Here is a 55,442-nt window from a genome sequence, read left to right as displayed (position 1 = left end):
GCCTTGGAACCAAACATTTACCGGTACCGCCCAATCGACCGTCGCTTAAAGCAAAGAGGTCCGCTTCCCTGAATCTGGGAACGGGCCTCTATTGATTTTCAAGACGGTCTGTTATTGGGTGCTTACACTCATTCTTGCAACTTCAGACTAAATCGCAAAAGGCTGGCATGATTGCTTCAACAACGAAGCGATCACGCCAGCCTTTGATTTGTTAGTGGATATACACGGCAGTTCCTTGTTTGATGTAACTGTTGATCCACTTGGCATCCGGAACACTTAAGCGAATGCAGCCGTGTGAATCAGGCCGCACGCCTAACAACTTGGCGGCAGCAGTGATGTAGTGGCCATTGCGGTCAGTGGGTACGGAATGGAACAAGTACACACCCCAATCTTTGAAACTGGTCCAATACCTTGCACCCATGCCTTCTGATGGATTGTAGAAGCTGGCGCCGCGGTTTTGGATCTTGAAGTGCCCGCGCGGCGTTGTGTTGCCGGCGCCACTGGAACAATACATTGTGTATAAGTTGGTGCTGCCATTCTTGATGTACACTTGCTGCTTGGCTAAATTGACTTCAATATTGATGTTGCGATACTTGTTGAGGTTAGGATAAGCCGTTGCTTGAGAAGGCTTTAACCAATCGCGATATGCCGCGTATGGCTTCATTGCGGCGGCATTCACATAGCCGACCCAAGTATTGCCATCATACAAGGAATCATACAACGAACCATTCAAGTGGCGATATTGGCCAGTGACGCGATAAGTCTTACCAAAGCGTGCCGTCGTGGTGGTGACTTGATTGGTGAAGAAGCCGTGCCAAATCGGATAACCTTGCTTGGCTACAGTATACTTCCCTGAATACGCATACCACTGGCCTTGCGCCCCGGCGACCTTGGTGCCTAATGCCGCATTGACATAACCGACCCACCGGCCGCTGCCGTCTTGCAGCGAATAATAAGTTGCCCCGCTGAAGTGATGATATTGGCCAGTGATCTGGTAAGTATGCCGATAATAACTGTTGCTGTAAGTCGATTTGCTATGGCTAAAATCAAACCCGGACCACAAGGAGGTGCCGCGTTTGGTAGTGGCAAAATAACCACTGGCTGCATGCCACGCGCCTTGCGCACCCGTCAGCTTAATTTGCGCTGCGTTGACATAACCCAGCCATTGGCCGCGGTTGTTGTACAGCGAATACACCAGCGTCCCGTCAAAGCGGCGATACATGCCGCTGATTTTGACGACTTGGCCGCTTAACGCAGCACCGCTTGTTTTCACCTGCGTCAAACCAAAATCAGCGTATGCTGCAAGATTGGCATTGCTGAAGGTGGTGTAGGCGTTGGCTTTCAGCCACACACCTTGGCTGCCTTGCGCAACTGACACCGCACGCTGGTTGATATAGCCCATGAATTTACCATTAGCATCTGCTAACGCCAAATAAGTTGACCCATTGGCATGGTGATAACGCGCAGTCGAATGATAAGTACGCTGATACACGTCCGCTGCAGCATGCAGCTTGGTAAATTTGAAATCAGCGTAAGTATTATACTGGTGCGTCACCGTCACATAACGGTTATCGGCAAGCTTTGCCGTCTTTGACTGGGCCACGGCAGTCGTTGCTGCATGCACCGAACTTGATCCGGTCATCGAATCGCTAATGGCCCCTGTAGCCAACAAAACGGCGATGACCCCAACTGTGATCGATAATTTTCTCATATCCCTTACTCCTCCCAATCGAACAATGACGATTTCATTATCAAGATACGCCCACTGCAAGCGAATTTAAAGTGATTATTTGTCTTCTGACACATCGCTTGGCTTATGCTTAAAGATCACAAACTTGCTCAAAGCGTAATTGGCGATGACAATGACCACTTGCGTCAATAACTTGGCAATCATGTTCGACAGCCCAAAGACGCTGATAAACAAGAACATGAAGCCATAGTCGATGCCCAGCGATAAAACCCGCGCTAGGACAAATTTTGTGAACTCCCAAATCAATGCACCAAAACTTTCAGTGTGTGAGTTAAATACCCATAGTTTGTTGGTAACGAAGGCAAACAACACCGACAAAAGCCAAGCCAAGAAGTTGGCCACCGGCCAACTGATGCCAACATGCGTAGCGCCGGCAAAAACAACGATATTCACGACTGTGGTCAAACCGCCAAAGAAGCAGTATGTGAAGAGATCCCACAATTTGTGTCGCTCTAGCAGATCCTTAAATTTGAAAAACAGCTTACTCACAATAGCCTCCATCCAGAATAATGCCGACGATCACACCCGAATGCGATGTGCCGTGACCGGTTTATTGCCACCAATGTGTTTCTCCTCAATAAAGTATAGTGGGTGTCATTTAACTTCCAAGAATACTCGGACCAAATATTCGCCTAAGATACCATTGGAAATCAAGATACAGCCGCCTAGCAACAGCAATAAAATGACGATCGTTGAAATCGCAGTATACACGTAATGTCTGCCAAAGTTAAATTGATGAAACTGCGAAAGTGCCATTTAGCTTTGCCATGTCGTCTCGCTGACGCATCAAAATCGATTCCGGCTTGCTTAAACCCTACTGCATTATACACGCCCTTGGGATAACGTTGCGATTCACGTCATCACCTCAGTGCAAAGCACTATCACGACGGAAATCTAACCGTTTCAAGCGGATCAGCCACCAGCTGCATGCGACAAGCGCTGCCAGACTGATTGCCCAAGCTAATCGTATGATAGGCGCATAACGATAGCGAACATTGATCTGACGTACGCCTTTAGGAACGTACACTGTCACCATGCCTTTTGTTGACTTGACCTTGTTGGCTGCTCTGCCATCGATCGTCGTTTCCGCATCAAGGTAGCTAAAGACGCTGGTTTGAAGCCACCCGGCACGATCAGTTGGCGCATTCAACGATAACGTATAAACAGTACTCGTATGCGTAACTTGCGCGTCTGCAGGTTGGTCATTAAATTGGACCTGGTAGTATTGTGGCATTGCGTAGCCGGCACCTGCAGAAGTTGGCCGATACTCGCGAACATATCGATTCTTGAAAAGTTCGTTGCGAATTTCGGAATAGGTGTACATCCGATCTGGGATTGGCGCATAACGCTGCGGATTATGATGAGTCATCTGCTCATAACCTTGATAATGGACCACCATCAAGCAACCCAACAGGACCATGACTGTGCCAAGGTGCAGATTGTGACGAGGGACGCTGATATAATGACAAGCCAATAACAACGACAGCAGCGTCACAAACATGTTCAGCCTAAACAAGAACTGGATCTGACTAGCAGGCGTGCCGTTCAATAATTGCATCGGCACAAGTGTTGTGGTGCACACCAGAAAAATACCATCCGCGATCAGTAAGGCACGTTCAAAAACCGTGAACTGTCGCATGTGACTCAAGATGATCCCCAAGGCGACTAAGCAGACGATACCAACACTATATGTGAGCCAATCATTATTCAGCATGCCATCAAACAAAGTTGCAGGCGCAACCCCGGCGATCGTGACTGCCACCGGAGACGTCACGGCTTCAAAATGTGTTTGGCGCAACATAGGTATGATAAAGCCAAGTGACAGAATGCTGCACATCAGCGCAGCTTTGATGATCGGCAGCAAGCACACGTGCCAACGGTGACTCATGCAAAGATATGGCACCGTGATCAATACACACATCACCACCGCCAAGATCAATGATAATAAATGCGCATAAACCAACGCCGCCATCGATACGGCTAACAGCGGCCAGCGTCTGGCATCATCTACCAGAACATACCACAGCCCCAGCAATACCAACGGCATTACGGTGAAGGCAATGATTTCGCCAACTGCCGCGCGTTTGAACACATCAGCCGCACGATAAGTCGAGAAGGTATACACTAACGCAAAAATAGTCCCGCGAAAATCACTTTGCAACAGCTTCTTGGCCATCCAGTATCCAAAATACAAGCATAACAAGGTCAGCCCGAAAATATATAACTTGTACGCGGTAAAAATGTTGCCGGTCAATAAACTCAATAAATATGCTGGATAATACAACAGCCACGGATAGTAAGTATTAACAGCAACACCATGACTCATAAAACTGTTAAAATTGATCGGCGAAGACCAAACATTGCTTAGGCCTGCCAGCCGTTGCAAATGGAAGATCAGGTCATCACCAAGGTACAATTTTCCAACTTTGGCAAGCGGAAAACAAAAGATCGCCGCCGCAACCACAAACAGCACCATCCTACCGATCACCGCTTGAGATAGGTACTTTGACGCCTTGGCACGGTTATGCTGTACTAAATCATGCATTCGTTAGGCCTCCTAAACGCCTAGCCATTCGCATCACTGGGTGGTGCATTACGAAGCCCTGATCAGCTTGCTTTCGCACTTCACCCTTACCACTCACAAACTGAAGCGACGCAATCGGTCCAACTACATTATCCCAAGCACGTCTGCTGGCTCAGGTTCAGCCTTTGACGCGGCCAAAGCAATCAATAATCCAGCAATGGGCACGATGGCTAAGCTATAGCGCGGATTGGCTTCCCATAGCAGCATAAAGGCAAAATAGCCACTGACAAAAATTGCCCCGAGCATTATCATTGGCTGCTTTCTACGGCGCACAACCGCATAAAGGATGCCCAAATAAGTCACCAACTGGCCAACTGTCATCCACAAGTAGCTGATCGTGCCAACAATCTTGCTGGTGAACAAGAAATTGCCGCGCTTCAAGTGCTTCATCCCCCGCACCAGGGTAAAACTCGCCTTGGCATCACCAGATCCCCAAACCACTGACACCTTATCATTAAGGGCAATCAGCAATTGTTTCGGGGATAATTTCATTAAGCGTGCTTTAGCCGCTGCCAACTGTTTACTTTGGGTATCGGCTTTTGACAGGCGCTGCTTATACAACAACCCCCAAGAGTATTGCTGATCAGCTGCCGCATAAATACCAACCGGCCAGCTTAACTGTTCCCGGACCTTCATTCCACTGGGTACTGGCGTATGGCTTAACCCCATCATTAAGTAATGGGTATTGGGTTGGCCATAGCCTGTATCTGGATAAACACCGCTGGCGTTGATACCCTGATGCCAGGCAAAGTTTCCGACTCCCAAAGCAATAAACGGTAAGACAAAGAGCAGCCGCCACTGCCGTTTGTTTGCCAATAGCAAATAAACACTCAAGGCAAGGATCATGATCAAACCAGTCCCCTTGCTCAAAAAACCAAGTGTCGCAAACACACAAGCGCCTAGCAGCGACCAGTTACGCTTGGTGCGCGACTGGGAGCGATCGATCCAGCCAGCAAAACTGTACAATGTCAAAACTGTAAAAAACACCAATAACGTATCTGTATAGGCGATTGCAGCATGCCACCAAACTTGCAAAGTTAGAAACCAAAGCTGTGACGCCAACAATGCGACCAGATTATCAACATGCAGCCGCTTCATGGCAGCAAAACTAAATAACACAGCAGCCGCTTGTAAAATGACAAACGCGACAATGATGGGCACGAAACTGGTCCCAAAAAAGCGCCCAAATATCCAATAAATACCTGCCAACGATAAGTTCTGGGGGTTCGCATACATATACTGATTGACCCAAGTCGGGTGAGTCCATACATCAACTTTGTCACCTGTATGCAGCCACTGAAATACGATCCTTGCATCATCCACTGGCTGACGATAACCACACCAACTCAATACCAGTAAGAAAGCACCGAGAAAGACGATCAGCTCGCCAATCAGGATCAGCCAACTGGTTCGAGTCGATAACGGCTGGGCCGCTTGCACCAGCCGCCGCCCGCCAAGCAATAAACCAATCGCAATCAACAGCGCAACTGCCCCGACGATCAGAATTGCCTTGGTACTATGTGCTTGACGCCAAAGGCCATATAACACACCGATACGAGGGAAACCCAGCAGCGCGATCAGCATCCAACAAACTGCAAGCGCCGTTGTAATTGAGAAGAACCGTGTGACCCATCGTGGCATAAACTTGCTCCTTATTTTTGCAATATCTTCCTTAATATACCATACATCACATTATTCGCCATCACCAGCACCGCCTAAATCAGATGAATCACCGTGACAAAGCAATAGGAGTCTTCGTATCGGTTACAATACAAAAACTCCTATGATACCGTTACTTCTTAACTGTGGTGGTCATATGCGCAGCCAAACTATATTGCTTACCAGCCACCAGATCATATTGGATCATTTGATAATCGCGCAACAGGCTTTGCTGAGACTTGCTAAGCGCTTGTTGATCAATGACTTTGCCAGCTTGGGTGACAAAATGCAGCCCCTTGCCATTACCAATATCGGATGCTTCCAGTGCCTGCCACAGGGTTGGCAATTTCTGTTGAACGTCGGTCAACAACGCCGTGTAGGCATTGACCTTAGCCCGACTGGTTTGCAGCGCCATGGCGATAAAGTCATTGGTCGAAACATATTTAGCGTGTTTGACTGGCGCAGACATCCCCTGTTTGCGCGCAAATTTATTGGCGTAGATGAAATAATCCGTCGCATATTTGGTGACAGAGGCGTTGATATCATAGATGCCCGGCAGATGATCACCGTAGAAGACCCAGATCACCGGCTTTTGTAACTTGTCCAGCTGCATCTTAAACTGTTTGACCGCTTGATCCGTATAGGCTAAACCTTGCGTGTAATGCGCGATCTGCGATTTTTCTGAGCTGCTCATACTGCCTGTGACCGTGAAGTCGTGTTTTGGATAGACATTAGCAGTGTATGGCATGTGATTTTGCATCGTGATCAGATTGACGAATTGACCGCCATTTCGGGATCGAATCTGCTTTAAAGCATTCGCATAGGCAGTTTCATCTGACAGATACATCGAAGTACCAAGCTTTTTTTGATCAATGATCGGATACTGACTGCCAAGGTATGAGAACTTGTTGAAGCCATATTTACGATAAACTGCGATCCGGTTATAATAGCCGCCAGTGTACGGATGAATCGCACTGGCATAGCTGAACCAGTCACCGACATTGATCGCGGTTTTTTCACCTGGAACGATTTGATTATTCGGAATCACTGAACCTGTCGCCAACAAGCCCATCGACATCCCGGTCAATGATTCATATTCCATATTAGCGGTGCCGCCGCCATAGCCGGCAGATAGCATCAGCCCGCTGATGGTTTGTTTCTTAAGCGAATCAATATACGGCGTTGCCACTTTGTTCAAAGTAACACCAGGGACTCGCGTCGGCTCAGCAAAGCTTTCTGACAAGTTAAATAAGACAGTCAGATCCTTGGCATTAACTGACCGATCTGCGTTGATCGTTGTTGCGCGCTGCTGATAGCGCTTCACGATTCGCTCAACTGCGTCTTTTGAATAGCCGCTTGGCTTGTCCATGACTTTCACGTCGAGTTGACTCACAAAAGTGACGATTGGCCCATTCGTTTGGGCGTATAAAAGCATGTTCGGATTTCCATCAATGTACATGCCAAAGGATTCCAAAACATTCTTAACAAATGAGTAGTGCCCGCCCATCGAGCCCAGCCCGACGAGTAAGCAAAGCCCACACACCACCTTCGCGATCCGGGTGAGCACCCGCGGATGACGATGTGACGTGTGGCGTTCCAACCAGATAATCGCGATGACGATGGCAATCAACAACACCACAATCCCGCCGATGATCACCGGATTGACCAGGGTTAAGATTTCCTTGAAAGAGCCTAACTCTGCCATATCCGACGGCACGATCGGCGTCGCTCGGCTCAAGATCTTCAGCCGTGACGCCACTGCAAAGACCAGCGACAAGCTCGCCACACTCAACAGGGATAGCCAATAGCGCCCCGTTACGCCTTGAACGATCCAGTATGCAGCCCCAAGCAAGAGCGCCCCGCCTAGGATCTTGAAATTATAGGACAACAGGATCGTTGAGAAAATACTATCAGTTTTATGTGTGATCAGCTGTGTCATTTGCAAGGATTCACTCATCAACAAAATACTGATCGCTTGAATGACATAAAGTGTCGCAAAAGCAACGATCGCATGCCAATACTCATGCCAGATCCGCAATACAATAGCGCGCGGTGACTTGATCCACAACTGCAACGCTTGCCAAAGATCAACTTGCCAATATGCGTCTATTCGACGCCACAATGCCAAATGCCGCAACCATACCGTTGTTGCCGCAATCAAGAGCCCGCTGAACGCAACCAGCACAACGGCTTCTGGCAACACCCAAAACGGCCCCACGTGCAAATTTGCTTTGCACCATGCCCCAAATGAATCCAAGATATGCCAATAGATCACACCAGTTGCAATCAGCGAAGCGGCCAAGACCCAGCCTTGACCAAGGCTGCGTTGATGCTTGGTGATTTGTGCTTGCAGTCGTGATGCGTTGAACTGTTGCACCAGCCTTGCAGCAGGCAATACAGTCAAAGGCGATAACGCTGTAACATAGCGCAACGCCTGCTGCAGCGGCAGTTGACGAGAAGCTTGCACCCATGTCACAAACACGATGGATAATAATCCGCCCAGTCCTGCAAGCCAAGCCCGCCAAGTCAACCACTGCGGGCGTTCATGGCTCACTAAGGCGACACAACCGATGACGAAGGCCCCAGTAAAAGTGAAGCCCCCGCCAAACTTCAACACATCTGTTGGAAAGACAATACCGATACTCAATAAGGCGATCAGCAAGGCGGCAAAGCGCCGATCCTTAGCAATTTTGACCAATCCAGGCTGAGCCAAGCTAAACACTAAGACGCCGCTGACCATCGGCATGGCATTGCGGGTCAGGATAAAGACGGCATCATACCAAGTCTTGTGCCAGAATTGCAGATTCATTATCAAGGCCGCAAAGCAGGCTGCTACCCCCATCGCGACGACGATGAACCAGGTTTTAAGGGTATCCGCCACAGTCAATCGCCGCTGCGTGAAATACATCATCCCCCATAGCAGCACGGCTACACCGACCACTCTTAAGCCATATTCAACGACTGCTGCCGCCGCAAAGCTGCGGGAAAAATGGACCCCATTTAATAGATAGCCCCAGGCATTCTGCGACCCGAACGTTAACTGCCAAACCAATACAGTCCCTGCCATTAACGCAACGAGGATCAAATAAATGATACTTGGAAAAATACGACTATGTTTGCGAATAATATCTCTATGCAAAATTTTCACCTACAAATTACGTTTAATAAAACTAGCATAGACTTAATATAGCAGATTTGTAAACGACATTGTGCTGCGAATTCCAAGAACCGCTTTGCCAGCTATGCTGGTGCTGATCGTAATTTAGCAACACCGTAGCTGATCGTGCTGAAATATCTCAATCCTGGCGCTTTATGAACACAGCCAGCAGCAGGCAATACAAAGACCCGGCAGTCAAGCAAGATGCTCGGCTACCGGGTCTTCGTAATAATATGATCAAGCAATCACCATTAAGCAACTACCAGCTGCTACTCGATGGCAACCGCCCGGCTGACTGCTTCTTTACCAAACTGATGCGCCCATTCGGTAGTAAAGTTGCCTACCGAGATCCAATAAATCGCGCCGCGGTCCGTAGTCCCGTTACCCGTCGCGCTGCCTGCGCGGTCAAATTGCGTATTGTAAGCAGGATCATAGATCTTAAAGCCTTTTTTGGTATCGTACCCCACCACGACATGCGTATGGCTGCGGGTACCGCCTGTTCCATGGTATGGTGAATAGCCCCAAACAATGACTGGATTGCCGCTAAGCACTTCTTCCATGATCTTGGTCACCGGCGATCCAGAAATATTCTTAGCGCCGGCATACCAATTATGTGCAAAAGCCGTCAACGCAGAAGGTTCGATCACACTCACGAAACCTTTCGTGTTATACACGCCATTGCTGCGTTGGCCGCCTGGTGTCGGATACATCGGTAAGTGATCAAGCAGATACTTCTGGGACACAGAAACGCCTTTGTACCGCAAAGCCATAAACAAGCTGACTGCCGCACAACCTTCAGGGGCATAATACGGCCGAAATTGGCTGGCATATGCCACGTTTAAGACTTTGCTGCCAACTGGCGTAGTCGCATCTGCATTAATATAGCCGATCCATTGTTTCCCGTTGTATAACGATAGATAAGTCGAACCGTTGAAGTGGTGATACTTACCTGTAGCACGGTAAGTATTGCCGCGTAATTTATTCGAGGTGCTCTTTTGATGGTTGAAGAACCCGCCCCAAATCGGATAGCCGCTGCTGGTGATCATCACCTGATATGAATTACTCAGCCAAGCCCCTTGAGCACCTTGTGCCTCAGACACAAACGCACGGTTCACATAACCGAGCCAATGCCCACCAGCTTTGTAAAGCGAATAATAAGTTGAACCGTTGAAGTGGTGATACATGCCTTTAACTTGATAGGTGATCTGATAATAGGCGGAAGTTGAAATACCACTGGTGAATTTCAACGAACTCCAAATCTTCTGGCCTTTCTTGGTCGTCGTGATATAGCTGTCATGCGCCAGCCAGAGGCCTTGAGGATTGGCTGTGGTCTTGATCACACTGCTGTCAACGTATCCGATCCAAACGTGTCTGTTCGTATAAAGTGAATAATAGATCTTCCCATCAAAGGTGTGATACTGGCCAGTGATCTGATACGTATTGCCTGCCAACGTATTGCCTGCAGTCTTAACCGAAGTCCCACCAACTGTGGTAACCGTTGAAACCCCACCGCCAGTAAATGTCGTATAGCCGCTGGCTTTGGCCCAGACGCCTTGTTTGCCAGTCACGGTAACCGCCTTTTGATTGATGTATCCTTGCCAGCGCCCCGCATGATCATACAGCGACAGATAAGTACTGCCATTGAGATGATAGTATTTACCGGTGGCGTGCAGCGTTTTGAGATAGGCGGCCGTCCCGCTTTTGACCACATGGAAATTAAAGCCATCGTACATCGGATAATTCTTGCTGGTCACTGTGACATAGCGATCATCAGCATGCCAGCTGCCTTGTGGGGCCGTTATCGGGCCGGACAACACAGACTTATTCAAATAGCCTAGCCACTTATGTTTCAAATCATAAACAGAGTAATATACCGAGCCATTCACGTGATGATATTGCCCATCAACAGCAACATATTGATTTAGCCATGACTTGGTCGAACTTGCAGCATGCCAGTTAAAGTCTTTCCAGAAATTATAACCGCCGGATTTGACCTGATAATTTCCCGTTAACGCCTGCCGTACCCCTTGCGCTTTGGTCGAGAAGGTAAAACTGGCCGGCTTACAATAGCCTAACCATTTGCCTTTATCATCACCCAGCGAGTAGACAAGGCCTTGATCAAAGGTATCGTAAACCCCTGTAACATGATAGGTATTGCCTAAGAACTGGCTGGTTGTTGCCGCAACTTTACCTGTAAAATTCGAATAAATTGGTTGGTCTTTGCGCTGAAATGTTGCATAACCAGAAGCTTTGCGCCAGATTCCTTGCACGCCGGCTGCAACTGTCACCGCCTTGGCATTGATGTAACCTTGCCAACTGCCATTGGCTGAATATAACGATAGGTAAGTATTCCCATTCTTGTGGTGATATTGTCCAGTAACATGATAGGTATGCTGGTAAACCTGACTTGACGAAAGTTTTGGCGTCCAGTTAAAGCTTGCCCAAGTCGCATACTTCGCCGTGACTGTCACGTACTCATCAGCCGCCAGCCACGGGCCTTGCGCCGGCTGCGTCTTGGCCGCTTTAGCCGTTGTCGTACTTGGTGCAGTTTGATTCACCGCAGTTGCTGGTTGTTGCGCTGCATCTGATGCAGCACTAGCTGTTTTACTTGAATCACTTTGCTGATCCACCCCAGGTGCAGCCGTTTGCTTTGCCAAAGCTGTTGCTGCTTGCGGCTGTGCAGCCGCTTGTGTCTCTGATTGCGCCTCATCGGCAAAGCTTGGTTGACTAGGAACAGCCAATAACACCGCAGTTGCAACCAGTGGTACAAGTATCGGTGCTAAATGTAACCATTTTCTTGATTTCACTTTTCTACCCCTTTATAAATACCCTGCCAACGCCAGTCATTATATCGAAAACACCGCCAAAACTAAAGCCTATCAAACTTGCAACAATCTCGACAACTGATCTAAACCCGCTTTTGCCTGCGAGTCGAGCCAAGCAATCAACCGCTCAACTTGACAGAATTGAAATAACTTCGCTCGCAGCCAATCTGCACCCAAAAACACCACAAACATAAGCAGCGACTCAATGATCACCGCCAACCACAACAAACCATGCAGCGAAAGCAGCATGCCGTTGAGCTTAGGCAGCACAATGTTGTACATCACCCCAGCAGCATCGATGAGGTAAACCCCGAAGGCAACTGAAGAAACCGTTTTTAAACCCTGCTGGATAACAGTGTTGCGGATCTGAAGGCACAAACCGGCTTTCATCAAGGCGATGGACTCAACAACGACCAACGGTGCAACATAGCTGCGCAATGAACCAGACCCGTGTCCCATCTTGGCAAGCAGGTACTGCCCCAACGCCGTGAGCACTGCCATTGCAAGATATGTCAACCAATAAGCCAATGCCCGCTGACGGCGAAGCGGCGCAATTTGTAAATACGCCCCAATCAGATACATCACGATCAACCAATAGGCTGAATACCCAGACAACAAATAGAATTGGTTGAGCCAACCTAACGTGACTGACACCACGATCAATGCGATCACCATTCGCGCATAAGTTCGCGGCGCCAGATTACGTACTGCCAGATGCAAGATCGGCGACAACAGCATCAGCCCTAAATACGCCCGCACATACCAGAAGCCAAATATCGGCAAGGTAAAGTGCAACAGCTGATCAGGGGTCAGCCGCATGCCCACCGCCAACGCAAGCGCGGTAATCACAACTGCCCAAAAAATCGTCTGCAACACGACGCCGATCACCCGCTTGGTTTTAGGCGGTCGGCCCATGCCCAAGTAGCCTGTGATCATCGCAAACAAGTTCACGGCAACGATCGCCAAGTTCTCCAGCAGATTGATCCCCCACCAATCCACTGTTCCCGGCTGCACATGCGCAAGCATTTGACCTTGACCCACGTTGTGCAAAACTACGACGAAAAACATCGCCGTGATTCGTAATACATCAATCCCATAATTTCTTCTTACCACATCTCATCCACTCTTCACTTTCAATATTCAAGACTAGCTAAGTAATTCCTAAATACCTGATATGTAACAAATTTTCTGACAATATGTTTATTTTATCGTTCACAGGGTTGCTTTACCATTTCAAAATCATGACATACCAAGTTTTTGGCGCACCAACAACCACCTGAGCCTCCACCCCAATACCCAAAAAGCAGCTATGCGCCGCGATTCCAAAGGATCACAGCGCATAGCTGCTTACAAATATCTAGTTATTGGACAAACAATCAGCGATGCAAGAAACCGCGAATCATTGGCATGATCTGTCGATGATATCTAGCAAACAAAACAACGGCGACCACTAGGATCATCAACAAGTTGACCCATGCGCCGGTCAACACATAAACAACATACACGATTGCGAAAACCACTAAAGGAAATAACAACTGGTACAAGTTCACCGAAAGTTTAAAGGTCCGGTTGATCAGCTGAACCCGCCGAATGCAGTTGACCGTAAACCCTGCAGCCAGTGAAACATTGGCTGCTTGAATCCCAATCACCTTCAACAACGCCAGCACAATCGCGACGTTGACGACTGCGGCTAAAATCGTGGTCGTGAAGATGTACTTATTCTGCTTGATGGTATTGATGATGCTGCCGAGAAACGAAGACACGCTTGAGGCAACCGCCGCGAACATGGCCAAAGGCACAATCGCCTCTGCACTGGCATATTGGGCACCGATAAAATACGGAAAAATGATCTTGACTGCTGGTGTCGCAAAGATCAATCCCCACATGAGAAACACGATGTAAGCATTAGTTGCCTTGCTATAAAATACCGACATTTCCTGCTTGCTTTCACCGGCTTTAGAAAACGATAATTCTTGCCAAGCCAACTGAAAGCAGGTCGTCACCAGCTGGATGATCGACGTGAATTTTGACGCAACCGCAAACAGACCATTTTGCGTCACCGACAAGACATTGGAAATTGCTACCCGGTTGAACCCGGTCAGAAACCAAAACGCCGCGGAATTCACACTTAACGGCAGCGAATAGGCCAACATCTCTTTAAATAACGGGCGATCAAACAATTCCTTATGCAAACGGCTGCGGAAGTGGATCTTGCGCGCCACGTACCAGGCATTGATCACCAAGCCGATCAACGTGGAAACAAAAATATACTGATAACCCAGATGCAAGTACACATAAAACAGCAGCGATGTGGCGAAATTAAATACCGCACCGATGATCCCACCGTAGACGAAATAGCGATTCTTCCCATCTGCACGCGCAATGTAACCCACGATTTGTTGGAAAACCGAAGCAATCCCCACGAAGTACAACAACCAAGCATAATGAAACGCATGGATCCCGCTGACTTGTGCGATCACCATAACGATGGCATACACCCCGGCAGACAAAGCGAAAATCGCCAAACCGTTAACGATTGGTTTGTCACGTTCTTCTTTCTTGTAGTCGAACATGAACCGCATGATCCCAGCGAAAATATCCAAGAACAAAATCGACTGAATGAAAGTATTGTATGTATTACTTAAATCATAAAGCCCATACGCTCCTGGCGTTAAATACTTGGTATAAATTGGCAGCAAAAGGAACGACAGCGCCTTAGCAAATACGTTCCCGACCAAATAGATCAAGGTCGATCTGATAAATAAACGAATATCTTTCATACAGCTAAGTCTTTCTCCTTTATGCACCGATCATTTCATGATGAACTCATATGGGTGGTGCGTCACCCGCTCAGCTTCTGGTGGCAGTTGCATATAGTCGCCAAAGCGCAGGTGCAAGAAATCTACGCGATGGGCGATTGCCATGATGGTGTGGCCGGCAAACTGCACATCTTCATATTGGTCATCGTCAAACCAGCTGGTCGGGAATACCCCCCAATCATGGCTGATCCACTCCAAATACCCGCAATACTTAGCCGTTGTGATCGGATAGCGCACCGCCGCGGCTTGGTAAGCCTTGCGCCAATAGTCGTCATCGCCTTGAGCGCGGACTTTGCGAAAGCGCGGATACCCAGTCACGCGCTTGATAACCGCTTTCCAAGGCGTGAACGAACGCGCATAAGAGCCTGGGGCGACGGTGTCCATCATGTTCAAGCGATCTTGTTCTGTTTCGTGATAGAAAGCCAAACGCTTTGCTTCGTCACTTGGCAGCCCATCAAGCGGAAAAATATCCAAGAACACGCCCATCAGCGGATCTTCTGGCGCATAAAGCTGCTTGGTCACCAAGCGGGTTTGCTTATCGACTAACTTGGCGAAGGGATAGCGGAAGTGCGGCCGATTGTTCATCGACAATAATTGATAGCGGCTGGCTTTAGCCAAGATGGCCAAAAGGCGCTCATAATCTGGGCGCCTCATGACTATATCGATATCATCATCCCATGGAATAAAACCTTGATGGCGTTCTAAACCGATCAGCGTCCCGTAATAAATCGTGTATTTCAAGTGATGCTCGCGGCATACTTGATCAACGTAAACCAGGATATCGATCGTGCGACGCTGTACTTCAGCGAGCTGAATAGTTGCCAATGTGGAAGTCATTCCTTTCTTCACCAGGCTGCTTGCCTAATGTCACCAGCCCCAAGAACAACCAGAAACATAAGGCACCAATACGGTTTTCATAAATCAGATCCGGCATTAAACTTGCAAACAAGACCATATCAATTGGGATAATCGCCATTAAGATAAAGTCGATGTCTCGCATGCCTCGGGTTTTAAACAGCGCACGGATCAACGCAATCGCCTTCATGATCATAAAGATCACCAACGGAATCGCGCCGAGGAGGCCGGAACCAACCAAGGTCAACAGCACAAAGTTATGCGGGGTTTGGCCGTGAATCGAGATATATGATTTCGGCAATTTGCGTTGACCATATTTAATAAAGTCATTAGGTGAGCCACCCCATACGGGACTGGTTTTCGTGATTTCTAAAGCACTCTTCCACAGCGACAAGCGACCGTTTGATGAGTCACCATTGGATGTGATGTCTTCTCGTTCAAGTGAGACATCGCCGCTTTCCTGCTTGTCGGCTTGACCTTTGGACAAGTTCTCCAGAAAGGCAATGCGCGTCGGCACAACTAAGTGCGGCAGCGTCAGCTTAACGGCATAATTGGCACCCACTATCACAACCACCGCAATGACCCCGCTGAGGATACTCTTCCCCCAACGCTTCAACCAGCTGCTGGCTTGTTCACTGCCATAGCAAATGATAAAGATTGCGACAAAGGCGATTGCGCACCCATCCAGTAACGCCGAGCGTGATCCGGATAACACGATGTACACAAACTGAAGGATCAACCCAACAATGTACCAAGCGTTATGTAAGTGAGGGCGTTGGCTAAGCATGCGTTTGATCATCAACACACAGACAATGACCGAAAGATTTGAAGCAAAATTCGGCTCAACAAAGATCCCATACAAGCGGTTCTCAACGATACCCAAGCGCAAGCCATAATAGATCTTGCTTAACGGCGCGGTATAACTATACTTCACAAAGAATAAGCACAGCGAGAAAATGACGGCAACAGTCCAATACACCATCACAATATTCTCAAACCATCGGAAAAGCGCTGGATCCTGATGCTTGCCAATGTAGTAAATGATGAAGAAATAAATGACCTGCCAAATCACCATTTTGGCATTGCCGATCAGGCTGGCCTCTGGTGTCAGCAGCGTTGACACCACCATGGCCAAGATGATGATCATTAGCAAAATATTCGGTGCTTCTCGTCGCTGCAACCATTCGATGGCATTGCAAACAAACACGAACCCGCCTAATACAGCGATCACTGAGAAAAGTGCCGTATCGAACTTTGAGTCGATCAGACTATATAAGATCACCATGCGCAACAAAAGCGCCACTTCAAAGGACAATAAAAACACCCGTGTGGCATATTTATTGACCTGACTAACTTTACTCAAACTTTTCACTCTCAATTAACCCCACTAATGCTGATGCAGGCGAATTACCCGCTGATATAACGATACGCTGAACAGCAGCGCCACCATAGCAATTTTTCGTGATTTGGTAAAAATTTCATCTTTGAAGATGAACATGGCATTATGCCGCAAATACGCGACCATCTGCGCACACTCAGTTGGAAACTGCTTTCTCGCCTGCCCATTCAACAGCTTGTCCAACACCAGGAAATTGGCAAAGCACACGCGCTGATGCGCGACGTGCTGCACCGCAGGAGAGGCATTAGCCAAGCGCTGTTCATTGCGCTGCCAAGCCTTGATGAAATCAAATTGTTTGGCTGAGAAATGCTCGGTGTTGATAGACCCTTCACGATGAGTGTAATAATACACCTGTTTTGTGTCGGCAACAATTTTTCGACATTGCTGCAAGATATCCAAGATCACATAAGAGTCTTCGTGGTACTTGCCTTTGGGGTAGCGCAAGTCAGCAAACAGCTCGCGGCGATATAACTTGTTGACCGCATGCACCGAAATGATATTGCCTTCAAAGATCTTAATGATCGCTTGTTCTTGGGTCAACACCTCATAAGTATGGGGCTTCTCACGCGGCGTGGCGTCACCATACACATCATAGATCCCGCAAATGGCCAGATCTGCTTGCTCCTTGGTGATATCAGCATATAACATCGCAAACATTTCCGGGGCAATATAATCGTCAGAATCAATGAAGGCTAAATATGGTGCTTGGGCCACATCGATGCCGGCATTGCGCGCATCTGACAAGCCGCCATTGGGCTTGTGGATCACATGCACCCGCGGATCTTGCTTGGCATATTGATCACAAATTGCCCCGGAGCGATCCGGTGAACCATCATCAACCAAGATCAATTCATAATCGGTGAAAGTCTGCGCCAGAATCGAATCGACACATTTGCGCAGGTATTGTTCTACGTTATATACAGGAACAATGATACTGATCGTTGCCATTTATGCGTTACCTTTCAACATCTCAACGGTATGCGTCAACGCCGTGTTCAAATCAAACGCCGGCTGCCAACCTAAAGCATTAAGCTTGCTGGCATCTAACACCGCCGTAGTCGCCTTGGAGAAACCGGCGGCTTCAGTGGCATCAGGCAAGTCAAACACCACTTTGGTGCCGGCGATATCGGCCAGTTTTGCTGCCAAGTCGCGCAAATGCAAATCAAACTCAGGCACCGCAATGTTATATGCTGCGCCATTATCCCCATGGGTCAACAAGAACAACAATGCGCTGACCACATCGGCCACATAGCCATAAGAATAATACTGAGTGCCTTTAGACTTCAACACGATGTCTTCACCAGCCACGGCTTTGAGAATAAACTGCGAGCTGGCTTTGGAGTCGTTTAACTTCATGGTTGGCCCAAAGGTGCGGCAGATCCGCGGAATCACGACATCCAAGCCGTGCTTGGCGATATACGCTTGGCACAAGGCTTCAGAAACTCGCTTGCCTTCTGGATAGCCGGCGCGCAGCGTGTTGGGATCAAGATAGCCGGAATAGTCTTCAGTAAACTTCTCAACATCGCCGCGATTTTCACCATAGATCTCGACACTGGACAAGAACAACACGCGCTTAGGGTGTTGCTTGACGGCATGCTCTAAGACCTGCTGAGTACCCAGCAAGTTGGTCATGATGGTACCGATCGGGTCGGTGGCATATTGCCGCGGATGCGTGTTGGACGCCGCATGCAAGATGTAATCGGCATGGAGGTCTGCTGGCAGCGGCTTGGTGACATCTGCCACCACCGCGCGAAATAAGCCATCAGTGGCATACATGCCAAAGCGCGCATCAAGATGCGCCTGGCTTCTGCCCATGGCATATACCGCAATATCGGCCCCTGAACGGTCGTTGTGGCGCATCAACACATCCACCAAATAGCTGCCGATCAAACCGCTTGCCCCGATCACCAATACCGAACGGTGATCGATTTGCGACCAGTCCACCGCATCGATCACGGTGTCGAGTTCTGCGTAATAGGCTGGTGTTTGTTCTAACATGGCATTACGCCTTCATGTTCAAGTAAGCCTTGAACATCGCCAAGTCATCAGTGGTGGTCAACTTGATGTTCTTATCCGACCCGGCGGCAAAATGCAGCGTTTCGCCAAGATCGACCATCATCGTGTTGGTGTAGCTGGAATCGGTCATGCCGATGTTTTCGGCGACGGCTTTGTCATAGGCCCAAGCCAGCTTGCCAAACTGATAAGCTTGCGGCGTCGAAACCCGGCGCAACGTGTTGCGATCGATGTATTGGGTCGTGGTTTCTTCAGTCTTCTTGACAAAGATCTGCTCGTTATACGGCATGGAAGTTACGGCGTTGCCGAATTCCTTGGCCTTAACAATGACATCAGACAACACCAATTCGTCAACTAAGGGACGGATGCCATCATGAATAACCACGATATCAGAATCTTTGCAGTGATCCTTCAAGAACTGCACGCCATTGTTAATGGAATATTGGCCTAACGTGCCGCCTTTGATGATCCACTTGACCTTGTCTAATTTGTATTGGTGCACGTAGCCCCAAAGGGTTTCATCCCAGCCTTCTTTGCATACAACCAAGATCTGGTCGATGTCTGGATGATTCTGAAAGGATTCAAGCGTATAAATAATGATCGGCTTGCCTTCAACCATGATGAATTGCTTAGGAATGTCCATCCCCATGCGCTTGCCGACGCCGCCTGCAATGATCAAACCTGTCGCCATAATTATTTCTCTCCTTTGTGGGTCATGAAGTAAGTTCCCCGATATTGCTGATAACTCGTTTCCGGATCAATAAACACCGCATCGTGATGCGGCTGCTGCGCCTCAAGCGGCGGACGCTGCATGTAATCGCCAAACACCTGCTTGAGGTAATGGTCATACCCTACCGGCAGCGGCATTTGCGTGTCTTCAAAAGGCCGCTTCACCGCGCTTTCAAACCATGCTTGCCGATACAAATTGCCCATGTATTTCGGCCCCACACACAACTCTGTCACCCAAGGGCTGGCGGTGCCGTTGTATTTGGTCATTTGCTTTTCGGCAAAGCGCCACACGCGATAGCGGCTCTTAGCCGAATGAAACAACCCTAACAAGCACTTGCTGCCTAAGGCGATCACGCCGCCGTTGTTTTCCGGCACCACCTGTTCGCTAAACAACGCATACACCATCGCCCAAAGTTTCTGCAGCTTCTGTTGCCAAGCAGCAGTCGGCGCCACATCCAAGGGGAAAATGTCCACTGCGATGCCATGGACGATATCCAGGTCTTGTTGGTAGGTTTTTACGAAAGTGGTTTGGGCATCGCGAATGGTCACAAAATTATTGTGATTGACAAAGTGTTCATTCGCTTTTTCTAAGACATAACGTCCTTGCGGTGCCTGCTGCCAAAGCTGACAAAAGCGTTCATAATCAGCCCGCGGCATAAAAAAATCCAAATCATCATCCCACGGCACAAAACCGCCTTCGCGAACGGCGCCGATCGCGCCACCACCACAGAAATAACATAATAAGTCATGCTGTTGGCAGAAATCGACCACGCTTTGCGCGATCTTCAAGGTTTTGACTTGGATTGCCTTGAGCTTCACATCTTTGCTGTACACAACTTCCTCCTCATGTTACGAACGCAACTTGGTTTCATAAAACCACGCCCGCAAGCGATTAGGCATGATCGAGATCACGGTATGTACTGCACTGACAAACAGCCAGTCGATCATGCGTCCAGAACCTGCGCGATAAATCACCCAACGCGCCTTTAAACCAGGCATCAAATACCGAATACCGCCACGCCGCGCATACATATCAGCGCCAGTGCGCGCACTAACCAGCGGCGCTTGTAAGTTGCGCCCCTTACCGCCAAGCTTTAACAGGCGCGTCCACAAATAATAATCCTCAAAACCGGGTAACGGTTGATAGTTGCCTGCATCAAGCACAGCTTGTCGCTTGAACATGACAGTCATATGGTTAAACGGATTGCGCCGCCGCGCAAACATTCTGATTCCGACATCAGATTCAGGCAGGTTGCGCTTGCCGATCACGTGATCGATCGTCCCATCGAATTCTTCAATGTTACTGCCGCAAATCACCAATTGCGGATCTGCTTCAAAAGCCGCTACTTGTTTGGCTAACCGCTCGGGATGGGCGATATCATCTGTATCCATCCGGGCTATCAACTCATTGTGGCACGCCTTGACCCCAATGGCCAACGCGACGCCTAACCCCTGATTCTTCTGCTGCGGCAGGATCCGCAATCGTGAGGTCCGCTTTTGCATCTCGTCTATGACGCTTTGTAACGCAGTCGTGATCGGTCCGTCTAATACAACCACGATTTCTTGTGGCAACAAAGTCTGATCGAGAATACTTTGCAGACTCGCGTTTAAATATTCAGGCTTCTCCTTGATGTATAACGACATCAACACACTAACTTGAGGCATGACGACTCCTTACTGCAAATGCTCAATATCGCGTTCCTCGACGATTTCATGAAGCTTTTGCAATTGCGGTTCTTCGTCTTCATCCACACCGGCAGAAGACATTTTGTCAAACAAGATCTTGATGGTTTGCAGCAAGATCTTGGCATCCAGAAACAATGAATAGCACTTGATATACAACAAATCAAACTTCAACTTGCTATGGTAATCAGAAGCGTACTTGCCGTAAACTTGCGCGTAGCCGGTGATGCCGGCGCGCACATTATGGCGCAAGTAATAATGGGGCTCTTCTGAGTTGAATTGATCAACGAAGAATGGCCGTTCCGGACGGGGACCGACGATGGACATGTCGCCTTTGAACACGTTGAAGATCTGCGGCAATTCGTCCAAGCGGAACTTGCGCAAGTATTTGCCCACGCTGGTCACCCGCGCATCATTAGCCGTGGCCAGCTGCGGTCCAGACTTGGCTTCAGCGTCGTTGCGCATCGTACGGAATTTATAAATGCTGAATTCACGCTGATTCAATGTGATCCGCGTTTGCTTGTAAATGATGGGCCCAGGCGAAGTCAGCTTCACCAAAATCGCCGACACCAGCATAAACGGCGAAGCGATCACCAATAAAATCGCCGACACGATGATATCAAAGATCCGCTTCATGAACGCATTCTCCGGCGACAAGCGAAAGGCAGACATGCCCATGACGGATTCGTCTTCGAAATTCATCAAGCTGGGATTCAGCATCAATAAGTTATCAAAAGTCGACGGCAGCAGCACTTCTTTGCCCACTTTGATGACTTTATCTGTGATCGCGCGCCGCTCGTCATCAGACAAGCTGGTCGTTAAGTAGAAAATATCCACTTCAGGCAACACTTTCTCAGCATTGTCCACGAAATGATCAGTAATCACATGGGTCACTTTATGCTTGTTGTTCTTGGCTGAATCAAAGTTTTCAATGATCGCAGGCAGTTCGTCTTCATAAGCAAACACTGCCACGCGCCGGTCGCTGGTGAAGCGAATATACACGTAATACACCAGCACCCGCCAAATACCTAAGACGATGATGCTGATGATGAACGAGTAGCCTAACACAGACCGCGGGAAGGCAAACAGGCGCCCGAAGAAGGTGATGATCATCAACGCCATGATCGTAATAAACTGACCTAAGATGGTGTTGAAGATCACGTCAGAAACCCGGCGGTTGTAATAGATATAAACCCCTAATAAGAAGTTCACCACCAGAAACACGATCGACGTGGCGATCCATGAGTGCTGGAATGTGTAGAAGTTTCGCGGCGGCAATACCCCGCCGAAACGTACATAAAACGCTAATAGGACACTCAGGTTAAACAAGATCACGTCGCCGATAATGGTGGCGTATCGGCGTAACCCGATCCATTCAGCTTTCTGCTTCATAGCCTTTATTCCTCTCAACCAATCAAATTAAACGTGCCGTTAAGACACATACGACAAAATTATACCATACCCACCACCCGTCCTCTAGCAATGCCGACAAATGGCGCTTTGTCGCTATTATACTTGAGCGGGTTCAGCGACAACAGACTTCCTTAAGAACTGTTATATAATCTAAAGAAAGATTTCATTGAACCGTAATGGAAATGATCAACGATACCAAAAAAGCGCCCCTTCCTGCTTCAAACAGCAAGAAGAGCCGCTTCATTGGCTATTGCACCGTTAACGCTTCGACATTGACATAGCCCAGCCAAGTCTTGCCTGAGTACAACGAATCATACCAAGCGCCGTTATAGTGATGATACTTGCCAGTTGCCCGATAAGTCTTGCCATACACACTGCTGGTGGATCCGGCTTGTTTATCAAAGAAACTGCGCCAAATCGGGTAACCTTTTGTCGTGATCTTGACGGTTTGGTCATTCTTCAACCATGCGCCGCCGGCATTGGTGGTTTCACTACCGTTTAAGGCATTGACATACCCCATCCATTTGCCGGCATTGTCATACAAGGAATAATACTTGCTGCCGTTGGAATGGAAGTATTCACCGTTGATCTTGTAAGTATTTTGATAATACGTCGTTGTCGACTTGCCGCTGTGATAGTCGAACCCGCTCCAGATCTTTTGGCCTTTGACGGTGGTGGTGAAATAACCATTATGGGCGACCCATTGGCCTTGCGGGTTGCTGGTCAAACTGCTGTTGGCCGCATCAACATACCCCAGCCAGCGCCCCGCCAGGGTATACACCGAGTATTGCACCTTGCCGGAGAATGCCCGGTATTCGCCGGTCACCCGATAAGTATGCCCAGCCAAGGTCGCCGCTTTATTGGCAACGGTTTGGTGTGCCAAATCGCGATACGCGGTTTTCCCGGCTTCATCGAAAGTGATATAGCCTTGTTTGCTTTGCCAAGCGCCATATTGATCGGTGGCAGTCACCGCTTTTTGATTGATATAGCCGACCCAAGTGCCATCTGCGCGATACAAGGAAAGATATGTACTGCCATTCATATGATAATACTTGCCAGTGGCATGATAAGTGTTACCCATTAGTGTCCCGGCACGATACTTCTTGGTGAAATTGAAATCGCCATAAACATCATATTGATGGGTGATGGTCACATAACGGTCATCAGCATGCCAAGCGCCTTGTTCGCCTTCCCACTTGGCGGATTTGGCATTGAGATACCCCAGCCACTGACCGGCTTTGGTATAAACTGAGTAGTAAGTGGAACCATTCTGGTGATGATACATGCCATTGACGACTAATTCTTGGCCATTATATTTGGCTGAATCAATGCTGCTGGTAAAGTTGAAACTGCTCCAGAAGCCGTAGTTGGGGCTGGTCACTTTAATGTAGCCAGATTTACTCAGCCACGGGCCTTGCGCTTTGGCAGTGTTGCCGCTGCTTGAATTGTTGCTGTTGGTGCTGCTGCTATTGGTGGTACTGCCCAAATCAGTCAGCACCCCGGAATAATCATCTGACACATCGAGATTCTTGCCGCTGTTGCCGGCAAGATATGCCGCAGAGCTGAATTGCCAAGCGCCGTAATTCAAGCCTTTGAAACTGGCTAAGGTTGAAGTGGCCGTTGGGGTGTAAGGATAAGCCGCATACCAGGTTTTGGTGCTGCCCACAGTACCCGCAACACCTGCCGCATAGTCTGGGCCTTGACCGCCGCCGGTGTAAACGGCGTGGTTGGTATAACCTGCGGCATTCAATGTCGCCCAGAACTGATTGAGATTGGCTTGGACACCAGCCACCGCTGTGTCGCCGTCTTCCATATCGGCAAAAATGCGCGTGGACTTGGCCAAGCCCAGTGACCGCATTGATGTGATCACCTTGTTGGCTTCTTTAACGGCGCTGCCAGTGTCATTAAAGCGGGCATAGTGGTACACGCCGACTTGCAGCCCCGCGTTTTTGGCGTATTTGATCGCGGCTTTGGCATACGGGTTCATGTAAGTCGAGCCCTCAGAAAGCTTGACGATGGCGCTTTGGACCCCTTCGGCTTTCAAGGTATTGTAATTGGCTTGGGTCATCCAGCTTTGATACGACGCCACGTCAACAGCATCGACATCTGGAACATCGCTGGCGCCAATGGCAAACGACTTGATCGTCGCAGTCGTTGCCGCCACTTGAATGATCTTTTGCGCGCGGCCAGTTTTGGCGTAATCAGCATTGGCTGCTGCTTTAGCGAGTTTCAGCCAGTCGGCCGCCTGCGCTGGCGTTAAGCTGGCTGGCGCTTGCATCACGTGTTCTTGAGCAGTGGACTTAGACTCATCAGTGGCGGCTTTTAATGCCGCATCGCTTAGCCCATCACCCATTTCATGGTTGTCAGGCTCCTGATTGCCTAAATTGGCATGCTGGTTCGTCAATGCAATTGCTGCTTCTGCCACTTTGGCTGCGGCAGCTGGTTGCGCACTGGTAACCGTTGTTGTCCCTTGGCTGGTTGCGGCATCAACTGGGCTCGGACTACCAATATTGGCCAAGATCGCCGCTGAGAACAACCCGACCATGCCTAACATCGATTTGCGCGCCATTTGCTTATTCATTATGTATCCCCTTATATCAAACACCAATTCCGTCACCAAATCCCCATTGAACAGGAAAATGCACACAAAACGCAAGATTGGTTGCGCTTTTGATAAGTCTTAGTATACGACAAAGCCTTCAGCAGCAGAACCGCCTGCTGGCAACTGTTGTCCAATAGTAATATTGTGCAAAATATGCTTGCATTGTTTGCTGAGTGAACGATTTTTGTCTAATATTGTGTCGTGTTTCACATTGGATGCGAGTACAATATCCATAAAGCGATTACATCACGAGGTAGATTAATGGACGAAAAACCAACCCGCCAACATCAGCGGCAGCAGCCTAAGCGCCGCATCGGCCCCACCTTGTTGGTTATTGTGCTCACCAGCTTGGCCTTAGTGGCTGGGTATGCAGCGCGCATCTACACCCAAACCAAGAACGCAGTGGGCAAGACTTATGACCCAGTTTCTTCCAAAGTCGTGAAAAAAACCACGATCAAAGCCGACAAGCCCTTGAGCTTCTTGCTGCTAGGCACCGACACCGGTGAATTCGGCCGCAAAGAAGTCGGCAACTCTGACACCATGATCGTCGTCACCCTCAACCCCAAAGCCAACCGCACCACCATGACTTCCATCCCGCGCGACACCTTGGCCGAAATTGTCGGCGGCGGCCCAACCAGCTACCAGAAGATCAACGCCGCTTACGCATTAGGCGGCAATGTTGCGGCCATGCAAACGGTCACGAAGTTGTTGAATGTACCTTTTAACTACTATGTCACCGTGAACATGGCTGGCTTGGAGAAAATCGTCGATGCGGTAGGCGGCATCGACGTCAACGTCAAGTTCTCTTGGCAAGATCCTGACTCCGGCAACTTGAAATTCACCAAAGGTCCAATGCACCTCAATGGCAAATGGGCCTTGTCTTACGCGCGGATGCGCCATCAAGACAGCGACTACGGGCGTCAGCAGCGCCAACAAGAAGTCATCACCCAAATCGTCAAGAAGATCCTGTCGGCCAAATCCCTCAGCAACTATTCAACGTTAATGGACTCCCTGGCCGATTCCATGCGCACCAGTTTGACCTTTGACGAAATGGTGCAAATCGCCCAACAATACAGCGACTGCATCAAGCACGTCAAACAAGCCACTTTACAAGGCATGGGCGCATATATTGGCACCGGTGCTTACCAGATCCCAACCACCAAAGCCATGCAAACCGCATCCGACAACATCCGCGCCGAATTAGGCTTGGCCCCGGAAACCTTAAACACTTATAACGTGAAACAAAACGCCTTAAACACCCAACACGGCTTCAATTGGAACGACGGCAACAACCCGACTTACACGCTTTATCCCAACTAAAAAACGCCGCGATCGCTCGCGGCGTTTTTGCATGGTCACTTCGCATATTCCACTGTGCGCTTCTCGCGGATCACGGTGACTTTGATATGGCCTGGATATTCGAGTTCTTTCTCGATTTGATTGCGGATGTCGCGAGCCAAGACGACCGATTGTTCGTCGGTCAGCTTGTCTGGTTGAACGATCACGCGCACCTCGCGCCCAGCTTGAATGGCGAAAGAATGGTCGACGCCATTGAAGGCATTGGCGATGCTTTCCAGCTTCTCCAACCGGTGCAAGTAATTCTCAAGCGATTCTGACCGCGCGCCGGGACGGGCGGCAGAAATCGCATCAGCAGCGGCAACCAGCACCGAGATCACATTGGTGGCTGGCACGTCGCCGTGATGGCTGGCAATGGCATTAATCACCGTTGCCGGTTCTTTGTACTTGGTGGCAAGTTCCACGCCAATTTCCACGTGGGAGCCGTCGACTTCATGGTCGAGGGCCTTGCCGATATCATGCAGCAATCCTGCGCGTTTCGCCAGGGTCACGTCTTCGCCGAGTTCGGCCGCCATTACACCGGCAAGTTTCGCCACTTGGATGGAATGGTCGAGCACATTCTGCCCATAACTGGTTCTGAAATGAAGTCGCCCTAAGACTTTGATCAAGTCCGGGTGCATGTTGTGGATGCCAATGTCAAAAATGGCCTGCTCCCCGATTTCGCGGATCCGCTCGTCCATTTCTTTGCGGGCTTTATCGACCATTTCCTCGATGCGCGCCGGATGGATCCGGCCGTCTTGGATCAACTTCTCCAAGGCCATGCGCGCAATTTCGCGTCGGATCGGGTCAAACCCGCTTAACACCACTGCTTCTGGGGTGTCATCGATGATCAAGTCGATGCCTGTTAGCGTTTCCAACGTACGAATGTTACGGCCTTCGCGCCCGATGATGCGGCCTTTCATGTCGTCATTCGGCAGATTGACCACAGTTACCGTCGTTTCGGTCACAACATCAGAAGCCGAGCGCTGAATCGCTTCTGCGATCAGCACTTTGGCTTGCTTGTCAGCTGTTTCTTTGGCTTCGACTTCACTTTCTTTGATCAGTTTCGCTCGCTCATGAGCAAGTTCCGCTTTGGTTTCAGTTAGAATGCGTTCCCGCGCCTGACTCTTGGTCAGGTCAGCGATCTTCTCTAATGTGGCTTGTTGTTCGGCAATGACGGCAGCGATGCTGGCTTCACGATCATCCAGCTGGTGCTGCCTTTGGGTCAAATTGGCATCGCGATCGGACAGGCTTTGTTCCTTTCGGTCAAGTGTGTCGTCGCGGTGATCCAGGGTCTGTTCACGCACCACGTTGCGGCTTTCGGCTTGTTGAACCTCACTGCGCCGCTCTTGCAATTCTTGTTCGACTTGCGTGCGGTATGTGTGCGCTTCATCTTTAGCTTCGATCAGGGTCTCTTTTTTCAGTGTGGCTGCTTCTTTATTGGCGGCCTCAATAATTCCCTTGGCGCTGTTATGCGCCAGATCCAAGTCGTGTTGATGGCGATTGTTCTGGATCTTGATTCCAATCAATAACCCGACCGCTACGGCGATGATCGCGACGAGGATTATTGAGACCAGTATTCCTGAGCTCATCTATTCACCTCCGCATCATCTGATTAGCGATGGTTCAATTGTTTGTTTGAACATTCACTGATGCATATTTATAACAATGTTACACTAATCGATTGTAGCGAATCCGCCATGCCAAGTCAACCAGCCCACCGTGACATTGTGTCACATTCTCAATTAAAATGCTGTCACACCAACGTTTAGCGGCCATCAGCTATTTTAACGCTTGCAGCACCGCAAACAAGCCCGCCTTCACTGCTCGCCCGCGCACGTCTTGGCGGCTGCCTGGCAAATGATACAACGTCGCTGTTGCGGCTTGACCAGCTAAAGCCACGCCGATCCATACTGTACCCGCAGCGATTCCAGCATCCGGTCCAGGGCCAGCCACCCCGGTGAATGATACTGCAATGCCGGCGCCAACTTGTTTTAGTGCCCCTTGAGCCATGGCTATGGCCGTGGCTTCACTCACTGCGCCATCGCGGTCGATGGTTGCTTCATCTAAATCCAGCATCAAGGCTTTGGTGTGATTGCTGTAAGTCACAAAGCCGCCTTTGAACCATTCAGACACCCCAGGCACAGCCCCTAGCGCTGCTTGAAAAGCCCCGGCAGTCAAACTTTCAGCTGCGGTGATCGTGCACTTGTGCGCTGCCAGCGCTTTGACCACTTCTTGGGCCAATGAATTGTCATCGCCATAACCATAGAAATATTGTCCGACGCGCGCCAGCACCGTATCTGCCATGGGTTTGATCAACGCTTGGACCGCTTCTTTGGTGGCGGCTTTGGCGGTAATGCGCAAGGTCACTTCCCAATCTTTGATATAAGTGGCGATGGTGGGATTGGTTTGATTATCGATCAAATCGGCCAGTTCGGTGACCAGCGCCGATTCGCCGATGCCAAAGAAGCGCAGTACCTGACTTTCGATTGCTGCACCATGCCCTAAGCGCTGCAGCAAATAAGGCACCAATTGGTCTAGAACCATCGGCTTAAATTCCTTCGGCGGTCCAGGCAGCAACACATAAGTATGCCCGTTAGCTTCCGCCACAGCACCAACCGCCAACCCCACCGTGTTCGTCAAAGGCTTCGCCCCGGCTGGCAGCTGCGCTTGTACCCAGTTGTTGGCGGTCATGGTTTTGTGTTGTTGTTTGGCATAAGCCGCCAACTTCTCATGGGCGGGCTGATCTACAGCTAAGTCGACCCCTAGATGCTTGGCCAACACTTGCTTTGAAATGTCGTCTGCCGTCGGCCCCAAGCCGCCTAGCAAAACAACCAACTCCGCGCGCGAGTCTGCCAAAGCGATCGCATCTTCCAAGCGAGTGTAGTTATCGCCAACCACCTGTTGGTTGCGGCTTTCAATGCCTAAGTCAGCAAACTGTTTGGCCAAGAAGCTGGCATTGGAATTCACGATTTGCCCCAACAAGATCTCAGTGCCTACAGCGATGATTTCTGCGTCCATATTCTTCACGTCCTTTTTTGGCCATTTTACACCTAATCCAAGATGCCGTCTAAAGCGTGGCCAATCACAAAAATCCCCGCAAGCTTCCAAAATAGAGGTCTGAGACGACCACGGGTAAACATCGCGTTAAATCCGTTCCCCATCAGCTTCTGCCACGGGACCATTCACCCGCCATATATTTAAGCTGATTCATATTCACTAGGAACAGGGCAACGTTGCGGCGCGGGGGGCGCGGATCGGTCAGGCCGCGAAAGGTGTGGTGTCAAGTGAGACACGCGCACTTTGCGTGGCTTGCTTGACACCACACCAGGCAACTTTTGAGATTTGCATACGAGCCGCAGGCGAGGCAAAGCTCAAAAGTTAGGCGTAAAACGCCCGCCTTTTGGGCGGTTGAAGCCGGCCGCGCAGCCTGCGGCGATCCGCGACCCCCGCGACGTGACGCTGCCCTGTTCCGGCATGTTGGCCATCATGCGATTCAGCAAAACAAAAAGCAACCTGATCAATGACATTAATCGTCATGAGCCAGGTTGCCTGATTCGCTAAGTGCGCTTTGCTCCGCTCTGGTTTTAGAAACTATCTGCAAACACGCTGCGGTTTTTGTAGAAGTACTCCACCCCAGAATAGATGGTGAAGAACACCGCAACATAAAACAAGATCAAATCGATCCGCAAACCGATGCCGAAGTTGTTGAACATCAAGAAGATGATCGCAAACATCTGGGCATTGGTTTTGATCTTACCAGGCCAAGCCGCCGCCATCACTTCACCGGCGCCAGCCAACAACAAGCGCAAGCCTGTGACTGCCAATTCACGCCATAAGATGATCGCCACGCCCCAAGCCGGCACGCTGCCGCGCACAGCCAAGAAGATGAATGCCGTCATCACCAACAGCTTGTCAGCCAACGGATCGGCGAACTTGCCGAAGTTGGTCACCAAGTGGTTGCGCCGGGCGATTTGGCCATCGGCGAAGTCCGTCAAGCAAGCCACGATGAAGATGATCACGCCGATAAACCAGCTTAACGCCACTGTTGCGCCGAACACCTGGATACTGCCGGCAGGCCAATCGAGTACCAACAACAACGTGAAAATCGGGATCAGAATGATCCGCATCAAAGTCAATTTGTTTGGTAAATTCACGACTAGTTACCTGCGCTTTCCGTGGTGAAAGTGATGGTCCGCACGATGCTGGTGCCATTAGAAATGTCAACGTTGGTCTTGTTCAACTTGATCGTCGTCGCCGTGGCGTTACCAGACTTCACAGAAAAGCTCGTGGTACCAGCTGGCAAGCTGACCGTATGCGACGCACCGGCTGCCAAGCTGGCTTGCCAAGTGGTGCGGCCATTGATGATAACCGAAACCCACGCGGCTTTGTCCGTAGCGGCCAAGGTGATGGTGTTAGCCGTCTTTGGCCAGTTCTTCACGGTGACGGCTTGCGTCGAACCAGTGCCTGCAGCCACTGCCACACTCAGCTTGTCGCTGGCTTTCTTAGAGCTGGAAGCAGAAGACGACTTGCTTTCCTGCTTCTTGCTGGAAGAACTGGCTTTAGGCTTGCTGCTGGTTTTCTTGGTTGAGGAAACCGACACCGTGCTGGAAGCATTAGGGATACTTTGCTTGTCATCTTGACCACGCGTCAAGATGAACGCATAGATCCCGCCTAGGATCACGATTGCCGCAACCACGATCAGGATCTGCGGTAAATACCGCCGCAGCCGATTCTTCGGACTTGCTTCGCTGGCGCGCGTTTTGCGGGTCTGATTCTCAACTGACTGTTCAACATATTCTTGCGGCTGCGTGTCTGGAATCTCTTGTTGGAACTGCGTCAACAACGCATCGCTATCGATACCGACCGTATCCGCGTATTGCTTGATAAAGGCGCGCACATAAAAATCGCCTGGCAGCGCATCGAAGTTGCCTTCTTCGATGGCGATCAAGTAGCGTTTTTGAATTTTGGTGATTTGCTGCAGATCGTCTAGGGTGTAGCCCTTTTCAATCCGGGCCGTCCGCAGTTTTTGCCCAATTTCATCCATTTGTTTTCTTCACCCGCTATGCATTTTTTGTCTGTTTTCAGTATAGCATGAAAATGCTTATCCATGAATTAAGAAATTGTTGAGAAGCCTCATTGCAACCAGCCGCCAGTCACATAAAGCGTTTGCCCGGTGAGATATTGCGCCTCATTGGCCAAAAGCGTCGCCACATAATAACTGATATCTTCAGGCGCGGCAAAGCGCGCTGCCGGGATTTCAGCTTGCACCGCAGCCAAGGCATCTTCATCAAACATCTGATTCATTTTCGTTGAAACCGCCCCTGGCGCCACCACATTCACGGTGATCCCAAGACTCGCCACTTCTTTGGCATAGGCATGAGCAAAGGCAGACTGGCCGCCTTTCACTGTGGAATAAGCCACTTCCATGGCCGAACCGGCCCCGCCATACACCGACCCGATGAAAACCACGCGCCCATGGCCGCTTTGTGCCAGTTTGTCTTGCAGCTTCGTCAACAAAGCCATTGGTGTCAGCAAATGCACCCGCATCAACGCGGTGAGCTCAGCAACTGTAGTGTCTTTAAACAAGTGATAATAAGTCTGCCCCGCAGCAAACACCACCGCATCCACGGCAAACAGCTGCTGGCACAAATCGTTTAAATGCGCGGCATCCGTAAGATCATACGCCACAGGAATAAAATCCTGCTTAGGATATTGCGCAGCCAGTTCATTTTGCAGTGTGTCGATGGCTTGGCCGTTTTGATGATAATGCAAATACAGCGACCAGCCGGCCTTGGCTAAACGCCGCGCACAAGCCGTGCCAATATCGCCGCTGGCGCCAATGAGCAAACAAGCTGGCATTAGGCTTCCTCCGCAGGCAAGATCACCACATCAGCCATCGCTTCAGGCCGCAACAGCACTGCTGCGGCATGTTGCACATCAGCCAAGGTGACTTGCTGCAACAGCGTGCCGTAATCAAACAAGCTAACTTCACTGAAACTTTGGTTGGCAATGGCGTTGGCCATCCCCGACAGTGAGTTCAGCGACATATAATACTTGCCCAGTGCTGAATGCTGCAGCCGCAAGAAGCGCTCAGACGTCAATAGCGGCTGGTTGGCCCCTTGTGCGACCACTTGACTGATCGCTTCGATCAACGCCTTAGGATCGCTGACATCGCCGCCTAAGGACACAAAATTAAACGTGCGCTGCACATCATAGCTATAGTCAAAAGAATCATCGACTAACCCAGCGTCATACCATTCTTGATATAACGGCGAGGAGTCGCCAAACAAAGCTTCTAACAACAAACGTGCCGCGATTTGAAATTTCACGCCGGCTTTGGTGTCATCGACATCAGTCAAGCCTTTGAGCCCCACCATTGCCTTGGGCCGCACCACCGGCAATTTCAACTCGCGATGGCGAATGATCTCAGCCGGGTCAACATCTGCTGCCACGCCGCGCACCACTGGAGTAGCCGCAGGGAACGTTTTGGCCGCTTGATTGGCCTTGACTTGGGCGATCACAGCTTCTGGATCAACGTTGCCTACCACCGTCAGCGTCATGTTGCTGGGGTGATAAAAGCGCGCATAGGCCCGATACAAGTCTGCTGGGGTGATCGTGGCAATAGATTCAATGCTGCCAGTGACATCTACTGAGGCTGGATGATTGGGATACAATGCCCCAAGCAAGCCCAGATACAAGCGCCAGCTGGGGTCATCTTGATACATTTGGATCTCTTGGCCGATGATGCCTTTTTCTTTGTTGACGGTTTGATCAGAGAAATACGGTGCCTGCACGAAATCAAGCAGCGTGGTTAAATTCTCCGCCACCTTGCTGCTGGCCGAAAACAAATAAGCCGTGCGGGTGGTCGACGTATAAGCATTAGCATTGGCGCCGGTGGCCCCGAAATCGTCAAAAGCGTCATGATCTTGCTTTTCGAACATTTTGTGCTCAAGAAAATGCGCGATGCCAGCGGGGTCTTGCACAAATTCATGGCCGCCAAGCGGAATATAGCGCGTGTCGATGCTGCCGTAATTGGTAGTAAACAGCGCATAAGTTTCATGATAGGCGGGTTTGGCCACGACCAACACTTTCAACCCATTGGGTAAAGTCTTAGTGAATAATGTTTCTGACACATCTGGATAATTAGTCTGCACGATCTTGACCGCCTTTCAAACAATACACTGCCGCCAGTTGCATTTGCATTGCCGCTTGCATCACTTGGTGGCGATCAACGGCATTGATCCCGGCGACATATTCGGCCAAGCTTTGCGGCTGGCTGGGTAATAACGCCCGCAACAACGCTTGGCGCGCCAAGAAGCGCGGTGAATCATAGGCGGTTTCGCGATTGGACACCAAGCCGGCTTTAATCTCCGCCAAGCGCGCATCGGTGAAGTCGCCTTGTTGTACCTGCTTGAGCTGTGCTTGGATCAATTCTTGCACCCGCGGCGCATTCTCGCCATCAATGCCGGTTTGTACCGTCATCAGCTGTCGCAAGCCATCCAAGCTGCTGGAAGCGTAATAAGCCAAGCTGGCTTTCTCACGCACGTTGGTAAACAACTTGCTTAGCGGTGAACCACCGAACAAATCGTTAGCCACCACCGCCGCGTAATGATCTGGGCCATAGAAGCTTACCGGCACGCGATAAGCCAAGTTCAGCTTGGCTTGCAATACCGGCGCCGTTTCAACTTGTTGGCGCAACGCCGCAGCCGGCGTAGTCACGGTTAGGTCCTGAGCCGCCACCGTCCGCGGCGCAAAGTCTAAGGCTTTGGCCAATTGAACGACTTGCGCTTCGTCAACGTCGCCTAACACCACGATTTCGATGCGGTCTTGGGCCAGCATTGCTTGATACGTCGCCAACAAATCAGCGTTAGTCACCGTATCAAGCAATTCTGCCGTGCCAAAACTTGGCGTGGCTTGCGCCGGATCGCCTTGGAAATACACCCGCTGCAAAGCCAAGCTGGCTTGGGTTTGGCGATCTTCTTGCAAACTTTGCAAATACAGCATCAAGTTGTGCTTTTCGCGATCAAATAAGTCAGTGTCAAAGCCTGACTTGCCAAATAACGGCTGCAACAATACTTCTTTAAGCAAAGCAAACCCTTGCGCCAACAAGTCTTCTTGGGCAAAGCGGTCATTTAACAGGTTCAAGCTGGCTGACACGCGATGCAAAGTGCCTTCTTTGCCGACGCCAATGCCAAAGCTGGCGCCAAACATGGCTTCTAAGTGCGCAGATAATTGCGCTTGGGTTGGATACTTTTGACTGGCGGTTTCTAACACGCTGGTTAATAAAGTGCGCGCCGCCACGTTGGCGCCATTGAGTGGTGCCAAGAAGTGCACCGCGATGCGTGTGGTTTTGAATTGTGTGGTGTGCACCACAGACAGCTGCACGCCTGGTTGGATTTTTACCAAAATTAAGCCTCCGAATCGGGATCTGGTTTTGCAAATACTTTGCGCGGTTTAGAGCCTTCAGACGGCCCGATCACCCCGTTTTGTTCTAAGTCATCGATCAAGCGCGCCGCTCGGTTATAACCGATGCGAAAACGCCGCTGCAACAAGCTGGTGGAAGCGCCTTGCTGCTGGATCACGAAGGCTTTGACTTCATCATACAATTCATCTTGCGAATCGCCATCCCCGCCTTGTTCAGGCGTGTCTGATGGGGCCATGTCTTCAATGTATTCCGGCTGGACTTGATCGGTGATGGCCGTCACCACCGCCTCCACGTCTTCAGAAGGAATGAAGGCCCCTTGGATCCGAATGGGACTGGACGCGTCGATCGGTTTATACAACATATCACCGCGGCCCAGCAGTTTCTCGGCCCCGTTGGTATCTAAAATCGTACGTGAATCCACCCCGCTGGACACGGCAAAAGCGATCCGCGAAGGAATGTTGGCTTTGATCAAGCCGGTGATGACATCTACTGATGGCCGCTGGGTCGCGATGATGATATGGATGCCAGCCGCCCGCGCCATTTGCGCCAAGCGCACAATGGCGGTTTCGACTTCGTTGCCTGCCACCATCATCAAATCGGACAATTCATCAACGATCACGACAATGTAAGGCATCTTGGTCATGTTCGGATCAGCCGCCAGTGCCACTTTCTTATTGTATTCGCCCATGTTGCGCACGCCGGCTGCCGCAAAGCGTTCATAACGCCGCTCCATTTCTTTAAGTACTTTGTTTAAAGCACTTGGCGCCTGCTTGGCTTCGGTGACCACCGGCGTCAATAGGTGCGGCACGCCGTTATATGTCGACAGTTCGACTTTCTTAGGATCAATCAGCATCAAGCGCACTTGATCAGGCTTGGCAGACATGAGAATGCTGGTGATGATCACATTGATCATCACTGACTTCCCAGACCCGGTAGCCCCGGCGATCAGCAAATGCGGCATCTTCGTTAAGTCCATGGTTTTAACATGGCCGTTAACGTCTTTGCCTAACGGGATCACCAGCGGCTTGCCTGGGTGCTTGGGGGTTTGTTCCAGCACATCGCGATAGCCGACAGTGGCAATTTGGGTGTTGGGTACTTCGATGCCGATCAAGGACTTGCCTGGAATCGGCGCTTCGATCCGGATATCTTTGGCTGCCAGCGCCAAAGCCAAGTCGTCAGCTAAGTTGACGATCTTGGAAACTTTGACCCCAGTGGCCGGTTGGATCTCGTATTGGGTGATCGACGGGCCCAGCGTGGCAGATTTTACCGCCACGTCAACGCCGAAGCTGTCCATGGTGTCTTTGAGCTTGACGCGGTTGTGTTTGATCAGGTTATATTCTTGGGATTGATCGACATTTTCCACCGGCGACAACAAGGTGATCGGCGGCATGATGTAATCAGCACCGGAACTTGACACATCCAATTTCGTTTGTTCCGCGACTGGTTCCGGCTGCGGTGCTGGCTTGGGTTTTGGTGCTGGCGCAGGTTCTGTTGCGGCTTGCGGCGCGTTGATGGTAAAATCATCAGCTTCTTTAACCGGCGTCGGCAAGTCTTTGTCTTCAACCGGTTGCGGCGCTGGTTTGGCTTTAGGCTCGCGCTTAGGCTTCTGCGCTTTATTCTCAAGCATCTTCTGATACCCGGCGTGAATGCCTGCAGCACCATGCGCCAAGCCGGTTCCAATGCGCTGCAGCAGCGCAAACACTTGCCCGGCTTGCACACCGGCGATGATCATGATCCCCACGGCTGTCAGCAAGCCAAACAACACCTGCGTGGCCACGCCTGAAATCAGCGGGGCAAAGATGCCATACACCAACCCGCCGACCAATCCGCCGCCTGCATCACTGGCGGCAGTAGATAACGCGAAGTCATTTTGCAAAATGCGCCAAATCGCCAATTCATAATGGCTGTGCACCGCCAACTGGCGCATGGTGATGCCAGTGACCACCACCAAGATGCTGGCATACGCCAAGCTGGTGCCCCAAATGTAGCGTTTAGGCAAAACCGGCATCGCGCCGGTAAACAGCAGCCAAGCGCCTAACAGCGTCAACAACAACGCCAAGAACATGAAGGTGTTGCCGCCGATCAAGCGCAGGCAATTGGCCAAGGTAACGCCGACTAATCCCAGGCGAAACAGCGCCAATAACCCAAGCACGACAAACACGACCCCCACCCAGTTGATGGTGTGGTCTTGTGTTTTGCGCCGCTGCGCTGATTTGCGCTTGCGGGTGGTGGGTTTGCGTCTGGTTGCCATAGCTGCCTCCTATAAGGTTCTAACTCATGTATTATACACGAGCACGCCTAGAATGGGAAAAGGCTAAAGACTGAATTCTCGCCTCACACCAAAAGCGCCAAAGCCAAGCGATTGGTGCTGATCACTTGGCTTTGGCGCTGATATGGCGGTTTTAATTGCTGATCAAGCGCTGCCTATTGCTTGTCTTTCATCGCCGCTTTTAACGCCAATGCTAAAGGACTTTCTTCTGGCTCTTCGGCTTTGCTGTATTGCTTCAACAAGCGCTGTTCTTCGCGCTTGTTCACGCGGCCGCGCTTGCCTTTGGCGGCACTCATTTGCTCAGTGTTACCGCAGTTTTGGCACTTGAAATAATCGCCTTTGGTCCCAGTAAGGACCACCATCTTCTTGTGGCATTGACTGCAGCGGTGATTGGTCAGCTTAGGATCGCGATAGCGGCTGTAGTGACAATCCGGATTGGAACACACCAAACGCACGCCCATCTTCGTGGACTTCTCCCGCAAGCGGCTGCCGCATTCCGGGCATTTCTTCATGGTGAGGTTAGGATCCACATATTCGGTGGTACTTTGTTTGACTTCTAGTACCAAGCGGCGCGTGGCGGCTTTGATATCGGACATGAAGGCGTCACGCGTGGTTTGGCCATGCTCAATGGCTTGCAATTGCTTTTCCCATTGCGCCGTTAAGTCTGGGCTGACCAGATCTGGGTTAACCAGTTTCAACAGCGATTGGCCTTTTGGTGTTACCACCAAATCGCGGCCGCGCTTTTCCATGGCGCCGGCGTTTTGCAATTTATCGATAATATCGGCGCGCGTCGCCGGCGTGCCTAAGCCGTATTTGTCCATTTGGCCTAACAATGTGGCTTCGTTCAACCGCGCTGGCGGCGTGGTTTGTTGGGCCAAGACCTTGTATGTGCCATTAAGCTTAGCCCCAACTGGCAAAGTATCGGCCACGTTCTGCTCGACTGGCTTAAAGCCGGGTTCTTCAACACTTGTTGTCTTCACGCTCAAAGTTTCTTGGCCAGCCTGCAAGGTGTATGTGGCCACGGTAGCGCGATACGCCGGTTTGAACAAATCGATGAAGCGCTCGGCGATCAAGCGGTAGATCTTGAGTTCATCAGCTTCCAAGCGGCTAGGTTCCACCGCTTCTTCTGTGGGGATCAAGCCGTAGTGATCGCCGACTTTAGCATCGTTATAAACATACTTAGGGGCGCTGGCGTGCTTGGCCAATTGCGCCGCCGTTTTTGAATAGCGGCCCATCGCTTGCAAACGCGTGCTCATCGTGGCTTTCAAGTCGCTGGTTAAATACCGCGAATCAGTCCGCGGATAAGTCACTAGTTTCTCGCGTTCATATAAGCGCTGCAAAACGTTCAGCGTCTGCTTCGGGGAGAAGCCGTATTGTTGATTGGCCACTTGTTGCAATTCGTTCAAGTCATAAGGCAAAGGCGGCTGTTCAACCACTTGCTTGGTGGTGACTTTGGCCACTGTCAGCGGCGTCTTCGCCAATTGCTGCTGCGCTTGTTGTGCCGCTTGTTGGCTGGCGAATTGCTTGCTCATGCTGGCAGTGCCTAGCGCGGTTTTGACTTGCAGCTTGTAGAAAGTCTGCGGCTTGAACGCATTGATCTTGGCTTCTTGTTTGGCGACAAAAGCCAGCGTCGGCGTTTGCACCCGCCCGGCAGACAAGGAATCATGATACTTCACCGTCAAGGCCCGCGAGACATTGAGCCCCACCAGCCAATCCGCTTCCGCGCGCGCCAAGGCAGCTTGATGCAGGTGCTCAAATTCTGCCGCCGGCCTCAAGTGCGCGAAGCCGTCTTTGATCGCCGCGTCAGTTTGCGACGAGATCCACAGCCGCTTCAGCGGTTTGTTGAACTGTAAATAATCAAAAATGTAGCGCGCCACCAATTCCCCTTCGCGCCCGGCATCAGTGGCAATGATGCCTTCGGTGATGTCATGGCGCTTGGCGACACTTTTGACGACTGCCAATTGCTTTCTGGTTTCTTTCAGCGGCGTGATCTCAAGATGCTCTGGGATCATCGGCAAGGTGTCAAAAGTCCACTCGGCCCATTCTGGATGGTATTGCTCCGGCATCTTCAAAGTCATTAAATGGCCCAAAGACCACGTCACAAGATAACCATTGCCTTCATAATAGCCATTCTGCTTGGTGTTGGCGCCTAAGACGCGGGCGAGTTCTTTGCCGACACTGGGTTTTTCTGCTAGAACAAGTTTCAATTGAGGTCCTTTCTACTTGAGCTTGTCATGCTCGTAAGTATGGCTGCGCTCTAAGCCGGCGAAGTTCTGCTGGCGCAATGCTTCAAAAATCACCAGCGCTGCACAATTGGATAAGTTCAGCGCGCGCACTTTGTCCGTCATTGGAATGCGCACGGCCTTCTCTGGGTTGGCGCGCATGAACGGTTCCGGCAAGCCGGTGGTTTCCTTGCCGAACATGTAATAATGATCGACGCTGGTGTCAGAATAGTCGACATCCGAATAAGTCTTGTCGGCAAATTTCGACACCAGATACAAATAGCGCTGATCCGGCACCGTGGCCAGAAAATCGTCCAGCGAATCGTGATAAACGATCTTCACGCTGTCCCAATAATCAAGTCCGGCGCGCTTGAGGTGCTTATCGTCGGTTTCAAAGCCCAACGGTTTGATCAAGTGTAAATACGAATCCGTCGCCGCCGCGGTACGGGCGATGTTGCCGGTGTTAGCCGGGATCAATGGTTCAAATAATACGATGTGGTTAGCCATGACTGCCTCCAGAATTTTGTCTATCAACAGTTTACCACAACGTATAACGCGGCGAAGAGACTTCGCCGCGCTGCCCGTTACGATAGGAAAAAGATCACGCTTAATACACCGCAGCCGACCCACAACAACAACACGCCAACCAAATACCAAACTGCTTGCGGCGTGCGCTTGACCACTGCCTGCCACGCCGTGTAAATCGTCAACGCCGCCAGCACCCCTAGCACTAACCAAGTCACGATCACTAACATCGGTATCCTCACTTTCCAACGGGCCTCTTAAGTGTATCAGGTCGCGGCGCAGAGGCGAAATTTTTACCTGAGCCAAGCACTCGCAAACCACCATTTCCCACATTTGTAAATGTTTTGTAAAAACGCTTGCACAATTAAATAGACCATGATATATTATCGGGGTAGATGTCGAGTGGAACTTGGGAAGCGGTGGTGGCCACACCGCTTCAGCGCAGCACCTGGCGCACCAAGTCCCTACACGAGCCGATTTAAGGCGCAGTTGCGCTATGACTCGTGCGTCCAGAGCGTCTGTGCACATTCGCGACGAAGCCAAGTGTTCACATCCCTAGGCAGTATAGCAATATACAGGACGTCATTAGATCAGCTGGCAGGCGGTTGCGCTTGCTGGTACTTAATCAAATAACGATTGGCAGGCAGCAAGAATCGATAGCCTGCCACAACGAATACACGATAGCGAATGCGTTATTGTGTATTTGTCGTGCTTATCCCACATACACCAAAGGCAGCGCAGCAGATTATCTGCTGCGCTGCCTTTGGTGTATGTGGTGAAATAAAGTTCCGATACGATCACCACTGTGCTGACTCAATATATCCGCTAATGCAACTCAAAATGAAATCAGTCACGAGGTTGCATCATTTCTTGCAATCATCAATTACTTTCACCCGCGTTTGTATCCAACTGGAATCCGTACTGCTGTCGTGATGATTCTTAGCCGCATTGACATACTATCCTAGTTCAGACACGGAGGACCAGTACAGCGTAGGCGCGCGGGACCAGCAAGATGGTCAGGCCGTGAACCGATCAGCACAGTAAGCCAAGCGGGTTGTGCTTGGCTTACTGTGCTGATCGCGGCAACTTTTGAGATTTGCGAGGTGAGCCGTAGGCGAACGCAAAGCTCAAAAGTTAGGCGGAAAACGCGCGTCCCCCAGCGCGGTTGGAGCCGGCCGCACAGCCTGCGCCATCTTGCTGGTCCCACGCGCCGGAGCTGCACTGGTCCGGGCTTTATATGACTGTGGTCTTCGTCGAGCTGCGTGGCGCAACGCGGGTGCGGTTAGCTACGCCATCGCACTCGAGGCAAAGTGCGCCTCAAGCGCGATGGCTATGCTACCCGACCCGCTAAGAGCGCGCCACTCCGCTCTGGGGCACAAAAATACCGCCTCGGTGTCTAGCACGGCGAGACGGTACCTTAATCAAGTTTTCTACTGCTAACTTTTATCAATTTCCCAAAAGCAAGCCCTGATAAAAGCCAGAAATAAAAATGCTTAAGAGTAATTTAACACCGCCTTGTGCAAATTGCAACACCTCACCCTAAAAAACTGTCACCTGTAACAAAACAACAGCGACATGAATGCTTTTCGGCGGGTTTTGTAACAAAGCCGCGCGCTTGTCGGCAGGCGCTTGCCAACTCAACGGTGTCATCTTCACGATGTCTTCGAATTGTTCGGGCTTTACGGCAAAATCATAGCTCAAAGGTGTCGCCGTCGCATCTGGGTAAGCCTGCATAAAGCGCGCCAGTACTTGCGCGTTGGAGTATGTGCCCTTCGGCGTGCCGGCGTATAAACCTTGGCGCAATTCGCGCAAATAATCGGCATCTGGGAGCACCTTGAATATGCGTCCACCAGGCTTTAACACCCGTTCAAATTCCGCATACGCCCCTGGTGAAAACAGATCAACAATCACGTCGAAACTGTTTTCCAGAAACGGCAAACGCGCCAGATCTGCGACGCAAAAAAACGCTTCGGTATCCAACGCCCCAGCCAAATTGATCGCCGGTGCCGAAATATCAAACCCCAACGCTGCCGCGCCGGTTTGGGCCAACTTGGCCGTCGGCGTGCCTTCACCGCACCCCACATCCAACAAGCGCTCAGAACCGTTTAAGGCCTTGGCGATGCGCGATACAAACGGGTCAAACAAGCCAGCATCAAGCACCCGCCGGCGCGCGGCCAGCATCACTTCTTCATATTCAGTCTTCACCGGCTTGCTCAAGAAATTCACGGTGCCTTTCTTGGCGAAGTCAACGCGATGACCGTTGGCACAAACTAAACTCAAATCTTCTACTGCCATGGCCTCATGGCACACGGGACAAGCAAACAACGGTGCTTGGGCAGCCGCCCAAGCCGCTTTATGGGCAATTTTTTTCAAAAATGTTTCTCCTGACGAGTTGAAAAGGTACACTATTAATAAACGGAGGTCGATCATGCTCGCTATCTACAAATTCGATGATACAAGTCACCAGCTGAAGACGCAAACCAAAATCACGCCAGGCGTGTGGATCAACGCTGTCGACCCCACGCCTGAAGAACGCGCCGAACTCATGGCCAAAGCCCATGTGCCGGAGCCTTTCTTACTATATGGGATGGATCCTGATGAAGGTGCACGTTACGAATTCGAACCAGACGATGACGCGCACCTGTTGATTTTTGACATGCCTATTGCCGGCCTTGACAAGAAATCCCGTGTCACCTACAAAACAGTGCCTTTAGCGATTATCATCACCAAAACCGCGCTGATCACCATTGACGCCCAAGCGCAGCCTTTGCTGGCGCTTTTTGCCGAAAATCGCGTGGCAGGCTTTAACCCGAGCAAGCGCAATCAAGCGTGCTTATTGATGCTGTATCAAGTGACCGTCGCTTATTTGGCCTACTTGCGCGACATCAACAAAGCCCGCGAAGCCACCGAAGCCAAGCTGCAAAACAACTTGAAAAACGAAGAACTTTACCAAATGATGGGCATTCAGCGCGGCTTGGTTTACTTCATGATGAGCCTCAAAACCGACCGCAACGTGCTTGATCAACTGCGCCGCAGCAACCCTTTGCAGCTTAATGAAGACGACATGGATCTGCTTGATGATATCGTCATCGAAAATCAGCAAGGCTCGGAAATGGCGCAAATCTCCAACACCATCCTCAACGAAACCAGCGATACTTACTCGTCGATCATCAACAACAACATGAACGGCGTGATGAAATTCCTCACGTCATATTCCATCATCTTGACCATCCCCACTTTGGTGTTCTCCTTTTACGTGATGAACGTCGAATTGCCTTGGGCCAACATGCATTCCAGCTGGATCATCACCATCGCCATTTCAGTTGTGATCGGCGTCTTGTTAGGCTTTGAATTCTGGCGCAAAAAATATTTCTAAGCGTTAAGACCTGTGCAACCGCAAGTGGCTGCACAGGTCTTTTTGGTTGCTTTGTTTCGTGTAAAACCCAATTGGCATCTGCCAATAGTTGTTGATCAAGTCGCTAACGATCCTGGTCTGGACAGCGGAGAAGGCGCGCGAGGATTGTGCCGCCGATTGGTTTAAGACGCACTGGCTGCCCACCAGTGGGCCAATTCAACTTGCTGCACATGGCGCATGTCGGCGATATCCAGTTTGGTCACATTGCCATTGGCTTCTTGCAAGAATACCTGCGCAGCGTCGTGGCCTAACACCAAGCCTTGAAACGCCGCGGCATGCGTCGCACCAAATGTTGGCATCATCTGGATCGCTACTGGGGTTTGGGCTTGCCAAGCCGCCGTCAATTGCGCATCGATATCCTCAGCCGACATCTCCGCTAACATCACACTTGGTTGATCACTTTGCGCTTCTTGTTCAAGATAGGCACTGTGATCAGACAACAGCCACCCCATCCAATTCATCATGCACCGATCATCATATAACCACATTTCACGCGGCACCTGCCGCGGCTGGTTTTCAGCCATGCGCTCAGCTCCTTTCTTTAAAGTTATTATACAAACATATGTTCGCGATGTGCAAGTCAAAGTTTTGCCCAGCACGCAAAATGATTGCCAAACAAAAAATAACTGACCAGTCATTGACTCGCCAGTCACTCGGTGCTACACTGACAGCGCAATCAGTTAGTTACGCTATTCAAGGAGGCCAAGTTATGGCACAGGCAGTGGTTCAAATTACGCACCTTAAAAAGAATTTCGGCAAATTCCAAGCCTTAAAAGACATCACCATGACCGTCAACGCCGGCGAGGTTTTCGGCTTCATCGGTCCCAACGGCGCCGGCAAGTCGACCACCATCCGCACGTTGCTAGGGATCTTGCATGCAAGCGGCGGCAAGGCGACCATTTTTGGCCAAGATGTGTGGCATGATGCCGTGGCGATCCACAAGCGCTTGGCTTATGTACCAGGCGATGTCAACTTGTGGCCGAATTTATCCGGCGGCGAAACCATCGATTTGTTCTTGCGCCTCAATGGCCAAACGCACACGGCACACACCGATGAATTGATCAAGGCGTTTGATTTGGACGTTGCCAAACCTAATCGCACCTACTCCAAAGGCAATCGGCAAAAAGTTGCCTTGATCGCGGCGTTTTCCACTGATGCTGAATTGTACATCTTCGATGAGCCGACATCAGGCTTAGATCCGCTGATGGAAGAAGTGTTTCAACAACACGTACTAGCGTTGAAAGCCGCCGGTAAAGCGGTATTGCTGTCCAGCCATATTTTAAGTGAAGTCGAGCGCATGTGTGATCGCATTGCCATCATCCGTGCCGGTGAAATCATTGAAGTTGGCACTTTGGCGGCAATGCGCCAATTGTCCCGTACCCAAGTGACAGTCACCACCGCCCAAGATCCTGCCGCCTTAGCCAAATTGCCTGCGGTGCACAACTTCAGCCAGCACGCTGATCAGGCGACTTTTGCCGTGGATTCTGAACAATTAGCCAGCGTCATGAAGGCCTTGGCCCCGCTTGAGATCCAAGCGCTGCAAAGCACGCCGCCGACTTTGGAAGACTTGTTCTTGCGCTATTACAACCAGGAGGCCTGACATGAGGGGATTTGCACAAGGCGGGCAATTGCTGCGCTTGAATCTGCGCCGCGACTGGCTGAAAAGCTTGGCGTGGCTGATCGGCTTAGTTGGGTTAATGGCAGGTGCCGCGGCTAAATTCGATGGGCTGTATGGCACGCAACAAGCCATGGCCAGCATCATCACAACTTTAAAAACACCGGCGATGGTGTCGCTATTAGGGCCTTTTACCGCAACCAAGCCTTATACCGTCGCTGCAATTTACGCCGCGGAAATGATGGTGTTTATGGGCTTGTTTGCGGCGATGATGAATATTTATTTTGCTATTCACGCCACGCGCGCTGATGAAGACACCGGCATCACCGAATTGATCGCCGCACATGCCGTCGGCCGCTATGCCAGCTTAAGCGCGGCGATCGGGCAGCTGATCAGCTTGAATTTAGTCGTTGGCATCTGCGCAGCGCTTGGGCTGGCAGCGTCAGGCATGAGCGGCATGAATATGGCGGGCAATTGGCTGTTTGGCTTGGGTTTGGCGGCTTTTGGGCTGATGTTTGGTGCCAGCAGCCTGTGCTTTGCCCAACTGGCCGACGCCAGCCGCAGCGCCACACTGCTCAGCTATAGTTGGCTGGGGTTATTGTTTGTCGCCCGCATGGCAACTGATGTGACTGAGCCAAAATATACCTGGTTCACCCTTTACGGTTGGATCGAAAAACTCGATATCTACGGCCGCAACAATTGGGGCCCCGTGGTGCTGATGCTTGCGTTGACAGTGGTGCTGTTAATGGCCACGCTTTTCATTGCCGCCAAACGCGATCTTGGCGCCGGCTTGATGCCTCAACGCTCAGGCCGCAAGCAAGCCAGCCGCTTGATGCGTGGGCCAATGAGTTTGATCATGCGCTTGGAGCGGACCAGCAGTGTCATTTGGCTTGTTGGCATGTTGCTGCTAGGCGCGACTTATGGGTCGATTTTTGGCACCGCCGGGGATTTATTACAATCTAATCCCACCATGGCCAAGCTGATCGGTACTGCGGCGACGCATGCGGCCAATCGCACCATTGTGTTAAGCTTCGCCAATAAACTGGCGGTGATTTTCGTGGTGTTAGCCAGCGTACCGGGGTTGATCGCCATTTTCCGATTGAACAATGACGAACGCAAAGGCTATTTCGAACAATTGCATGCCCGCGCTGTCAGCCGCGCCCGCTTGTATACGGCTATCGTCGGCTTTGCCACCGGATTGGCCTTGTTGGCGTTTCTGGCGGCAATGTGTGGCATGATCGCCGCTGGCATTGCCGTGATGCCGCAAGCGCCCACAGTTGCCCGCTTCATGCGCGGATTCTGGGGTTTTGCGCCGGCGTTGGTGGTCACTTGCGGCATTGCGGCCTTATTCGCTGGGCTTTTGCCGCGCTGGCAAAATGTTGCGTGGCTGATCCCGCTGTATGGCGTTTTCTCCTTGTATCTGGGCTCACTGTTGGACCTGCCAGAAGCGGCCACCAAACTCACCCCTTATGGCTGGGTCAATGCCGTGCCGCTGCATCAGGTGCAATGGCCGACTGCAGCGTGGATGACGGTGCTGGCTTTGGGGTTGATGCTTGCTGGGTTGATTGCGTATGCTAGAAGAGATCTCACAGAAAACTAGGTGAAATAATGGCTAAATCTCGTCCCACCATCGATCCTCAAAAACACCAGCGCATCCTTGATGCGGCGATGCACGAATTCGCACGTCTCGGCTTTCGCGATGCGAAAACCGACCACATCGCCGAAGCCGCCGATGTGTCCAAAGGCTTGCTTTTCAATTATTTTGGCTCTAAAGCCAACTTATATGTAACCACTGTGCAAGCCACTTACACCAAGATCACTCAAGCCGCCGATATGAGTGTTTGGCAAGACGCCAAAGATCTTTCCACCATGCTGACGCGGGCGTTGCGCTACAAGATCCAGCTGCAGCTGACTTACCCTGATGAATTCGCCTTGGCCATGGCTGCATACGCCGAAGTCGGCAGTTTGCCTGCCAAGCTGCGGCCCAAAGTCCAAGCTATTTGGGAAAACACCTTGCAGCAATCCGTGCCGGAAATGGTCACCCCGGTCTTAAACCGCCTGCCGCTGCGCGATGGCATCTCAACAACCACCGTGGCTAACATGATCTTGATGGTTTCTGAACTCATCGGCCAGCAAGCCAAAGTCATGATCCGCCAAGACCCGCAAATCAAAATCGAAGCCTTTGATCCGGTCATCGCCCAAGCCAAACAATACATGGCGATCTTAGAACACGGCTTCTTGAAAGACTGAGCAGCATGCAAATAACGCGCCACCGCAGGCTTGTGCGGTGGCGCGTTATTTTAATGAGCAGCTGACGCTCACGCGGCTTTGCGCGAAGTGATGACCAACACACAAATCGCTTCCAGCACCAATAAGCCAGCGAGCAGTGCCAAAGCATGGCTGGAACCAACAATGGTCCCTGCTGCAACTGAGCGGGCCCCTGCTTGCCCAGCAGCGACGATAGCGGCCGTCACACTGGTACCAACGGCGGCGGCAAACTGCTGCAACGTGTTGAAAATCGCATTGCCATCGGTATGCATCGCTTCTTCAAGCTGATTCAGGCCATGCGTCATTAAATTCCCATAACTCAACCCGATGCCTAACATGAAACAAGCATACAACCCGACGATCAACCCATCATGCAGCCAACTGGCCGCCAACCACATCACCACCACGCCGACTAGCGCTGCTATCGCGCCAGTGCGCAGCGGCAACTTGGCGCCAACGCGGTCAAACCAGCGACCAGCAAGCGGCCCGGCCACAGCGCCTAATGCACCGCCTGGCAACACCACCAAGCCGGCGATCAAGGAAGTTTTGCCATTCGCCAATTGAATATAATTTGGCAGTAGGAATGACAAGCCCAACGCGGCTACTTGCAAACACACAAAAGCAACCACGATCACAGAATAGTGCCAATTGGCAAACAAGCGCAAATTGATGATCGGCTCAGGAATGGCCAATGAACGCCAAACAAAAGCGATCAGCGCCACGACGCCGATTGCAAACACCAAAAGGCTGCCGGCACTGATGCCATAGATCAACCCGCAGAAGGTCATCACGATCAATAACACGCTGAACCAATCGATGCCAACGGCTTGCGGGGGATTTTTCTGTTGGATGCACACCAAACCTAAGATCAAAGCAAACACCAAAAGCGGCAACAAGAAATAGAAGATATACCGCCAAGAAAAGCTCGACGCGACTAAGCCGCCAAACGTTGGCCCGATCGCAGGCGCCACGCCAGTGATCATGGCGCCTACCCCCATCATCATCCCGATTTTCTGCGGCGGAACTTGTTCCAAAATGATATTAAACATCAACGGCAATGCGATACCAGTACCTAAACCTTGCACCGCGCGGCCCAGCAGCAGCACGCCAAAGCTTGGTGCAAAAGCGTCTAACGCCACGCCGAGAATGAAGAAGCTGATGGCGACGAGAAACAAGCTGCGGGTTTTGAAGCGCCGCTTAAGCATCGCTGATAATGGCACCATGGCCGCCACCACCAATAAATACAAAGTGGTCATCCATTGCACCATGTTCGTTGCCACGCCAAACTCGCGCATCAGCGTCGGAAACGTGACGTTCATGGCGGTTTCCACGATCACCCCGCAAAACGACATCAGCCCGGTGGCAATGACCGCCCCGAGCACTTTTTTAGAAATTCGATTCGACAAGTTCGTCCCTCCACTCGTTAGCAAGCTAACGAATACCAGTATAACGCACCGCAATTTGATTGCAACACTGGATTTAATCTACCGCGTTGAGCTTGGTAAAATACTGCAGCACTGCCAAGAAGTCAGCGCGCTGGGCTGGGGTGAAGGCCGCTTCTAAGGCGTGTTGTTGTTGGCCGATGTACTGATCGATATCTTGATGCAAGTCATGCGCCTTGGCCGTTAAGGTGACAACTTTCTGCCGCGCATCTTGCGCACTGGCATGGCGGGTGATCAAGCCGCGCTGTTCCATGCGCTGCAAGGCCACTGTCGCCGTAGAACGCTGAATGTTAAACTCAGCTTCGATATCGCGCTGCAACACCGCATCGTGATTGCCGACATAATCGATGATCGACATTTGCACACCAGTTAATTCGTATTGCTTGGCGAAAACGTCCATGCAGCGGTTCATTTGGTTAGTCGCTTGTTTGATCAATTTACCAAAGTCTTGTGCCATAGCATTGCCCCCTTACGTTGCAGATTTACTATACCATGGATATTGCCTGGGCAATAACTTTTTGCCAGCCTGCACCGGTGCTTGGGCCAAGTCGCCCAAACGGCAACCCGCCTTATACGCATCGCTAAATTTGCTTTGCTCCGCTCTGGGGTTTTCTTCGTCGAGCTGCGCAAAGCAACGCGATTGCGTGTAAGCTGTCCCGAGCTTATGGCAAAGACCGCTATTAGCTCAGGCCATCTTACACACATCGCTAAAACCGCTTTGCTCCGCTCTGGGCACAAAAACAGCGTGTTTCCTGCTTCAACAGGTGCCACGCTGCAAAAAAATTACTTATCGTCGTGCTTGCGGCTCAATTCGTCCACTTTGTCTTTGACGGCATCTTTAGCTTCTTCAAGCTTCTCTTTGACCTTGCCGCGCCCTTCTTGAGCCTTGCCTTGCGCTTGGCGCGTCTTGTCGTGAGTGAGCTTGCCTTCTGCTTGTTTGGCTTTGCCGCTTAGTTGATCCTTAGCTGCATCCAACTTGTCATCTAAACTCATTGTGATCCTCCTTGTCCTCATGGGCAACTAACAACAGGCATTACTGCCTGTCTTTAGCATACCTAATCACAAGCAGGCTTGGCAATCCTAAGCATTAGCAGTTGGTTAAATCACTGGTGGTTTGCACTTGAAACTGCGCATCCAGCTGTTGTGCCAAGGTGATGCGTTCAGCTTGGCTGAGCTCACTGCGCTCACTAGCAGCCGCGGCGGTGGCAACGACTTGTGCGTACAACGCATATTTGGCGATTTCAGGCGAATCGGTGGTAGAAACCAGCGCCTGCTCAAACCCAGCAACTGTCGCCACGCGCAATTGATCCGCATCGACACAATAGCCGCTGGCAAAATTGTCCTGTGCGTTCACTAAGTAATAATCTGTCATCGATCGTCGCCTTCTTCTCAATTATTCCGCTAATAAGCATACACCAACGGCCCTGCGGCGGCCACTATCGCACACCACCTTCACAGCAAAGTGCCATTGATGCGACAAATTGGCACAACTATCGCGCCATTTTCTCGCCGCGCACAATCAACATCTCTGGCGCTTGTGTCCAAGGCGCATGATCGGCAATATCTTGCGCACTGCCGCGCGGCTCGGCCATACCAGTCACGGTCAAGCCGTTGTTCAACAAGCTGTTGACGATAGTCGCCATGGTGTGATGGTACTTAGGCACTTGATGCTTGAGAAAAGTCGTGTCGCGCAGCCCTTCGTCAAAATAATGTGCCACCGGCCACACCGTTTGCCCTTGCGTGGTTTGCACCCATTGTTCGTGCCCTTCGGCGGTAAATACAGGATGCTCAATGGTAAACAGTACCTGCCCGCCTGGCGTCAGCATCCCCGCAATCCGCCGCAGCAAATCATTGAGATCGGGCACATAATGAAACGCCAATGAACTGATCACCAGCTCATAAGCGGCATTTGGCTGGACATAAGTTGTCAGATCCCCGCTGGCATAGGTGATCCCAGGGGCTGCATTGCGCCGCTTGGCTTCTGCCAGCATACGCTTGGAACTATCGATACCAAGCACCGACTTGGCGCCATGTTCGATCGCATAGCGGCATTGCCAGCCATAGCCGCAGCCTAAATCAAGCACCCGCAAGCCGTGCAAGTCCGGCAATAGCGCCGCAAAATCCGGCCACTCACCGGCACCATTTAAGCCATGTTGACTGCGCGGCATTTGCGCATAAGCGGCAAAGAAGGCCGCATCATCATATGGATTACTCATCAATTACACCCCTTTAAATCATGCGTTGTTGCGGCTAAACAATTGTACATTCCTGCTGGCATCGGTATAGTAGATGACAAAGCAGTTGCTGTGAACATGGAGGCTTCGTCATGGAACTTCGCTTATTGGAATACTTCTTGGCAATTGACGCAGCCGGCTCGATTTCACAAGCCGCCTTGCGCTTACACATCACCCAACCCACGCTGTCGCGGCAGCTTAAAGGCCTGGAAGCCGAGCTTGGTGCGCCGCTGTTCACCCGCGATCATCACGGCTTGACCTTGACGCAAGCTGGTTTGTATCTCAAGTCGCGCGCCCAAGAGATCTTGACCTTGACCCAACAAACTCAGCAGTCGTTCATCGATCGCCGGCAGGAATTGTTCAGCGGCCACCTCACCATTGGCGCCGTGGAAGCCGACAGCAGTCATATGCTGGCCCGAAAGCTTGCTGCGTTTACCGCGACTTATCCGGCGGTGACTTTTGACTTGTTTACCGGCACCAGCGATGACTTGTTCGATCGGCTGGACAAAGGCTTGATCGACTTGGCATTATTGCTGGAGCCGGTCAATGCCGACAAATACGACCATTTGACCTTAGCGCACACCGAGCGTTGGGGCTTGGTGGCCAGTGTCAATGACCCCAAGGCCGCGCAAGAAGTCATTACGCCAGCAGATTTGCCGCAGATCCCGTTGATCATTTCCAGTCGCTCAGCGGTGCAGCAGCTGCTGGCTGACTGGGCCCAACTGGACTTAGACCAGTTGAAGATCGCCGGCCACTTCAACTTGATCTTCAATATTCTGCCATTAGTGCAACAAGGCGTCGGCGCTGCATTGACTATCGAAGGCGTCATCGACTTGCACAACCACAACAGCGTGCGCTTCATCCCCTTCTCGCCGCAGGTCCAAACCCACACCGTGTTGGCCTGGCGCAAAAATCGCCTGCAAACACCGATCACCACGGCATTCATCAACCACTTCAAAGATCTGTCGCAATGACAAAGCGCCAAAGCCAGCCAGGTTTTGGCGCTTTTGTTTGCAAACTAGCCGAGGTCTTCGCCATTAGTGGCGATCACGTGCTGATACCACTTGAATGAATCCTTACGCGAGCGCGCCAAGGTACCGACGCCTTCATCGTTCTTATCCACATAGATAAAGCCATAACGCTTGTCCATTTGCCCGCTGCCAGCAGAAACCAAGTCGATGCAGCCCCAAGGCATATAGCCTAACAGCTGTACCCCATCTTCTGCCACGGCTTGTTTCATTTGTTCGATGTGCGCCTTCAAATACGCCACGCGGTAGGGATCATGAATACTGCCGTCTGCTTCGACTTTGTCATACGCGCCAAGACCGTTTTCCACGATCATCAGCGGCAGGCGGTAGCGCTCAGAAAGCCAATTCATGCTGTAGCGCAAGCCCACCGGATCAATGGTCCAGCCCCAGTCGTTCTTAGGCAGATGCGGGTTGGCCACTTGAGCGTTGACCCCGTCAAAATCGTAACCTGGATTGTCGCTTGCTGCCGCCACTGTGTTAGAGCTGTAATACGAAAAGCCCACATAATCTACCGGCCCTTGAGCCAACACCGCAAAGTCTGCAGCACTGCGATCCAACTTGATGTTGTGCTGGGCAAAATAAGCTTCCATATAGGCAGGATACTGCCCAAATACATGCACATCCGACCACCAGAAGCGCTTTTGCATTGCTTTATCCGCCATTAACACATCTTCTGGTTGCGAACTGGCTGGGTATTGCGGCGTGAAGTTGACCATGCAGCCGATTTGATTGTTGGCATCGATGCTGTGGCCTAACGCCACGGCTTGCGCACTGGCCACCAACTCATAATGGCTAGCTTGATACATCGTGGCTTCGCGCACTTTAGCCGGCGTGCCAGGTTCAAACAGCAGCCCAGAGTTGGTCGCCACGGCGAAATCATGATTGTATGCGCATTGATTGTTGATTTCGTTGAAGGTCATCCAATATTTCACCACGCCTTTATAGCGGGTGAAGCAAGCTTCGGCAAAGCGCATGAAGAAGCCGATCATCCGCCGATCGCGCCAGCCGCCATATTGTTTGATCAAGTGATAAGGCATTTCAAAATGCGAAAGTGTCACCACCGGCTCGATACCATACTTGTGGCACTCGGCAAACACCTGGTCATAAAAGGCCAGCCCGGCTTCGTTAGGCGTGTCTTCATCCCCATTAGGGAAGATCCGCGTCCAAGCAATCGAGGTGCGAAAGGCCTTGAAGCCCATTTCGGCAAATAACGCGATGTCTTCTTTGTAGTGATGGTAGAAGTCAATGGCCTCATGGTTCGGGTAATTGCGCCCAGGCAGCACCCCGTCGGTGATTTGCCGTTCGATGCCGTTGCCCCCAGCGGTCATCACATCAGCAATCGATACCCCTTTGCCGCCTGCTTGCCAGCCGCCTTCCAGCTGATGGGCAGCCACAGCGCCGCCCCATAAGAAATCTTTTGGTAGTACACTCACATTCAACACTCCTATCTGCGCACGATGTTAGCGCTTTATGCTTATTGTACCGCAACTTGGTGTGAACACGGCACCACGATTCGCATCAGGCATAACGAATGTACTTACTATGCATTAGTATTTTTGTTTGTGAACGCGCATAATAGAACTGGTTTAATTATCATCAAGGAAGGGATACCACCATGCAAAAAACATTCAGCTTCGATCAAACATTAAACGTTAACCGCCTTGGCTATGGCACCATGCAATTGCCAGGCAAAGGCGTTTGGGGGCCTTCTGTTGACCCTGACAATGCCGCTGCCGTGATTGAAACCGCCATTGACCACGGCGTAAATTTCATCGACACCGCCGATGCTTATGGGCCGCTGTATGCCAACCTTTATCTGCGTGAAGCGCTGAAACAGCGCCCCAACAGCCAAGTAATGGTCGCCACTAAAGTCGGCTTCACCCGCCAAGGTCCTGATCAATGGATTCCGCTTGGGGCGCCTGCTTATTTGCGGCAACAAGTTGAATTAAACTTAATGACCTTGGGCTTGGATCATATCGACTTGCTGCAGCTGCACCGTATCGACCCCAACTACCCGCTGGCAGATCAAATCGGGGAATTGGCCAAGCTGCAACAAGAAGGCAAGATTCGCCACATCGGCTTAAGCCAAGTGTCTGTCGCTGAAATTCAAGCCGCGCAGAAGATCGCCCCAATTGTTTCGGTCCAAAACCGTTACAACCTGATCGACCGCAAAGATGAAGCCGTCTTGAACTACGCTGAAGCCAACCATTTGGCCTTTATTCCTTGGTTCCCATTGGCCACCGGCAAACTGGCCCAAGGCGAAGCACTACAAGCCATCGCCAAGCGCTACAATGCCAGCCCGGCACAAATCGCCTTGGCTTGGCTGCTGAAGCGTTCTGATGTGATCTTGCCGATTCCTGGCACCAGCTCAACTCAGCACGTCGTTGACAACATTGCCGCGCAAGACATCGCATTAAGCCAAAGCGACTTTGACACCTTAGATCAATTAGGCCGCCAGCAACAATAAGCTACTGACTCGCAATTACGCGTTTGTAATTGTGAGTTTTTTTGTCATTCATCGCAAGTACAAAGCAGCCAAAAAAAGCGATTAACCGAAATCCGGCCAATCGCTGCTAAGCATGTTTAACTGCCGCATTCCGCCTAGTTGCTTGCTTCGTCAGCCAGGTGCTGCATGTATATTTCTCTCGAGGATCTATGAGTGACCGTCACGAAATCGGTCACCCATTTCTCACTGTGCATTCAGGCTACACCTTAAAGTAAAGTTTAAGGCAAGCCCTGAATGCGAATTTAATGCCCTGTGTTAAGCAATGCGACGATCCTCAATCACATGCAACGATCCAATGTCAGAATTTCAGCATTCGTCGAGCTGAGCGGCGCAAATCATTACCATCGGATTTAGAGCGATCCGACGTTCGTTTGTCCATGTACACCAAACCAAGCACTAAACTGATTCTACTGTGGAGGACAGGTGTTGCGTGTCAAGGGCGGTCTTGAAATGCAGGTTTATGGCGGTTTAAAAATGTAGGTTTTAGGCGGTCAACCAGCACCTTTCAGGCGGTATGATTTCCCCGTGATCTTCACCACATGTACATGGTGAACTAGACGGTCCAGGATTGCCGCAGTCACAGTTGGGTTCTGGAAGATTTCTACCCAGCCGGATAAGTCAGTGTTGCTGGTGATGATGGTTGAGTGTTTCTCATACCTTGCATTGA

At 50.8% G+C, this 55,442-nt stretch carries 45 protein-coding genes; 7 read left to right on the top strand and 38 right to left on the bottom strand.

The window, feature by feature from the left end:
- Window positions 1–211: 211 nt before the first annotated feature.
- The 18 genes from ACGG90_RS11790 to ACGG90_RS11705 all read right to left on the bottom strand — a co-directional run bounded on the left by ACGG90_RS11790 (window position 212) and on the right by ACGG90_RS11705 (window position 25,467).
- Window positions 212–1,711 (bottom strand): L,D-transpeptidase, encoded by a 1,500-nt coding sequence (locus ACGG90_RS11790; RefSeq protein ID WP_390409642.1) that lies wholly within the window; start codon window positions 1,709–1,711, stop codon window positions 212–214.
- A 75-nt stretch (window positions 1,712–1,786) separates the two neighbouring features.
- On the bottom strand, window positions 1,787–2,239 hold the full coding sequence (locus tag ACGG90_RS11785) for a GtrA family protein (protein ID WP_390409640.1): 453 nt from the start codon (window positions 2,237–2,239) through the stop codon (window positions 1,787–1,789).
- Between the two features lie 105 nt (window positions 2,240–2,344).
- Window positions 2,345–2,506, bottom strand: a complete 162-nt coding sequence (locus ACGG90_RS11780) for a hypothetical protein (RefSeq protein WP_390409638.1) — start codon at window positions 2,504–2,506, stop codon at window positions 2,345–2,347.
- A gap of 109 nt (window positions 2,507–2,615) precedes the next feature.
- On the bottom strand, window positions 2,616–4,295 hold the full coding sequence (locus tag ACGG90_RS11775; RefSeq protein WP_390409636.1) for a hypothetical protein: 1,680 nt from the start codon (window positions 4,293–4,295) through the stop codon (window positions 2,616–2,618).
- Window positions 4,296–4,418: 123 nt separating this feature from the next.
- Window positions 4,419–5,975, bottom strand: a complete 1,557-nt coding sequence (locus ACGG90_RS11770) for an ArnT family glycosyltransferase (RefSeq protein ID WP_390409635.1) — start codon at window positions 5,973–5,975, stop codon at window positions 4,419–4,421.
- A gap of 151 nt (window positions 5,976–6,126) precedes the next feature.
- Window positions 6,127–9,132, bottom strand: a complete 3,006-nt coding sequence (locus ACGG90_RS11765) for an LTA synthase family protein (RefSeq protein ID WP_390409633.1) — start codon at window positions 9,130–9,132, stop codon at window positions 6,127–6,129.
- 287 nt (window positions 9,133–9,419) lie between these two features.
- Complete coding sequence (locus ACGG90_RS11760; protein WP_390409632.1) at window positions 9,420–11,957, bottom strand: C39 family peptidase; 2,538 nt, start codon at window positions 11,955–11,957, stop codon at window positions 9,420–9,422.
- A 72-nt stretch (window positions 11,958–12,029) separates the two neighbouring features.
- The gene (locus ACGG90_RS11755) at window positions 12,030–13,088 is read right to left on the bottom strand and encodes an acyltransferase (RefSeq protein ID WP_390409630.1); all 1,059 of its coding nucleotides are present in this window, start codon (window positions 13,086–13,088) and stop codon (window positions 12,030–12,032) included.
- A 263-nt stretch (window positions 13,089–13,351) separates the two neighbouring features.
- Complete coding sequence (locus tag ACGG90_RS11750) at window positions 13,352–14,755, bottom strand: oligosaccharide flippase family protein (RefSeq protein WP_390409628.1); 1,404 nt, start codon at window positions 14,753–14,755, stop codon at window positions 13,352–13,354.
- Between the two features lie 30 nt (window positions 14,756–14,785).
- A complete protein-coding gene (locus tag ACGG90_RS11745; RefSeq protein ID WP_390409626.1) occupies window positions 14,786–15,619 on the bottom strand; it encodes a LicD family protein in 834 nt (277 codons plus the stop codon).
- Window positions 15,597–17,012 (bottom strand): O-antigen ligase family protein, encoded by a 1,416-nt coding sequence (locus ACGG90_RS11740; RefSeq protein WP_390409625.1) that lies wholly within the window; start codon window positions 17,010–17,012, stop codon window positions 15,597–15,599. The genes ACGG90_RS11745 and ACGG90_RS11740 overlap by 23 nt, the downstream gene beginning before the upstream one ends.
- A gap of 24 nt (window positions 17,013–17,036) precedes the next feature.
- Window positions 17,037–17,996 (bottom strand): glycosyltransferase family 2 protein, encoded by a 960-nt coding sequence (locus ACGG90_RS11735; RefSeq protein ID WP_390409624.1) that lies wholly within the window; start codon window positions 17,994–17,996, stop codon window positions 17,037–17,039.
- The gene (locus tag ACGG90_RS11730) at window positions 17,997–19,046 is read right to left on the bottom strand and encodes an NAD-dependent epimerase/dehydratase family protein (RefSeq protein ID WP_390409622.1); all 1,050 of its coding nucleotides are present in this window, start codon (window positions 19,044–19,046) and stop codon (window positions 17,997–17,999) included. It lies immediately after the preceding gene.
- A gap of 4 nt (window positions 19,047–19,050) precedes the next feature.
- Entirely contained in the window at window positions 19,051–19,752 is a 702-nt protein-coding gene (locus tag ACGG90_RS11725) for an IspD/TarI family cytidylyltransferase (RefSeq protein WP_390409620.1), read from the bottom strand.
- Window positions 19,753–19,754: 2 nt separating this feature from the next.
- A complete protein-coding gene (locus ACGG90_RS11720) occupies window positions 19,755–20,624 on the bottom strand; it encodes a LicD family protein (RefSeq protein WP_390409618.1) in 870 nt (289 codons plus the stop codon).
- Window positions 20,625–20,639: 15 nt separating this feature from the next.
- Window positions 20,640–21,455: a glycosyltransferase gene (locus ACGG90_RS11715; RefSeq protein ID WP_390409617.1), complete on the bottom strand. Its 816-nt coding sequence runs from the start codon at window positions 21,453–21,455 to the stop codon at window positions 20,640–20,642.
- Window positions 21,456–21,464: 9 nt separating this feature from the next.
- The gene (locus ACGG90_RS11710) at window positions 21,465–22,865 is read right to left on the bottom strand and encodes a sugar transferase (protein ID WP_390409616.1); all 1,401 of its coding nucleotides are present in this window, start codon (window positions 22,863–22,865) and stop codon (window positions 21,465–21,467) included.
- 268 nt (window positions 22,866–23,133) lie between these two features.
- The gene (locus tag ACGG90_RS11705) at window positions 23,134–25,467 is read right to left on the bottom strand and encodes a GH25 family lysozyme (protein WP_390409614.1); all 2,334 of its coding nucleotides are present in this window, start codon (window positions 25,465–25,467) and stop codon (window positions 23,134–23,136) included.
- 282 nt (window positions 25,468–25,749) lie between these two features.
- Between ACGG90_RS11705 and ACGG90_RS11700 the strand changes: the two genes are divergently transcribed.
- Window positions 25,750–26,808 carry an LCP family protein gene (locus tag ACGG90_RS11700; RefSeq protein WP_390409612.1) on the top strand — a complete coding sequence of 353 codons (1,059 nt, stop codon included), beginning with the start codon at window positions 25,750–25,752 and terminating at the stop codon, window positions 26,806–26,808.
- Between the two features lie 35 nt (window positions 26,809–26,843).
- On the opposite strand, the gene rny is transcribed toward ACGG90_RS11700, so the two are convergent.
- The 12 genes from rny to ACGG90_RS11640 form a co-directional block, all read right to left on the bottom strand.
- Window positions 26,844–28,415: a ribonuclease Y gene (gene rny, locus ACGG90_RS11695; protein WP_390409610.1), complete on the bottom strand. Its 1,572-nt coding sequence runs from the start codon at window positions 28,413–28,415 to the stop codon at window positions 26,844–26,846.
- A 190-nt stretch (window positions 28,416–28,605) separates the two neighbouring features.
- The gene (locus ACGG90_RS11690; RefSeq protein ID WP_390409609.1) at window positions 28,606–29,844 is read right to left on the bottom strand and encodes a competence/damage-inducible protein A; all 1,239 of its coding nucleotides are present in this window, start codon (window positions 29,842–29,844) and stop codon (window positions 28,606–28,608) included.
- A gap of 566 nt (window positions 29,845–30,410) precedes the next feature.
- Entirely contained in the window at window positions 30,411–30,980 is a 570-nt protein-coding gene (gene pgsA / locus ACGG90_RS11685) for a CDP-diacylglycerol--glycerol-3-phosphate 3-phosphatidyltransferase (RefSeq protein WP_390409608.1), read from the bottom strand.
- 2 nt (window positions 30,981–30,982) lie between these two features.
- Window positions 30,983–31,870, bottom strand: a complete 888-nt coding sequence (locus tag ACGG90_RS11680; RefSeq protein ID WP_390409606.1) for a helix-turn-helix domain-containing protein — start codon at window positions 31,868–31,870, stop codon at window positions 30,983–30,985.
- Window positions 31,871–31,959: 89 nt separating this feature from the next.
- Window positions 31,960–32,685, bottom strand: a complete 726-nt coding sequence (ymfI, locus tag ACGG90_RS11675; protein ID WP_390409604.1) for an elongation factor P 5-aminopentanone reductase — start codon at window positions 32,683–32,685, stop codon at window positions 31,960–31,962.
- A complete protein-coding gene (yfmH, locus tag ACGG90_RS11670; RefSeq protein WP_390409603.1) occupies window positions 32,685–33,980 on the bottom strand; it encodes an EF-P 5-aminopentanol modification-associated protein YfmH in 1,296 nt (431 codons plus the stop codon). The genes ymfI and yfmH overlap by 1 nt, the downstream gene beginning before the upstream one ends.
- Window positions 33,970–35,235, bottom strand: coding sequence for an EF-P 5-aminopentanol modification-associated protein YfmF (gene yfmF, locus ACGG90_RS11665; protein WP_449273602.1), 1,266 nt, complete (start codon window positions 35,233–35,235; stop codon window positions 33,970–33,972). The genes yfmH and yfmF overlap by 11 nt, the downstream gene beginning before the upstream one ends.
- Window positions 35,235–37,502, bottom strand: coding sequence for a DNA translocase FtsK (locus ACGG90_RS11660; protein ID WP_390409599.1), 2,268 nt, complete (start codon window positions 37,500–37,502; stop codon window positions 35,235–35,237). The genes yfmF and ACGG90_RS11660 overlap by 1 nt, the downstream gene beginning before the upstream one ends.
- 173 nt (window positions 37,503–37,675) lie before the next feature.
- Complete coding sequence (locus ACGG90_RS11655; protein ID WP_390409597.1) at window positions 37,676–39,727, bottom strand: DNA topoisomerase 3; 2,052 nt, start codon at window positions 39,725–39,727, stop codon at window positions 37,676–37,678.
- Between the two features lie 12 nt (window positions 39,728–39,739).
- A complete protein-coding gene (gene trmL / locus ACGG90_RS11650) occupies window positions 39,740–40,249 on the bottom strand; it encodes a tRNA (uridine(34)/cytosine(34)/5-carboxymethylaminomethyluridine(34)-2'-O)-methyltransferase TrmL (protein ID WP_390409595.1) in 510 nt (169 codons plus the stop codon).
- Window positions 40,250–40,326: 77 nt separating this feature from the next.
- Entirely contained in the window at window positions 40,327–40,497 is a 171-nt protein-coding gene (locus ACGG90_RS11645) for a hypothetical protein (protein WP_390409594.1), read from the bottom strand.
- 1,309 nt (window positions 40,498–41,806) lie between these two features.
- On the bottom strand, window positions 41,807–42,640 hold the full coding sequence (locus ACGG90_RS11640; protein WP_390409593.1) for a methyltransferase domain-containing protein: 834 nt from the start codon (window positions 42,638–42,640) through the stop codon (window positions 41,807–41,809).
- 55 nt (window positions 42,641–42,695) lie between these two features.
- On the opposite strand from ACGG90_RS11640, the gene ACGG90_RS11635 reads away from it, so the two are divergent.
- On the top strand, window positions 42,696–43,643 hold the full coding sequence (locus ACGG90_RS11635; RefSeq protein ID WP_390409592.1) for a magnesium transporter CorA family protein: 948 nt from the start codon (window positions 42,696–42,698) through the stop codon (window positions 43,641–43,643).
- A 161-nt stretch (window positions 43,644–43,804) separates the two neighbouring features.
- On the opposite strand, the gene ACGG90_RS11630 is transcribed toward ACGG90_RS11635, so the two are convergent.
- Window positions 43,805–44,206: a DNA-directed RNA polymerase subunit beta gene (locus ACGG90_RS11630; protein WP_390409590.1), complete on the bottom strand. Its 402-nt coding sequence runs from the start codon at window positions 44,204–44,206 to the stop codon at window positions 43,805–43,807.
- Between the two features lie 185 nt (window positions 44,207–44,391).
- On the opposite strand from ACGG90_RS11630, the gene ACGG90_RS11625 reads away from it, so the two are divergent.
- Genes ACGG90_RS11625 through ACGG90_RS11615 form a run of 3 tightly spaced genes read left to right on the top strand, consistent with a single transcriptional unit; the run spans window position 44,392 to window position 47,547 of the window.
- On the top strand, window positions 44,392–45,282 hold the full coding sequence (locus ACGG90_RS11625; RefSeq protein WP_390409589.1) for an ABC transporter ATP-binding protein: 891 nt from the start codon (window positions 44,392–44,394) through the stop codon (window positions 45,280–45,282).
- Between the two features lies 1 nt (window position 45,283).
- Window positions 45,284–46,897 (top strand): ABC transporter permease, encoded by a 1,614-nt coding sequence (locus ACGG90_RS11620; RefSeq protein ID WP_390409588.1) that lies wholly within the window; start codon window positions 45,284–45,286, stop codon window positions 46,895–46,897.
- 8 nt (window positions 46,898–46,905) lie between these two features.
- Complete coding sequence (locus ACGG90_RS11615) at window positions 46,906–47,547, top strand: TetR/AcrR family transcriptional regulator (protein ID WP_390409586.1); 642 nt, start codon at window positions 46,906–46,908, stop codon at window positions 47,545–47,547.
- Window positions 47,548–47,615: 68 nt separating this feature from the next.
- Here ACGG90_RS11615 and ACGG90_RS11610 read toward each other — a convergent pair whose 3' ends face one another.
- The 5 genes from ACGG90_RS11610 to ACGG90_RS11590 all read right to left on the bottom strand — a co-directional run bounded on the left by ACGG90_RS11610 (window position 47,616) and on the right by ACGG90_RS11590 (window position 51,223).
- Entirely contained in the window at window positions 47,616–48,971 is a 1,356-nt protein-coding gene (locus ACGG90_RS11610) for an MFS transporter (RefSeq protein ID WP_390409584.1), read from the bottom strand.
- 73 nt (window positions 48,972–49,044) lie between these two features.
- The gene (locus ACGG90_RS11605; RefSeq protein ID WP_390409583.1) at window positions 49,045–49,464 is read right to left on the bottom strand and encodes a MarR family winged helix-turn-helix transcriptional regulator; all 420 of its coding nucleotides are present in this window, start codon (window positions 49,462–49,464) and stop codon (window positions 49,045–49,047) included.
- Window positions 49,465–49,790: 326 nt separating this feature from the next.
- Window positions 49,791–50,000 carry a CsbD family protein gene (locus tag ACGG90_RS11600; RefSeq protein ID WP_390409582.1) on the bottom strand — a complete coding sequence of 70 codons (210 nt, stop codon included), beginning with the start codon at window positions 49,998–50,000 and terminating at the stop codon, window positions 49,791–49,793.
- 94 nt (window positions 50,001–50,094) lie between these two features.
- Window positions 50,095–50,379: a hypothetical protein gene (locus ACGG90_RS11595; protein ID WP_390409580.1), complete on the bottom strand. Its 285-nt coding sequence runs from the start codon at window positions 50,377–50,379 to the stop codon at window positions 50,095–50,097.
- 118 nt (window positions 50,380–50,497) lie between these two features.
- Window positions 50,498–51,223, bottom strand: a complete 726-nt coding sequence (locus ACGG90_RS11590) for a class I SAM-dependent methyltransferase (protein WP_390409578.1) — start codon at window positions 51,221–51,223, stop codon at window positions 50,498–50,500.
- A 110-nt stretch (window positions 51,224–51,333) separates the two neighbouring features.
- Between ACGG90_RS11590 and ACGG90_RS11585 the strand changes: the two genes are divergently transcribed.
- Window positions 51,334–52,215: a LysR family transcriptional regulator gene (locus ACGG90_RS11585; protein WP_390409577.1), complete on the top strand. Its 882-nt coding sequence runs from the start codon at window positions 51,334–51,336 to the stop codon at window positions 52,213–52,215.
- 44 nt (window positions 52,216–52,259) lie between these two features.
- Here ACGG90_RS11585 and ACGG90_RS11580 read toward each other — a convergent pair whose 3' ends face one another.
- Window positions 52,260–53,708, bottom strand: a complete 1,449-nt coding sequence (locus ACGG90_RS11580) for a 6-phospho-beta-glucosidase (protein WP_390409576.1) — start codon at window positions 53,706–53,708, stop codon at window positions 52,260–52,262.
- Between the two features lie 176 nt (window positions 53,709–53,884).
- Between ACGG90_RS11580 and ACGG90_RS11575 the strand changes: the two genes are divergently transcribed.
- Complete coding sequence (locus ACGG90_RS11575; RefSeq protein ID WP_390409574.1) at window positions 53,885–54,736, top strand: aldo/keto reductase; 852 nt, start codon at window positions 53,885–53,887, stop codon at window positions 54,734–54,736.
- A 530-nt stretch (window positions 54,737–55,266) separates the two neighbouring features.
- On the opposite strand, the gene ACGG90_RS11570 is transcribed toward ACGG90_RS11575, so the two are convergent.
- Window positions 55,267–55,442 (bottom strand): ATP-binding protein (locus ACGG90_RS11570; protein WP_390409644.1); only part of this gene is annotated, 176 nt, incomplete at its 5' end.

Origin of the sequence: Lacticaseibacillus jixiensis, assembly GCF_042847315.1 — a bacterium.
Taxonomy (GTDB): Bacteria; Bacillota; Bacilli; order Lactobacillales; family Lactobacillaceae; genus Lacticaseibacillus; species Lacticaseibacillus jixiensis.
This window is presented reverse-complemented; position numbering and strand designations above follow the sequence as displayed.

Coding starts and splice junctions, on each gene's coding strand:
- ACGG90_RS11790 (WP_390409642.1), bottom strand. CDS start 1,711: ATGAGAAAATTATCGATCACAGTTGGGGTCATCGCCGTTTTGTTGGCT.
- ACGG90_RS11780 (WP_390409638.1), bottom strand. CDS start 2,506: ATGGCACTTTCGCAGTTTCATCAATTTAACTTTGGCAGACATTACGTG.
- ACGG90_RS11775 (WP_390409636.1), bottom strand. CDS start 4,295: ATGCATGATTTAGTACAGCATAACCGTGCCAAGGCGTCAAAGTACCTA.
- ACGG90_RS11770 (WP_390409635.1), bottom strand. CDS start 5,975: ATGCCACGATGGGTCACACGGTTCTTCTCAATTACAACGGCGCTTGCA.
- ACGG90_RS11750 (WP_390409628.1), bottom strand. CDS start 14,755: ATGAAAGATATTCGTTTATTTATCAGATCGACCTTGATCTATTTGGTC.
- ACGG90_RS11735 (WP_390409624.1), bottom strand. CDS start 17,996: ATGGCAACGATCAGTATCATTGTTCCTGTATATAACGTAGAACAATAC.
- ACGG90_RS11730 (WP_390409622.1), bottom strand. CDS start 19,046: ATGTTAGAACAAACACCAGCCTATTACGCAGAACTCGACACCGTGATC.
- ACGG90_RS11725 (WP_390409620.1), bottom strand. CDS start 19,752: ATGGCGACAGGTTTGATCATTGCAGGCGGCGTCGGCAAGCGCATGGGG.
- ACGG90_RS11715 (WP_390409617.1), bottom strand. CDS start 21,455: ATGCCTCAAGTTAGTGTGTTGATGTCGTTATACATCAAGGAGAAGCCT.
- ACGG90_RS11710 (WP_390409616.1), bottom strand. CDS start 22,865: ATGAAGCAGAAAGCTGAATGGATCGGGTTACGCCGATACGCCACCATT.
- ACGG90_RS11705 (WP_390409614.1), bottom strand. CDS start 25,467: ATGAATAAGCAAATGGCGCGCAAATCGATGTTAGGCATGGTCGGGTTG.
- ACGG90_RS11700 (WP_390409612.1), top strand. CDS start 25,750: ATGGACGAAAAACCAACCCGCCAACATCAGCGGCAGCAGCCTAAGCGC.
- rny (WP_390409610.1), bottom strand. CDS start 28,415: ATGAGCTCAGGAATACTGGTCTCAATAATCCTCGTCGCGATCATCGCC.
- ACGG90_RS11690 (WP_390409609.1), bottom strand. CDS start 29,844: ATGGACGCAGAAATCATCGCTGTAGGCACTGAGATCTTGTTGGGGCAA.
- ACGG90_RS11680 (WP_390409606.1), bottom strand. CDS start 31,870: ATGGATGAAATTGGGCAAAAACTGCGGACGGCCCGGATTGAAAAGGGC.
- ymfI (WP_390409604.1), bottom strand. CDS start 32,685: ATGCCAGCTTGTTTGCTCATTGGCGCCAGCGGCGATATTGGCACGGCT.
- ACGG90_RS11660 (WP_390409599.1), bottom strand. CDS start 37,502: ATGGCAACCAGACGCAAACCCACCACCCGCAAGCGCAAATCAGCGCAG.
- trmL (WP_390409595.1), bottom strand. CDS start 40,249: ATGGCTAACCACATCGTATTATTTGAACCATTGATCCCGGCTAACACC.
- ACGG90_RS11645 (WP_390409594.1), bottom strand. CDS start 40,497: ATGTTAGTGATCGTGACTTGGTTAGTGCTAGGGGTGCTGGCGGCGTTG.
- ACGG90_RS11635 (WP_390409592.1), top strand. CDS start 42,696: ATGCTCGCTATCTACAAATTCGATGATACAAGTCACCAGCTGAAGACG.
- ACGG90_RS11630 (WP_390409590.1), bottom strand. CDS start 44,206: ATGGCTGAAAACCAGCCGCGGCAGGTGCCGCGTGAAATGTGGTTATAT.
- ACGG90_RS11625 (WP_390409589.1), top strand. CDS start 44,392: ATGGCACAGGCAGTGGTTCAAATTACGCACCTTAAAAAGAATTTCGGC.
- ACGG90_RS11620 (WP_390409588.1), top strand. CDS start 45,284: ATGAGGGGATTTGCACAAGGCGGGCAATTGCTGCGCTTGAATCTGCGC.
- ACGG90_RS11615 (WP_390409586.1), top strand. CDS start 46,906: ATGGCTAAATCTCGTCCCACCATCGATCCTCAAAAACACCAGCGCATC.
- ACGG90_RS11605 (WP_390409583.1), bottom strand. CDS start 49,464: ATGGCACAAGACTTTGGTAAATTGATCAAACAAGCGACTAACCAAATG.
- ACGG90_RS11600 (WP_390409582.1), bottom strand. CDS start 50,000: ATGAGTTTAGATGACAAGTTGGATGCAGCTAAGGATCAACTAAGCGGC.
- ACGG90_RS11595 (WP_390409580.1), bottom strand. CDS start 50,379: ATGACAGATTATTACTTAGTGAACGCACAGGACAATTTTGCCAGCGGC.
- ACGG90_RS11590 (WP_390409578.1), bottom strand. CDS start 51,223: ATGAGTAATCCATATGATGATGCGGCCTTCTTTGCCGCTTATGCGCAA.
- ACGG90_RS11585 (WP_390409577.1), top strand. CDS start 51,334: ATGGAACTTCGCTTATTGGAATACTTCTTGGCAATTGACGCAGCCGGC.
- ACGG90_RS11575 (WP_390409574.1), top strand. CDS start 53,885: ATGCAAAAAACATTCAGCTTCGATCAAACATTAAACGTTAACCGCCTT.